Raw genomic sequence first — 57229 nt, forward strand, 5'->3', positions numbered from 1 at the left:
GTCCCGCCGGTGAGACCCGCCGGGCCGAGTTTTCCTTCCCTGGCCTGGGTGGTGCGGTCTCCGATCGCGGCCGAAAGCTCCCTTGTGGACAGTGAGCCCGCGTCGCGGACCACCGGCACGACGAGACCCCGGTCGGTCTGCGCGGCGAAACCGAGGTTGATGTCCCGAAGCTGGACGATCTCGTCGCCCTCGACGCGCGAGTTCAGTTCGGGGTACCTCCGCAGGCCCGCCACGGCGAACCGGGCGACGAGGCCCAATAGGCTCACCGGGCGATCCGGTGCCGAGGCGTTGAGCGACTTGCGCGCCGCGACGAGTCCGGTCGCGTCGACGTCGACCCAGACCGTCGCTTCGGGGATCTGACGGCGCGAGGTCGTCAGCTTGTCGGCGACCGCCTTGCGAACGCCGGTCAGCGGGATCCGCGTCTCGCCGTTCCGCTGCTCGGGGACGGTGAGCGCCGCCTCGACGTCGGCGCGCCGGATGATCCCGCCCGGACCGCTGCCGGTCAGCTTCGTCAGGTCGATCTTGTTGTCCGCGGCCATCTTGCGGACGAACGGGGAGATCACGCCCGGCGCTTTCGACGGCTTCTCGGGTGTGGTGACGACGGTGCGCGTCCGGCGGCGCCTCGTCGTGGTGGTCGTGCCGTAGCCGATGAGGACGTTGCCGCTGCCTTCGCTCGCGGTCGTCACGCCGGGTTCGGTGAAACCGGGGCCGATGGTGAGCAGCGGAGCGCCGACCGGAAGCGACTGGCCGGGTTCGCCGTGGAGGCGGGTGACGACGCCGGCGAACGGCACCGGCACCTCGACCGCGGCCTTCGCGGTCTCCACTTCGACGACGGGCTGGTCGACACCGACTGAGTCGCCCTCCGCGACCAGCCAGGTGACGATGGTGCCTTCGGTGAGCCCTTCGCCGAGGTCCGGGAGCAGGAAGTCAGGCACCGGCCACCACCGGTTCGTCGTTCCACTGCAGCCGGGCGACGGTGTCCAGGATCCGGTCGACGTCCGGAAGCTGATGGCGCTCCAATTTCGGTGGCGGGTAAGGGATGTCGAGGCCGGTGACTCGAAGGACCGGCGCGTGCAGCTGGTGGAAGCACTGCTCGGTGACCCGGGCGACCACCTCGGCGCCGTAGCCGCCGAACCTGGCGGCCTCGTGGACGACGACCGCACGTCCGGTGCGGCGCACCGAAGCGGTCACGGTCTCGTCGTCGAACGGGTTGAGCGACCGGAGATCGACGACCTCGACGTCCCAGCCTTCGGCGGTCGCGGCCTCCGCGGTCTCCAGCGCGGTGGCGACCATCGGGCCGTACGCGATCAGCGTGACGTCCTTGCCCTCGCGGCGGACGACCGCGCGGTCCATGGCCGCGCCGTCCCGGGTGAAGGACACGGGCTCCTTCGACCAGTAGCGGCATTTGGGTTCGAGGAAGATCACCGGATCCGGTGAGTCGATCGCGTCGCGCAGGAGGTCGTAGGCGTCCTGGGGAGTGCCGGGCGTGACGACGCGAAGGCCGGGCGTGTGGGTGTAGTAGGCCTCGCTCGAATCACAGTGGTGCTCGACGCCGCCGATCCCACCCGCGTAGGGAATGCGGATGACCATCGGCAGCGACAGTGCGCCGCGGGTGCGGTTACGCAGTTTCGCTACATGCGAGGTGATCTGCTCGAAGGCGGGATAGGCGAAGGCGTCGAACTGCATTTCGATCACCGGGCGGAACCCGCCCATCGCCATCCCGACCGCGAAACCGACGATGCCGGACTCGGCCAGCGGCGTGTCGAAACAGCGCTCCTCGCCGAAGTCGGCGGTGATGCCGTCGGTCACCCGGAACACGCCGCCGAGCGGGCCGACGTCTTCGCCGAAGATGAGTACGCGGTCGTCGTCCTTGACCGCGTCGCGCAGAGCGGCGTTGAGCGCCTGTGCCATCGAGATCTCGGTCATCAGGCCTCCAGTTCGGCAGCGACCAGCGCCCGCTGGGCGGCGAGTTGGCGGGTCGGGACGGCGTACACGTGCTCGAACAGCGACATCGGATCCGGCTCGACGTCGGCGTTGAGGGTGTCGCGCACCCCGGCGGCGAACTTTTCAGCCTCGGCCTGGAAGCGCTCGATATCGTTGGTGGACAACAGATTCTCGGTGGTCAGATACGTTTCGAGACGGCGCACCGGGTCGGCCGCGCGCCAGTTCTCGACCTCGGCCTGATCGCGGTAGCGGGTGGCGTCGTCGGCGTTGGTGTGCGCGTCGATCCGGTAGGTGTGCGCCTCGACCAGGACGGGTCCGAGGCCGGAGCGCGCGTGCGCGACGGCGTCGTCCAGCACTGAGAGGACCGCGACGGCGTCGTTGCCGTCGACCTGCTCGGAGCGGACGCCGTAGCCGACACCCTTGTACGCCAGCGCGGGGGCGGCGCTCTGCTTCTCGAACGGCACGGAGATCGCGAAGCCGTTGTTCTGCACGAAGAACACCACCGGCGCCTTGAACACGGCCGCGAAGTTGAGCGCCTCGTGGAAGTCGCCCTCGCTGGTGGCGCCGTCCCCGATGAGCGCGAACGCGACGCTGTCCTCGCCGCGGCGCCGCATCGCGTGGGCGAGCCCGGCCGCGTGGAGGGTCTGGGTGGCCAGCGGGGTGCACTGCGGAGCGACACGGGTCTTGGCGGGGTCGTAGCCGCAGTGCGCGTCGCCGCGAAGAAGCGTCAGGATCTCGCCCGGTTCAAGGCCGCGGGCGACGAGCGCGACGGAGTCGCGGTAGGTGGGAAAGAGCCAATCCGCGTCGGTGAGGGCCAGTGCGCTCGCGACCTGGCAGGCCTCCTGGCCGGCACTCGACGGGTAGACCGCGAGACGGCCCTGCTTGGTCAGCGCGGTCGCCTGGGCGTCGAACCGGCGGCCGAGCACCATCAGCCGGTAGGCCTCGACGAGCCGTTCGGACGGCGGGTCCGAATAGCCGCCGTGCTGGTCGACGCGTGTGCCGTCCTCGGCGAGGAACCGCACCGGGACTTCGGACGGCAGCAACGCGGCGGCAGGGGTCTCCCGCGACATGGCGCAGCACCACCTTTCACAGACATATGATGCTGAGATGGTGGATTCCGGAGTCCCAGTGTTCAAGAGGTACGCGGAATGAGCGACAAACTGTCCTCAGAATCGGTTCAGTCAGGCAAACCGTCCAGTAGTGGCGTGGCTCACGGCCGCGATCCGGGACGAACGGTCCTTGCCCTCGACGACATCGATCGCGCGATCCTCGCCGAACTGACCGCCGACGGCAGGCTCGCCGTCCGCGCGCTGGCGGAGCGCCTGCACATCTCGCGTACGAACGCTTACGCGAGATTGGACCGGCTGATGTCCGAAGGCGTCATCACCGGCTTCGGCGCCCGGATCGACCCGCGGCGGGCCGGACTCGGGACGAGCGCGTACATCCTGATCACCGTCGAGCAGACGTCATGGCGGACGATGTCGGCCGAGCTGCGGCAGATCCCGTTCGTCGAGCACGTTTCGCTCGTCGGCGGTGACTTCGACATCCTGCTGCTGGTACGGACACCGGACAACGCTTCGCTGCGGGACGTCGTCCTGGAACGGTTGCAGGCGCTGGACGGCGTGCGGTCGACGCGGACTTGGCTGATCTTCGAAGAACAGCCGGGCGTCGCCCCTCGTGAGTGGTGACCCACTCGGTATCGGCGTGGAGTACGTGAAGGCCCCCTTCCCTCGGCTCAGCCGAGGGAAGGAGATCGGAAGAGCGNGGAATTCCCAGGCGTGGCAATACGGGCAGCCGAGCACGCTCTTCCCCCCCTTCCCTCGGCTCAGCCGAGGGAAGGGGGCCTTCACGCGCGGCCGGGGCTGAGTCGTCCACGCAATCACGCGTGTCGTCCCTCTGAGCACGTGTGTCGTCCATCCAGTCACGCGAAACGCGCTGGCCGGTGCCGGTCCAGAGGGTGTTCTCGGACTGACCTTCGTCCGCACCTGCGCGGTGCGTGCACGCCCCGCCGTGTCACGGACCGTTTCCCGGCTCTCCGGCGCCTCGATGATCCTGGCGGGAGCTCTCCTGGTCGCCGAACGACTGGTGGCGTGAGCTGAATGGTCCAATCCACCGGACAGGTCGCTGAACAATTCGGCCGCACCGTTGGAAAATCTCATACCCTCCGAAGCAGGCCGAAGGGAGCTGACCTGATGAGGTGGACCTGGGTGCGGGCGGCGGTGGCCGTCGTGGCTGCCGCGACGAGTGTCGCGATCGTCCAAACGAGTCAACCGGACGCTGCTGAAGCCCAGGCGGCGGCCGGCCGCTCGGCGATCTACGGCGGGGGACCGTTCTATCAGGACGGACAGGGTGTCATGGACGTCCTGCGGTCGTCGGGTTTCACCACGGTCATCCTGTGGAGCGTCCACGTCCACGGCAACGGAGATCTGTACTACAACGACCATCTCGTGGTCAAAGACGGCCGGTACGTCGGCGACACCGCGTGGCCCGCGCGCCTGCGGACGCTGAAGCAGGCACCGACGTCGGTCGACCGCATCGAGGTCTCGGTCGGCGCTTGGGGTACGCCGGACTGGGAAGCCATCGACAACCTCATCGCGCGCGACGGCACCGGCAGCGGAACCGTGCTGTACCGCAACTTCCTGGCGCTTAAGAACGCCACCGGCGCGGACGCGATCAACAACGACGACGAAGCGCACTACGACGTCGACTCGACCGTCGCTTTCGCGCGGATGGCGAACGCCATGGGCTACCGCAACTTCACGCTGGCGCCGTACACCGCCGTCTCGTACTGGCAGGGCGTGAAGAACGGGCTCGGGAGTCTGGTCGACCGCGTGTACCTGCAGGCGTACGCGGGCGGCAGCGGAAACGATCCGGCGGCGTGGTCGCGGTCGCTCGGGATGCCGGTCGATCCGGGGCTGTGGAGCAAGAACGGCTCCGGCTGCACTTCGGGGGACTCGCCCGCGCAGGTGGAGAGCAAGATGCGATCGTGGAAGTCTTCCGCGGGGATCCCCGGTGGCTTCATGTGGCTGTACGACGACATCAAGAAATGTTCGGCGCAGGGTACGGCCGCCGACTACGCACGGGCGATCAACGCCGCCACCACCAGTTGACCTTCGCCGCGCGGTGACGCTGTAACGCTCTTCGCCTTCCCGCCGAATACAGACGGGTTCGATGGCGGAGGCGGAGGGAACATGGCGCGTGTCGTGCTTCTGCTGTCGGTCACCTGCGCAAGGCAGGTCACAGCCACGCCGACCACGAGCAGGGTGCCCGCCAAGACGGAGGCACAGGCGGCCTGCCGCAAGGACGAGGATCAGGGCTCCGAGCCGGGGACGAACATCAAGTGCCGGACCGGGCGGGGGATGACGCGACGGGACGTCGAGAAGCAGCGCGACGGGTGGCTTCGCCGGCATCCGGGTTGGTGCGCCTCGGGTGAGACCGAAGCCGTGGCGCCCTGTTGACCGAGACGCACCGCCGAACACCCCATTCGGGTGATAACGGTTCGGCATTCGATGTATCTGACCTGGTCCCCATTGACACCTTCCTACGATCGCGGCGACTGGGTGGAGGAATGCGGTGACGGTGGAGGGCTCGGGTCAGGACTACCTGACGCGGCAGATCGGGGCTCTGCTCGAAGCGATTCGCGAGGAGGGGCCGGTCGGTGAGGGCAGACGCAGTTTCCGCCTCGCGGGGCATCTCGCGGCGGAGGGCGGGTTCCACCTCGGTGACATCCTCGCCGCGACGGCCCAGCTGCTGGCGGTCCACGCGTGGAACAACGGGTATCTCGGCGCGGCGGAACTGCTGACGCGCCGCATGCGGGAGTTCGGCGCCGAGTCGGTGGAGCTGGTGCGCTACCTCGTGCGGCTGGAGACAGGCTGCGAGCAGGGCTGGCTCCCGCACGCGGATCGCGACGAACTGATCGCCTACGCCCGGCGCGTTCAGCGCGCGGACATCGAGGAGCGCGCGCTGTCCATCGAGGCCTTGTTGCCCGGGGTCACCGATCCCGAGCGTCCTGATCGGATGGCCAGTGAGTCGTGAGATAGTGCTCGGGGTTCGCGAGGATGCCGCGGATCACCGAGCCGGCGGCCCCGCGTACGGCGGCTCCCGTGCCGAGCGCCGAGCGGACGACACGCACCGGCGACCACGCCGTGCTGGGCACGCGGCGTTCCAGTTCGGCGAGGAGTGGCTCACGCAGCCACGGTTCCAGTCGCGCGTAGGTTCCGCCTAGTACCACCGCCGGAACGTCCATCAGATTGACCACAGTGGACAGTCCGACGCCGAGATGTCCGGCGGCGGTGGTCACGGCGGAAACCGCCGCGCCGTCGCCGGATTCCAGTGCGGAGACCAGAGCGTCCACCGTTTCCGCGCCCGCGAGCCGCAGGATCTCCTCCTGGCCCGCCATCCGTTCCAGGCAACCGTTCGCGCCGCAGGAACATGGTGGGCCGTCGGGCGCCACCGGCAGGTGGCCGATCTCGCCGCCCGCGCCGCGGACGCCTTCGAACAGGGCGCGGTCCAGCACGATGCCCGCGCCGATCCCGATCTCGCCGGACACGTGGACGAAATCCGGCAACGCCGAGCCGTGCCAGAGCTCGGCGAGTGCCGCGAAGTTCGCTTCGTTGGCGACGGTGAACGTCTCGCCGAGCCGGTCGGCGAGATCGACGTCGCGCCAGCCCAGGTTGGGCGCCAGCCGCACGAGCCCGGATTCGACCAGGCCCGGAACCGCGATACCGACGCCGCCGACGGGGACGCCCAGCGTGTCCGCCTGTTTCCGTGCTTTGTGCAGGAACGCCGAGACGCGCTGGAAGACTTGCGGGGTCCGGTTGTCCGCGTACCGGACCTCCTGCGCCCGGACGGTGCCGGTCAGATCGACGAGGCAGGACGCCAGGTAGTCGACGCCGATTTCGATGCCGAGCCCGTGCGGGCCGGTGGGGGAGAGCGACACGACGGTGCCGCGCCGCCCTGGGCCGACGCGCTGTTCCGGTTCGCCTTCGGCCACGAGATCCGCCGCGATCAGGCGGTCGACCACGGTCGACACGGTGGCCTTCGTGAGTCCGGTGGCAGCGGCGAGGCCTGCTCGCGAAGTGCCGGGTCCGTCCGCGATCGCGCCGAGGACGAGGGCGGCGTTGTGCTGTCGCACGGTGTGCTGTCCCGCCGGGCGCGTGCTGATCATCGCGCGATTCTATTCGTTCGATGCCTGAACGAAAGCCTTGACCCGCCGGAACCATGTCGATAAGTTCAGGCATCAAACTAATTGGGAGGCGAGATGGCTCAGGCACCGACGCGTGAGGACAAGTTCAGCTTCGGGCTGTGGACCGTGGGCTGGCAGGCGAACGACATGTTCGGCCCGGCGAGCCGTCCTCCGCTCGACCCGGTCGAAGCCGTGCACCGCCTCTCGGATCTCGGTGCCTGGGGGATCACCTTCCACGACGACGACCTCGTCCCGTTCGGCTCGGCCGACGCGGAACGCGCGCGGCACCTCAAGCGCTTCCAGGGCGCGCTCGCCGAGACCGGTCTCGTCGTCCCGATGGTCACCACGAACCTGTTCAGCCATCCCGTTTTCAAGGACGGCGGCCTGACCAGCAACGATCGCGATGTCCGCCGCTACGCGCTGCGCAAGGTACTCCGGAATCTCGACCTCGCCGCCGAACTCGGCGCGTCGACTTTCGTGCTCTGGGGCGGCAGGGAAGGCAGCGAGACCGACGCCGCGAAGGACGTCCGCGCCGCGATGGACCGTTACCGTGAGGGCATCGATTTCCTCGCCCAGTACGTCCTGGACCAGGGCTACGGCCTCCGGCTCGCGCTCGAGCCGAAGCCGAACGAACCACGCGGCGACATCCTGCTGCCGACCATCGGGCACGCGCTCGCGTTCATCTCCACGCTGGACAACCACGAGATCGTCGGCGTGAACCCCGAGGTCGGGCACGAGCAGATGGCCGGGCTCAACATCGTCCACGGCATTGGGCAGGCCCTGTGGCAGGGCAAGCTGTTCCACATCGACCTCAACGGCCAGCGCGGCCCGCGGTTCGACCAGGACCTCGTGTTCGGCCACGGCGACGTGCTGTCGTCGTTCTTCCTGGTCGACCTGCTGGAGCACGGCGGCTACGACGGGCCGCGCCACTTCGACTACAAGCCGCTGCGCACGGAGAACATGGACGGCGTGTGGGCAAGCGCCGAAGCCAACATGGCCAGCTATCTGCTGTTCGCCGAGCGTTCCCGCGCGTTCCGGGCAGATCCCGAGGTGCGGGCCGCGCTGGACGCCGCCCTGGTCCCCGAGCTGGCGACGCCGACCCTGAACGAAGGCGAGACGGCGGCGGATCTGCTGGCAGACCGGTCGGCGTTCGAGGACTTCGACCCGGGCAAGGCGGCGGAACGCGGTTACGGCTTCATCCGCCTGTCCCAGTTGGCCCTCGAACACCTCACCGGGGCCCGCTAGAACCGGTCGACGTCGAGGACGGCCTTGGCGAACGCCTCCGGCGCCTCCTGCGGCACGTTGTGGCCGATCCCGTTGAGGACGCGGTGCTCGTACTTGCCGGAGAACTTCGACCGGTACGCCTTGCCGTCGGTGTTCGGGCCGTCGAAGTCGGTGCCGATCGTGATGGTGGGCACCGAAACCGCCGGTCCCTGCGCGAGCTTCTGTTCGAGCGCGTCGAGTTTCGGGTCGCCCTCGGCGAGGCTCAGCCGCCACCGGTAGTTGTGGATCACGATCGCGACGTGGTCCGGGTTGTCGAAGCAGGCCGCGGAACGGTCATAGGTCGCGTCGTCGAAGGTCCACTTCGGCGACGCGATCTTCCAGATCAGCTTATTGAAGTCGTGGCGGTTCTTCGTGTAGCCGAGGATGCCGCGCTCGGTGGCGAAGTAGTACTGGTACCACCAGCCGAGCTCGGCCGCGGGGGAGAGCGGCTGCTTGTTCGTCTCCCGGTTGGTCACCAGGTAGCCGCTCACCGAGACGAGCGCTTTGCACCGTTCGGGCCACAGCGCGGCGATGATCACGGCAGTGCGGGCACCCCAGTCGAAGCCGCCGAAGACGGCCTTCTCGATCTTGAGCGCGTCCAGCAACGCGACGATGTCGGCGGCGATCGCGGACTGCTGGCCGTTGCGGAACGTGTCCTTCGACAGGAACCGGGTCGGTCCGTAGCCCCGCAGGAACGGCACGATCACCCGGTACCCGGCCGCGACCAGACGCGGGGTGACGTCGACGTAGCTGTGGATGTCGTAGGGCCAGCCGTGCAGGAGGACCACCACCGGACCGCCGGCGGGGCCGGCTTCGGCATAACCGATGCTCAGTTCCCCGGCGTCGATCTGCTTGATCGGACCGAGCGAGGTGTTCCCGCCGGTCGTGGCGGGCGCCGCCGCCGGTGCCGCCGCGAGTTGGGCCGAGCAGCCCACGACGGTGGCACCCGCTGTCGCGGCGACGACGGCCTGCGCGAACCTTCTCCTGCTGAGCATCCTGATTCCTCCCGCGAAACGCCTGGTACGGGACGAAATTAAGCGGACGGCTCCGGATGCGGCGACCGTCGGACGACGTCACCGGTGTAAGTCACGTACTAGGCGACTTCCGGTTCGACGGCCACGAAGGCCGCTTCCAGCCTGCGGATCCGGGCCCAGAACTCGACCTCTCTGCCTGACTCGAGAACGCCCAGGTAGCCGCCGGGGACGACGCGGCCCACGAACGGACCGGACGTCCACACCCGCCAGGCGCCCGTGGCGTCGTCGCCCGAGGCGGACGCGGGGTCGTCGGTGCCGCGGATCGCCGCGATCGGGCACGAGAGCTGGGTCCTGGCAGGCCCGCGGTAGGCGTTCAGCAGCTGGAGGTCGCCGAGTAGCAGGTCCAGGGCGTACTCCCAGCGTTCGGGTGAGTCGCGGTAACCCGCGACGGGAGTTAGCCCGGTGCGGCCGAACACCCGCCCCATCGCCGACGCGCCCGCCTTGGCGTTCTTGTCCGGTGAGCGTCGCTGCGGGGCGCACGCGTCCACGACGACCAGCGCACCGGGGGCGACGCCGAGCCGCTGAGCGGTTTCCAAGGCGACGAAGGCACCCATCCCGAATCCGATCGTCACGGAGCGGGAAAACCAGGGTTTCGGTGTCGCGGCGGCCAGGTGTGCGCCGAGTTCTTCGAGCGAGGACGCCGGTGATTCCGCGAGCCGTTCCCCGTGCCCGGGATATTCGACGGCTCGGATGTCCGCATCGACCGCGCCCGCGAGCGCGTCGAATGCCCGGCTGGTACCGCCGGCGGGCGGAAACAGCAGGTAGCCGGGTCCGCGACTGTCTGATGTGGACAGTGAAACGAGTGCGGACGTCATGATCCGAAAGATACGCGCGATTAACCCGAATGGGGTAACGGTTCGGATTCGACCAAGATCAATTCACCCTACTGAGGGAGGTTTCGGCGAAAAGCTGTCCGGCCGTGTCGTATCTGGCGCTCCCTGTTCGACGTCCTGATAAGAGCCGGAAGGAGAAAGCGATGAACACCACGACGCTGGCCTCGACCACGCGGCTGAACCCGGTGAGCCGCACCCTGCCGGTTCTGCTGGCGATGGAGGACGACGCGGAAGACGTCGGCCGCCTGTCCCCGGACGACCGCCTGACCTGCCACTTGCACGGCCGCTGGATCCACCAATGCGTGGCTTCGCCGCTGCACGTCAACCCGATCACCCGGCATCGCTGGTGCCGTTCGTGCGCGACCGCGTTAACGGTCTCCATCGACGAATTGTCCGGCGACGTCACCATGTTCTGTCCTCGGTGCGGCCACGGCGAAAGCGCCGCCTCCGCCCGGCTGATCGCCGCGTGCCGGGCCAGTCTGGTCGCCGCGCGCCGGGGCTCCGGCGCGCGGGCCGCCTAAGCGACCTTGTCGAGGACCCGCTCGATGATCAGGACGCGGTCCTGCGGGCGGAGATAGAGGTAGTGGCCGGCGTCCGGCAGGATTTCGACGTCGGCATGGGGGAGCAGGTTTTCCAGTCGTGCGGCGGCAGCGGCGGAATCGTGCACGACGCTGCGCCCGCCGAACAGGGCGAGCGTGGGTACTTCGATGGACCGCAAGGCCTGCTCGTCCGGGCAGACCTGGAACGGCACGCGGGCGCGATAACACCGGATCCCGGCGAGTACGAGCCGGGCGGCGGGCTGGTCGAGGACGTCCTCGCCGGCGGACCACGTCACGAAGCGGCGCCACAGCCGGTCGCTGTCGAGTACGGCGGCGGCCAAGCTGTACCGGAACACATTCCGGGCGAACGGCGCGGAGACGGTGGTCGCGTCGAGCAACGCGATGGACGCGAGCCTGCCGGGTGCGTGGATCGCCTGGTTCACCGCGTGCCAGCCGCCGGTCGAACCGCCGACGAGACGGACGTCGGTCAGTTCCAGGTTCTCGAAAACGTCGTCGAGAGCGTTCGCACGGTCGCGGATGTCTTTGAACGGCGCCTTTTGCACGCTGCGGCCCGCTTCGCCGAGAGTGTCGATCGCGTAGACGGGGTGCCGCTCGGCCAAGGCCGGGATCAGCGCCGCGAAACAGGCCGAGGTCGCCAGAAGTCCCGGTAGCAGGGCGATCGGACTGCCGCCGTCGCCGTAGCGGTAGACCCGCGTGGTGCCGTGGCGGGTCTCGACGTCGAAGACCGCACCCGGTTCCGGGCATTCGGCCATGGCACGGTCGTAGGCGGCGAAATAGCGTTTTTCGGCCGCCGGATTTCTGAAGCCTCCGATTTTGTCCATGAGCGGAACGCTAGGAAAAGCCGTCTTCCGGGGCTTGAACGAAAGTAAGATGACGGCATGGGCGGGTGGGGTCTCGTGGTGCCGCGGCGGGACATCGTCCGCGCGCCCGGCGAGCGGATTCTCCGGTGGCCGCACCCTGGCCTCGCCGCCCATGTGGCGAGCTACGTCGCGCACGATCTTCCCGACGCGGGCGCGAACTCCTGGCAGGTCACCCCGTTGTCCGTGCTCACCTGGGTGATCGACATCGACGCGCCTGCCAGGGGACCGGATGTTCCCGCGTCGCCGGTGCTGGGCCTGCGGGACCGGCCGTTGCGAGTCGACCAGGCCGGCGCTTCGCGCGGGATCATCGTCACCCTGACCCCGCTCGGTTCGTACGCGTTGTTCAGGATCCCGTTGCGGGAGCTGGCGAACTCGGTCGTCGCGGCGTCGGACCTGCTGCCGTCCGGATCGTTGACCGAACGGCTGGCCGAGGCGGCGGACTGGCCGGAGAGATTCCGGCTGCTGGACGAGTACCTCGCGGCGAGGCTCGCTCGCGGCCCCGAACTGGCCGCACCTGTCCGATACGCGTGGGACCGGTTTTGCGCGGGTCCGGTCCGCGTCGACGTCCTCGCGGCCGAGATCGGCTGGAGCAGGCAGCACCTCAACGTCCGGTTCCGCGAGCAGATCGGGCTGAATCCTCGCACGGTCGGACGGATCTCCCGGCTCAATCGCGTGCTGGCCCTGCTGGACCGGACGTCGTCGCTTTCCTGGGCGGAGGTCGCGCATTCGGGCGGCTACAGCGATCAGGCGCATCTCATCCGTGAGTTCCGGGCGTTGACCGGACACAGCCCGACCGAGGTCGAGAAACCGGCGGGGCTGTTCGTTCCACCCAGGTAAGGCCGTTCGTCTCTCGAAAGCGCACGCACGCGGATTCCCCTCCGTACAACGAGCGTTCACCCGATCGGCGGAGGTAGGTTGCGGGCATGACCCAGGTTTCGACGCCTGCCGAGGCTGCCACGAAGATCACCGGACGCGCCGTCGCCGGGCAGAGGAGCCTGTCGAGCGGGGTGACCGAAGTGGTACTCGACAGCGGCGACACGGTGGTCGTCAAACGGGGCCACGCCCGGAACGCGACACCGGCCGAGGCCGCGGGCCTGCGGTGGCTGGGGGAGCCCGGTGCGGTGCGGGTGCCCGAGGTTCGTGGCCACGACGGCGAATGGCTGGTCACGGAACTGGTCGGCGGCGGACGGCCGACGCATCACGCGGCGGAGCGGCTGGGGCGGGGGCTCGCGGAGTTGCACGCGGCCGGTGCGCCGGCGTTCGGCGCGGCGCCGCCGGACGGGCCCGCCGACGCGTGGATCGGCCTGGCCCCGATGGAGAACACGCCGGGCGAGGACTGGCCGACGTGGTACGCCGAGCACCGGGTCCTGCCCTACGTTCGTCGCGCGGTCGACGAGGGCATCCTGAACGGTGACGAAGCCGCTGCCATCGAGCAGGCTTGCGCGCGGCTCCCCGAGGTGTCCGAACCTCCGGCGCGCCTGCATGGTGACCTGTGGAACGGCAACGTGCTGTGGGGGGCCGTCGAGGCCTCGCTCATCGACCCGGCCGCCCACGGCGGCCATCGTGAAACCGATCTGGCGATGCTGCAGTTGTTCGGCTGCCCGCTGCTCGACCGGGTGCTCGCCGCCTACCAGGAGGTCGCCCCGCTCGCCGACGGCTGGGCCGACCGGATCGGCGCGCACCAGTTGTTCCCGCTACTGGTCCACACCGTCCTTTTCGGACGATCCTACGCCGGGCAGGCGGTCGCGGCGGCGAAGGCCGTCGGCCGGTGATTCAGCGCGCGAGGCGGTCGAGCCATTCGGCGAGCATCGCCTGCTCGGCGGAGGTCAGGACATTGCCGGGTTCCTTCTCCAGTGCGGCTTTGAGCGCGATGGCGCGGCTGGGGATGTCCGAAGCCTTGTCCGCGCTGTCGGTGGTGATCGCCGCGATCACGTGTTCGCGAGCGGCGGTGATCAGGTCCGGATCGCGTTGCTCCGGCGGGCTCGCGAGGAACGACAGGATCACCCCCATTCCGGTCGCGTGCACCAGCTGCGCGGCTTGCTCGACCGGGACGCGCAGCCTGCCCGCCTCGGCGATGCGTTCGATGATCCGGCGGAGTATCGCGTCGGCCTCCTTGCGTGCTTCGCGAACGCGGGGCTCGCCGTACATGAGCATGTAGAAGGCGGGCTGGTGCAGGCCGAACTCGACGTGCAGGTCCCAGCCTCGCCGGAGGTCGCGCACCGGGTCGCCGGTCTCTCCGAGAGCGTGCTTTCCCTCCAAGTAGCTCTTGAAGCCGTACGTGGCGACGGCATCGAGAAGACCGTCCTTGTCGCCGAAGGTCCGGTAGAGCGTCGGCGCCTGCACTCCGGCGGCGGCGCTGACCGCGCGCGTCGACAACGCCTCGCGTCCGCCCTCCTCCAAGAGTTCCGCCGCCGCGCGGATCAACCGGTCCTTCGTGGTCAACGTCATGTATCGACGATAACACCCACGCGGTAGCGATGGTTCGATATCGCTGATACCGTGATCTCGTTAGCAATGGAACCCCGATGGGAGCACTTGCATGGCACGCGTAGCGATCGTCACCGGCGGTTCGCGGGGCATTGGCAGGCAGTCGGCCGAGCGGCTGGCGTCCGACGGGTTCGCGGTCGTCGTCGTATACGGCGGCAACAAGGACGAGGCGCAGGCCGCGGTCGACGCGATCACCGACGGCGGAGGTCAGGCGATCGCGGCACAGGCCGACGTCGCCGACGAGCAGGCCGTCGCGGCCGTGTTCGACACCGCGGAGAAGACCTTCGGCGGAGTCGACGTCGTGGTCCACGCCGCCGGTGCCATGTACCTGGCGCCGGTGGCAGAACTGGACCTCGACCGGCTGGACCGATTGCACCGCACCAACATTCGCGGCACCTTCGTGGTCGACCAGCAGGCCGCCCGCCGAGTCCGCGACGGTGGCGCGATCATCAACTTCTCCACGTCGGTACTCGGCCTCGCGCTCCCGGGATACGCCGCCTATGCCGCCTCGAAGGGTGCGGTCGAGGCGATCACCCTGGTCCTCGCCCGCGAATTACGCGGCCGCGACATCACCGTGAACGCGGTCGCCCCCGGCCCGACCGCCACGGCGCTGTTCCTCGACGGCAAGGACGAGGCGACCATCGCGAGCATGGCGGCGCAGCCCCCGCTCGAACGCCTCGGCACCCCGTCCGACATCGCGGAGGTCGTCTCGTTCCTCGCCGGCCCGGCCCGCTGGGTCAACGGCCAGGTCCTTCGCGCCAACGGCGGAATCGTCTGAGCTTCCCGGTTCAGAGGTAAGCGTGGTGGCGCGTTGCGAAAGCCACTTTCGAGACGTCTGACGTCCCGGAAGTGGCTTTCGCGACACGAACACCGGGCCCGCCCTCGAAACACGAGCCCGCCCAGTCCTTTATGGACAGAAGATCAGACGACGGTGCCCTCGGAGTCGTCGTCGGAGTCGGTCTCCTCGATCTTCCACTTCAGCTGGAACTCGACCTCTTCCTCGCCGTCACCGCGCTCGTGCTCGATCGAGAACTGCGCGCGAGCGGGGACACGGAACCGTTCCCCGGCGATCTGGATGCGGAAAGAGGTCTCGGACTCGAGCGCGTCGGCGAGCCGGCGCAGTTTCGCGACGACGTCGGCGGTGGAGTAGACGCGTTCGACGTCTCGGGGAGCGGTTCCGGTCACGATTTCCTCCAGTGTCCGACACCCTGGCCGGGTGTCCGTGCCGTCATTCAATCGCGTGATCATCACGTCGTGGAGGCGGGGTCACAGTGACCGGGCGAGGCGGAAGCCGACGTCGTCGACGCGGAAGGCCGGGTGGCTGCGGCGCCGTACCGAAGCCCGGCAGCTCCAGTGCTCGTCGAACCAGCCGCCGCCCTTGAGGACCCGGTATTCGCCGTACACCTCGGCGTCGTACACGTCCCAGCACCATTCCCAGACGTTGCCGAGCATGTCGTGCAGGCCCCACGCGTTGGGCGCCTTGCCGCCGACTTCGTGCACGGTCTCCGCCGAGTTCTCGCGGTACCAGGCGATCTCGTCGAGCGGCCCGTAACGCGGGCCGGTCGTGCCTGCGCGGCAGGCGTGCTCCCATTCGGCTTCGGAGGGCAGCCGATAGCCGTTCGCGGTCCGGTCCCAGGCCAGGGAATCCAGCTGGTAGGCGGGAGTCAGGCCTTCGCGTTCGGACAGGGTGTTGCAGAAACCGAGGGCGTCCTGCCACGAGACGTCGACAAGGGGGAGCCGGCCGGGCTCGCGGGTGACCGGAACCGCGGCGAGTTGGAAGGACGCGACATCGACGGTCCAGTTCCGCTGTGTCCGGCGGTCCGACAGCGTCACCTCGCCCGCGGGCACAGTGATCATCTCCATGGTGCGGCCGATGGTACCCAGCCCCCGCGTTCATCGATGACGCACGCGGGCGGGCGGCACGACGAGCGGGAGCGCGAGGAGGGTGATCGCCGCGCTGATCCAGATGGCGTAGCGGTAGTCGCCGGTCGACTCCGTGACGAAACCGGCGAGCACCGGGCCAAGGAACGCGCCCGCGTTCAGCGCGACGGTCGCGAACGAGCCACTCAGCGTCGGAGCTCCCGGGGCCACGTGCATGACCCGGGCCACCAGTGCGGAACCGCAGCCGAACGACAGTCCACCTTGGACGGCCGTCACGACGAACAGGGCGATCGGCTGCGTCCCGACCATCGCCAGCAGGGCCCAGCCCGCCGGCAGGGCACACAACCCGAGCGCCAGGCCGCGCCGCAGTTCGCCGTCTCCCGTGCGGCCCGCCACTGTGACACCGAGGAACGCGCCGACGCCGAAAGCCGCCAGCAGCCCGGAAACCGTTCCGGCGGGGAGGTGGGCGACATCCGTCGCGATGACCGCGAGGAAGGCGAAGGTCGCGAAGGTGGCGCCGTTCACCAACGCGCCGAGGAGCATCGCCTGCCGCACGGGAGTTGCTTTCAGTTCACGGGCTTCGTGCCTGATCGAGACTTCGTGCAAATCCGCCGCACCGGCGGGTGCGGAACGGAACACCAGCACCAATGCGGGAAGGCACAACGCGGCGACGGCCCAGAACGCCGACCGCCAGCCCGCGAGGTCGCCCAGTACGGCGCCCGCCGGCACTCCGGCGACACACGACAGCGTGATACCCGCCAACAGGACCGCCGTCGCCCGCGCCTGCTTTCCCTGAGGTGCCAGGGCGACCGCCACGGGCATGGCCACGGCGAGGAATCCGGCGTTGACGATCGCCGCGACGATCCGGGTGCCGAACAGCAGCGGGAAACTCGTCGTCACGGCGCCGATGACGTGCACCACGACGAAGGCGGCCAGGAACCCGGCCAAGGCCCGGCGGCGAGGCCAGTGCGCGCTGAGCACGGCCATGGCGGGTGCGCCGACGATCATTCCGACGGCGTAGGCCGACGTCAGCGCGGCGGCCGCGCCCACCGGGACGGACAGTTCACCGGCGATCCCCGGCACGAGGCCGGAAGCCATGAATTCGGAGGTGCCTTGCGCGAAGACGGCAAGGCCGAGGACATAGACGAACAGGGGCAACGGACGACTCCCAAAGAAAAGTGAGCAGGAGGAAGCCGTGCGCGGGGCAGGAGGAAACCCGGCCGGACGCACGGAACAGCGCTCCGGTCACCGGGAAGCGAGAGGGCCGGCGCCTAACGGCCGGACACGACGACTCGCCGCCGGATGACCGGCGGCGGGGTTCTGTCCGACTCGGGGCTCGTCACGGGAACGCACACTACACACGCCCGCCGTCGCCCTTCAACCCGATTGTCCGTCACCTCGGAAAACGGTGTCCGTTCCGCGTACCGGAACGCTTTCGTTGCCCGCTGGAATGAACCCGAGTAATGCACTCTGGCCTGCGGTTTTCGTGATTGTTTCGGTACTGGGATTCGGTTAATCTCGACTTCATGATTCCCACTGTTGTCTGGGGTACAGGCAACATCGGCCGCGCCTCCATCCGGGCCGTCGACGCGCATCCGGCGCTGGAACTCACCGGTGTGCTCGTGCACGATCCCGCGAAGGTCGGCCGCGACGCGGCCGCGCTCGCGGGAATCGACGGCGAACTGGGTGTGGCGGCGACCGATGACGTCGAAGCGATTCTGGCGGCGGGTCCGCGAGCGGTGGTGTACGCGGCGTCCGGCGACATCCGGCCCGCCGACGCGCTGGCCGACATCGTTCGCGCGATCCGGGCCGGGGCGGTGGTGGTGACGCCCGCGCTCTACGCGTTGTACGACCAGCGCAACGCGCCCGAAGAACTGCGCGAGCCGGTGCTCGCGGCGATCGCGGAGGGCGGCGGGTCGCTGTTCGTCTCCGGAGTGGATCCGGGATGGGGCAACGACATCCTGCCGTTGCTGATCAGCGGGCTCGGCACCACCGTCGACGTGGTCCGCTGCCAGGAGATCTTCGACTACTCCACCTACGACCAGCCGGACTCCGTCCGCTACCTGGTCGGGATGGGGCAGCCGATGGACTACGAGCCGCCGATGCTCGCCCCGTCGGTGCCCACGATGGTGTGGGGCGGGCAGGTGCGGCTGATCGCCCGTGGTCTCGGGGTCGACCTGGACGAGATCCGGGAGACGCTCGACCGCCGTCCGCTGGAGAAGACCGTGACCACGCGGGCGATGGGCGAGTTCGAAGCCGGCACGCAGGGCGCGGTCCGCTTCGAAGTGCAGGGAATCGTGGACGGCGAGCCCCGGATCGTCATCGAGCACGTCACGCGGATCCACTCGTCGTGCGCGCCGGACTGGCCGATGCCGCCCAGCGGCGACGGGGCGCACAAGGTGATCATCGAGGGCCGTCCCCGGATCGAAGTCTCGGTCGAGGCCACCGACGAGGGCGAGAACCGGTCCGCCGGCGGTAACGCGACCGCGGTCGGCAGGCTGGTCGGCGCCATCGACTGGCTCGTGGACGCGAAACCGGGCCTCTACGACGCACTCGACGTCCCTCTGCGACCGGCGACCGGCAAGCTCGGAAGGAGCGCGCGATGAACATCGACATTCCCGAGGGCAAGGACCCGATCGGCTACGTGTGGGGCGAGATGGTGCCCGGGATCGGTGTCGCGGCGTCGCAACTCTCGCTCGCGGTGTACTCGCACACCACACTGGGGCTCCGCGAGTTCGAGGCGGCCCGGTTGCGGATCGCGCAGATCAACGGTTGCGTCTTCTGCCTGGACTGGCGGACCGAGCGTGACGGGGTGAAGGTCGAGGAGGAGTTCGCCGACGCGGTGACCGAGTGGCGGACCACCGACGCGTTCGACGAGCGGACCCGGCTGGCCGCCGAGTACGCCGAACGCTACGCGCTCGACCACCACGGCATCGACGACGAATTCTGGAAGCGGATGTCCGAGCATTACAGCCAGAAGGAAATCGTCGAGTTGAGCATGAGCATCGGTTCCTGGCTCGCCTTCGGACGGCTGAACCACGTTTTGGGGATCGACACCGTCTGCGTTCTGCCGAAGATATGACAGTGCTTGGTTAAAGAATAGGCCGGGGGTGCCGCCCCCGGCCTATTGTAGATCGTCGTCACAGATCGGTGGCGACGATCTTTTCGATGTTCCTTTCCGCCAGCGCGGTGATGGTGACGAACGGGTTCACCGAGGTGTTCCCCGGAATCAGCGCGCCGTCGATCACGTAAAGCCCCGGATATCCGTGGAGCCTGCCGTAATTGTCGGTCGCCTTGCCGAGTACCGCGCCGCCGAGCGGGTGGTACGTGAGGTGGTCGCCCCAGATCTTGTACGTGCCGAAGAGGTCGGTCCGGTAGATCGTGCCCTCTTTGGAATTGATCTTGTCGAAGATCGTCTTCGCCATCTCGATCGACGGCTGCTTCCACGCGGTCTGCCAGTCGAGGTCGACCCTGTTCGCGCTCGGGTTCCAGGAGAACGTCGCGCGGTGGGGGTTCTTGGTGATCGACAGGTAGAACGAAGCGTAGGTCTCGATGCCGGTCGGCAGGGGGGCGACCTCGGCGAACGCGCCACCCGCCGCCCAGTTGTCGATACCCGCGGTGGGGATGGACGACTGCAACGCCCCGGTGGCGTCCCACATGTGGTTGGCCCGTCCGCACATGACGTTCCCGTTGTCGCCCCAGCCTTTTCCGACCTCGTTGCTGAGGTTGGGCAGCGCACCGGTGGCCCTGAGCTTGACCAGCAGTTTGCTCGTGCCGACGCTGCCGGCGGCGAAGAACACCTTGTCCGCGGTGACGGACTTCGTCGCCGTCACGGTGCCGCCGGTGTCGAGCTGCTCCATCACCACGGTGTACCCGCCGCCGGACGCGGGCGTCACCGAGGTGACGCGGTGCAGCGCCGAGATCGTCACCCGCCCCGTCGCCTTGATCCGCGGGAGATAGGTCTGCTGCAACGACTTCTTTCCGGCGTTGTTGCCGTAGAGGATCTCTCCGGCCAGCGCCGACCTCGGAACCGTGCCCGCCTGTTCCTTCTTCATGTAGTCCCAGTCGTACACGTCAGGGACGAACAGGAACGGGAAACCGGACCGCTGCGCGTGTTTCCGGCCGACTCGCGCGTACTGGTAGCACTCGGCGGTCTCGAACCAGTTCGGGTCGATGGTGGCGACGCCGAGACCCGCGTTGGCGCGCGGGTAGTAGACGCCGTACATCTCGTCGGCGTTGACCGTGGGCAGGACGGCGCCGAAGTTCTCCCGTTTCGGCGTGACGGCCATGCCGCCGTTCACGAGCGAGCCGCCACCGACGCCGCGGCCCTGGTAAACGGTGATGCCGCTGAAGTCCTCGGCGTCGAGGATGCCGGTGTGACGCGGGACGTCCTTGTCCAGCGGGAAGCCGAGGAAGTTGCTCAACGGCTGCTTTGTCCTCGTCCTCAGCCAGAAGGAGCGGTAGTCGGGTTTGGTGGTGTTGGCGAAGATCTTGCCGTCCGTGCCCGGGGTGTCCCAGGCCATGCCGAGCTCGACGAGATGGACGTCGACGCCGGCCTCGGCGAGCCGGAGCGCGGCGACACAGCCGCCGTATCCGGAACCGATGACGAGTGCCGGGATTCGGGCGGCGTCGGCGATCGAACTTTTCGCGGAAGCGGTCCCGCCGAGGGCAGCCGCCCCCAAGATAGAACCAGTTCCAGCAATAAAGAGGCGGCGGGATAACTGTCCGGAAGCGCTTCTCCGCATGGTTTCGTCGCTCACGCGATCTTCCTCACCGTTGAGGGATTTAGAACAAGTTATACCTGCGGCTATGCCGGGTGGCAATAAAGATGGCCGATAGGCCACTATGTACTGCTGTGGAGTCCACTCGAGTTGATCGCTGGCTGTGGGCCGTCCGGCTGACCAAGACGCGCCCGGACGCCGCGGCTGCATGCCGTGGCGGCCATGTCCGCGTGAACGGCAAACCGGCCAAACCCGCGACCACGGTCGTGGCGGGTGACGAAGTGCGTGCGCGGGTGCACGACACGACGCGGATCCTGGAAGTGACGCGCGTGATCCAGAAACGGGTCGGTGCCGCCGACGCCGCCACCTGCTTCATCGACCGGACGCCGGCGCCGCCGCCCGAGGCTGCCATCCCGGTCGCGCGGCGAGAGCGGGGTGCGGGGCGTCCGACGAAGCGGGAGCGCCGCGTGCTCGACCGGTTCCGTTCGGGTGAGGGCTGACCCGCCTACCCGATGGCGCGATGCCGGGCCACGGAATAGCGCGCACGGCTTTGCTGCCGCGACCGAGCGCCAACGGGTCGGGTCAATGGGGACAGGTCGGTGACGGCAGGTGTGGTGGCCGCCACCGCCAGATCGGGTTGCTGTCGACCGCGATGCCCTTGCGCCACAAGGATGCGGGCATCGACCGGATCATGGTCGTCAAGGCCAAGCGGGCGGCGCGGGAGGTGGTGCGTCGCCCGTCTGTGGCCGCGCCTCGTGCGGTGGCCTGGGTCCGGGGGAGGCGTTCGGCGTCGTAACGGCGCAGCGCGGCCTCGATAGAGGGCTCGCCGGCGAGGGCGGCGGCGAGCACGACAGCGTCCTCAATGGATTGCCCGGCGCCTTGGCCGCGATCGGGGCTCATCGCGTGCGCGGCGTCGCCCAGCAGCGCCACCCGGCCGTGGATGTAGGTCGGCAACGGCTCCAGGTCGCGGATGTCGATGTGGATGACCGCCTCGACGGGGGTGGCCTCGACCAGTTGGGGGATCGGCTCGTGCCAGTCCTGGACCCTGCCGGCCACCTCGGTCCTTTCCTGGTCGTAGCGGATGCTCGGTTCCTCGGCGGTGGTCACGTAGGCCCAGTACGCACGGCCACGAGTGATCGGGTGGATAAGGAAGTAGCCGCCTGGGCCGAGCGTCATGCTGCCGGGCAGATCGGGAATCTCGGCGATGCCCAGCCACGCGGTGCGGCCCAGGAAGCGAGGCAGCGTGTCCGGCCACAGCTGCCGTCGCACGACGCTGTGGATACCGTCGGCGGCGATGAGCAGGTCAGCGCTCAGTTCGGTACCGCCGCCGCACTCGACTGTCACCCCGCCGCCGCCCTTGTCATCGCCCGCGCCCCTTCCTTGCCGCACCGCGGTGACCTCCGCGTCCGTGCGCACCCAACCGGTCGGGAGTGCCTCCAGCAGTACCCGGTGCAGGTCGGCACGATGGAAGGCGAGCAGTGCGGCCGGATCGCCGGGCCGGGCACGCTGCAAGTACCGTCCGCTGGGCAGCCGGAGGTTGCCGGTGGCGTGTGTGGGCACCCCGACGATCCGGGCCTGTGTCTCGACGCCGAGTTCGGCCAGCGCGCGCAGGGCGTTGGGAGATTGGGACATGCCCGCGCCGATCTCGCCCGGCTCGGATGTGCGTTCCAGCACGGTGGCCCGCCACCCGATCCGGTGCAGGGCCAGTGCGGCGGCCAGCCCGCCGATGCCGCCGCCTACCACGATCGCTTGTCCGGTCACGCTGTCTCCTCGTCATCAGGGGCGTCGGGAAGAAGAGGCGGCGCGTCCTCGAACACCTTGGCCATCCACTCGAAGGTGACATGCGCCTGGCGGATGCGCGCAGCCCGGTCGCCGCGCGAGCCGACCAGGTCCAGGCCCTCGCGGGTGATGTCGAGGAACGATGCGACACCGGCGATCTGCCTGCGGACCACGATCGACCACGCGTCGTCGGCCATCCGGTAGTAGACAGTCCGCTCGCCCGGCCGGGTCCGCCAGGAGAGGAATCCGATGCCGGACAGCAGTCGCAAGTTCGACGTCAGCGACGCGCGGCTCGCGCCGATGGCCTCGCTGATCTGCCCGGCGGACTGCTCCGGCGGATCGCACACCATCAACCAGCCCAGCACCCGTCCGGCGATCGGCGGCACACCGTCCCGGGCCAGGTACATGGCGACCCGCTCCACCCATTCCATCAACGCGTCCCGGTCGGCCACTCCGCTCAACCTCCTTGTTGTAGTCATTTCAGTATAAGCTAAAACAGCTACATCAAAGCGACCATGTCTGTGTGGCGTGCCGATGGTCGCCCTCATCGACAACGGCAAGGTGACGAACGAGGGAACCGAGGCGTTCCTTCGGTGCTATCCGATTGTTCACATACGTGGACATGATTCACATCCGTTGACGGACGCCAGGGACGTGAACTATAAAGACGGGGTCCGGGTGTACACGCCGCAACACCTTCCGTCAGTCCGTCACGGAGGTTTCGGGTGTCCCGAAAAAGTCCTCTTCGTCGTGCCGTCCTACCGGCGGTCGCCGCCGTGGTCGCCACCGCCGTACTCCTGCAGGTACCGCCCACAGCGGCGGACGCGGCACCGGGACCAGGCGCGCTGACCGGCCTCGACCTCGGCGCGGCCAATCGCCGCGCGCCGGTCGCCGGCCTCTACGACTGGTCCAAAGCCGGGTATCGCGGTGGTGCCGCGCTACCCGGCTCGGGCGAAGTGAATCCGAACGCCACCTGCCAGGTCACCGCGGCCGAGCTGGCGAGCCAGTACAACGTCAAGCCCGACGACGGCGCCGACGACACGAACGGTATCCAGGCGGCGATCGACGGGATCAAGAGCGCGTGCTCGCCGTCCGGGAGCTACACGAAGCTGAGCACGATCACCTTTCCGGCGGGCCGGTTCGACGTCACGCACGAGATCCACGTCGACGCCGACTACCTGATCCTGCGCGGCGCGGGCAAGGACGCCACGAAGTTCGTCTACAAACCCGACGCGAACACCCTCTACGACACCCTCACCCCGGACGGTTCCGACTGGGACGAGGACGGGATGACCTCCGGCGCGGGCAAGGGCGGCTGGTTGTGGCCGGGCCGCGGGCTGTTCCGCGTCCAGTCCAGGGGAGTGCACACGTCCTACGCGAGCGATTACGCCGCCGCGCCCGCGAATCGCAAGGACATCTTCGAAGGCACGATCAACGTCCACTGGAAGGCCGGGGTGAAGCTGCGGGGCAAGCCGGGCGACACCGCGTTCGCCGCGCGGACGGGGGACAAGGTCGCCCACCTGGCGAGCAGCGGCGCGCTGACCGCGCTCGCCGCCGGGAACCTGGTCAACATCAGGGCGGCCAACTCGCTGAAGTTCTACGAGCAGCAGCAGGCGACGCCGACCACGTTCCCGTTGCTGAACATGCACATGCGCCAGCAGATCTTCACGATCGCGGCGCTCGACACGTCCGCGCGCACGATCACCCTGGACAAACCGCTCGAGTACGACGTCCCGGTGAACTCCACCTCGGATGGTTCGGCCCCGATCGACGGCGCCACCTACGACTCGAAGGCGGCGCCGCTGGTCGACCCGGTGCTCGGTGTCGGATTCGAGAACCTCGGCTTCACCCAGGACATGCCGGGGCTGAACCCCGCGGAGGCGAACAACAACTACGGGAACATGGCGCCCGCCGCGGAGATGCACGGGATCGTCTTCAAATGGGCGGCGAACTCCTGGGTCCGCGGCGTCCGCGCGGAGATGACCGGATCGCATCCGATCGTCACCGAGGAGGCCAAGAACCTCCAGATCGTCGACAACGAACTCAACGGTTCGTGGAACAAGGGCAAGGGCGGCAACGGCTACTTCCGCGGCTCCCGCGTCTGGGATTCGCTCTACGCCGGCAACACTTCGACCCTGCTGCGGCATTTCACCTTCCAGTGGTCCGCCGCGGGCAACGTGGTGATCGGCAACTCGTTCGACTCCGACCTCAACCTGCACGGCGGCTGGGAACGCAACAACCTGTTCGAACTCAACACGGTCAAGGTCTCGTACGCGCACCGCTCCGGGAACTGCCGGGCCAACTGCGGCGAGGAGGGTGGCGGCGGTCCCGACGACTCGAACTGGTTCCCGATCTGGTGGGGCGCGGGCAAGAAGGCGGTCAAGTGGTCGGGCGCTTCCGGCTACCGCAACGTGTTCTTCAACAACGCCATGACCAAGCAGGTCGCGGACAACGGGCCGTATAACGACTTCTACGCCGACCGGCGCCGCGTCTACTCCTTCGGCTGGGACGGCACCGCGTACAAACACCTCGACATCGGCGGCACACCGATCGCCGACTGGGCGAAGAACGAGCAGCGGGACTACACCGGAGGGCACGGGGTCGACGCCACCAAGACCGACGCCGCTTCGTCGCTCTTCCTGAAGTCCGTCGACGGGACCCCGCCGTCCTCGCCGGCGAGCCAGAGCCCCACCACGACGACACCGACCACCACGACGCCCCAGACCCCGAGTGCGTGCCTGAACGCGACGTTCACCCGTAAGTCGGTGTGGGACAGCGGCTACGGTGCCGGCTTCACCGTCACCAACACCTGTTCGGCCGCCGTCGGTTCATGGGCGGTCGAGTTCGACCTGCCCGCCGGGACGATCATCACCGGATCGTGGAGTTCGGTGCTGACGAGGACCGGACAGCACTACCGGTTCGGGAACGCGACCCACAACGGGAGCGTCAAACCCGGCGGCACGGCGACGTTCGGTTTCAACGCCGCCGGTCAGGGACTCCCGGTCGCGTGCTCGATCGCCGGAACGAAATGCGGAGGCACGGAATGACGAGGAAACGACTGCACGCCGTGATCGCGGCCACGGCGTCGGTGGCGGGCTTGTTCGGCGCCGTCGTCACCGCCGAGGCCGCCGCGCCCAGCCTGACCGCGACCTTCGCCCAGAGCTCGTCGTGGGACAGCGGGTACGGCGGTAAGTACACGCTGACCAACGCGGGGGACGCGAACAGTGCACAGTGGACGATCGAGTTCGATCTCCCCGAGGGCACCTCGATCACGACGTCGTGGAGCTCGGTGCTCACCAGGACCGGCCAGCACTACAAGGTCACCAACGCCGGCTTCAACGGCACGATCAAACCCGGCGGCACCGCGTCGTTCGGCTTCAACACCTCGGGGCTCGGCCTGCCGACCGGCTGCACGATCAACGGCAGCCCGTGCGGGGGAGGGGTGCCGAGCACCACCACGACCCCGCCCACCATCACGACCACGAGCAAACCGCCGACGACGACCACCAGTGTTCCCGCGGGAGACGTGGTCGACGTGAGCACGGCGGCGGAGCTGCGGGCCGCGCTGGCCGCCGCGAGCCCCGGCCGGACCATCCGGCTGGCCGCCGGAACCTATCGTGGTTCCTTCGTGGCCACGAAACCCGGCACGGCGGGCGCGCCGATCACGGTGACGGGACCGTCGACGGCGGTCCTGATCAACGACGGCCCGTCCGGTGAGGCGCCTTCCTGCCCGGCGCCGACCGCGGGCTGGGACTCCGGGTACGGCTTCTGGCTCTACGGTGCGCCGTATTGGCACCTCAAGGGCTTCACCGTGCAGGAGTCGAAGAAGGGCGTCGTCGCGGACAACTCGCACCACACGGTGATCGAAGGAGTGCGGGTGCACCGGATCGACGAGGAGGCCGTGCACTTCCGCCGTTCCTCGGCGGACAGTGTCATCCGTGATTCGACGATCAGCCACACCGGTCTCGTGCAGGCGGGTTACGGCGAGGGCGTCTACCTGGGCTCGGCGAACTCGAACTGGGCGTGCCACGGGAACTCGGGCGGGGTCGACCGCAGCGACCGGATCCAGGTGCTCGACAACCACATCGGGCCGTACGTCGCCGCGGAGGCCATCGATGTCAAGGAGGGCACCGTGGACGGCGTCATCCGGGGCAACACCTTCGACGGTCAAGGGGTTTCCGGGCAGAATTCGGCCGATTCCTGGGTCGACGTCAAGGGATCCGGGTACGTGATCGAGGGCAACACCGGCACCTTCGCTTCGCCGGGGACGTTCGCGAACGGCTACGAGACGCACAATCCCGGGACCACCCCGTCGTTCCCGAACGGGTGCGGGAACGTGTGGCGGGACAACAAGTCCGATCTCGGCGGCGTCGGCCAGTACGCCATCAAGATCACGTCGACGTCGAAGTGCTCGGAACGGCCGAACGTCGTCTACGCGTCCAACACCGTGTCCAGGGCGGTGAACGGGCTGACCAACGTCCCCGTCACGCCTTGACGGACGCCGTTGACGGGAGCGGCGCCGCTCCCGTCAACGGCTGGTCAGTCCCGGACCGCGGTGATCGCGACGGTGGCGTAGCGCACGGTGAACCGTCCGCCCATCCCGTCGATCGCCGCGCCGACTTCAGCGAGGATCTCTTGTCGCACTGTGGATTCGACCCAGGTCAGCGAGCCGAACGTCGGGAGCTGGTCCAGCCATTCGTCGCGGGTGTAGACCCGGTCCCAGTCGTGGCGGCTTCGTTCCGGCTCGCCGAACCCGCCCGCTTCGCGCAGGCCGTCGGCGACCTTCACGATGAGTGGCCCGTACGGGTCAGAGGGTTGTTTCGGCACGCTGTCGAGATCGATCGGGGAATCCGGCACGAGCCGCCGGTAAGCGTCCGCCAGGGCGTTCGCGACCTTTTCCGGCGGTTCGGGTACGTGCCAGAACGCGGCCAAGAGCCCGCCGGGCCGTAGCACTTCGGCGGCCTTGGCGGCGCCCGCCACCGGGTCGACCCAGTGCCAGGCCTGCCCGGAGACGAGCAGATCGAACCGACGTCCGGCGGGGTCCCATTCCTCGAACTTCGCGACCTCGACGTCGACGCCGCTCCGGCGGGCGAACTCCGCCATCCGCGAGTCCGGCTCGACGCCAAGGACGTGACAACCCGCCGCCTGGAACTGGCGCGCTTCGATTCCGGTGCCTGCGCCCACATCGAGGACTTCGCGGCCGGGCGCGGCGGCGATGAGGTGGCCGACGAGTTCCGGGGGATAGGCGGGGCGGGTCCGGTCGTAGCGTTCGACGTCCACGCCGAAGGATTCCGCGGCCTGTCGATAGCGATGAGGCTCCTGCCGCGAAGGTAGAGTGGGCATGTGCCCACCTTAAGTGGGCACTTGCCCACTCGTCAACGCAAGGGAGCCGAATGCCGACAGGAGTAGCTTTGCGGGCTGTCCGCGCGCAGTTGTTCGATGCCGCCGAGCGGGTCCTGCTGCGGGACGGCCCGAGCGGGCTCACCAGCCGGGCGGTGACCACGGAGGCGGACTGTGCGAAAGGTGTGCTGCACCGGCATTTCGACGACTTCGACGGTTTCCTCGCCGAGTTCGTGCTGGACCGGATCGAGAAGCTCGACGAGAAGGGGCTGCGGGACGCCGTCGGCACCGGGACGGTCGTGGACAACCTCACCGCGGCACTCGCGGCGGTCTTCGAGTCGGTCGCGGTCGCGATCGTCCCGCTCGTGATCTTCCGCGACGAGCTTCGTGCCCGGCTACGTCGCGAATGGCCCGCCGGGGTTCCGGTGCTGACCCAGGCCGCTGTCATGATCGGCGGCTATCTCAAGGCGGAACGGGACCAGGGCCGGATCGCCGAAAACGCCGACGTCGAGACTTTGGCCGCCACGCTCATCGGCGCCGCGCATCTGCTGTACGCGGACCGCACCGCTCCCGCGCCGGAGACCGCGCAGGTGCGGAAGGTGGTGGAGACGGTGATCGGGACGTGAAATGGCGGCGAAGGCGTCCGAGGACGACGATGTCGCCGNCCACCGACGCGGCGGTGATCCTCGACGGGCACCACAAGATCGCCGCCTTTTCGGTGGGTCAGGACTGCGCGGCGGTGACGGTGTGCCGCAGCAGCAGCGACGTCGTGACCGGGCCGACGCCACCGGGGACCGGCGTGATCGACCCCGCGATCTCCTCGACCGCGGCTTGGTCGACGTCGCCGACGAGCCCGCCTTCGGGAGTCGGGTTCGTGCCGACGTCGATCACCACGGCACCGGGCTTGACGTGGTCCGCGCCGATGAAATGCGCGCGGCCGACGGCGACGACCAGGACGTCCGCAGTCTTGGTGACCGCCGCGAGGTCCTTGGTGCGGGAGTGGCAGATGGTCACCGTCGCGTGCTCGCCGAGCAGCAGCAGCGCGGCGGGCTTGCCGACGATGGTCGAGCGGCCCACGACGGCGACCTGGGCGCCGGACAGGGCGACCTGCTCGCGCTTCAGGATCTCCAGCACCGCGGCGGCGGTGGCGGGCGCGTAGGTCGGGAGGCCCGCGGTGAGACGGCCGAGGCTGACCGGGTTGGCGCCGTCGACGTCCTTGCGCGGATCGATGTGCGCGCCGACATCGTCGAGCGTCACCCCTTCGGGCAACGGGGTCTGGCAGATGATGCCGTGGACCGACGGGTCCGCGGAGAGCTTGTCGAGCTCGCGGGTGACGTCCTCGCCGGTCGGCTTCTCGAGTTGGACCACGCGGCAGTCGACGCCGACCTTCTTCGCGGCACGCTCGATCGAGCGCACGTACCAGGCGGTGGCGTCGTCGTCGGTCGGCACGAGCACGGCGAGCGTCGGGGCGGTGCCCGATTCGCGGAGCTTGGCGGCGGTCTCGGTGACCTCGGCGGTGATGGCGGCGGCGATCGCGCGCCCGTCGATCAGGGTCATCGGGCGAGCCTTTCGCGAACCTGGGTGATGAGGGCGTCGGCGCGCCCGGCGGCGGGGGTGTACTCGGCGAGGCGGGCCTCGGTCTCCTTGCGGAGCTGCTCGTCCGACATGGACGCGAGGTTGACCTCGACGTTGACCACGCCCGATTCGAGGGCGGACTTGGCGGACGAAGCCGCGACCGCGATGTCGGAGATGACGTTGGTGTTGGCGCCTTCGAGGATCGAGGCGGCGACGTCGATGACGTCGGCGGCGAGGGCGGCCGTGCGCAGCGGAACCTCGGCGGCGCCGACCAGCGCGGCCTGGATCGCGGCGGTGCGCGCCTGCTTCTCCTCGTCGGTGGCCTTGGGGAGCTTGTACGCGGCGACCACGGCGTCGAACGCGGCGGCATCTTCGGCGGCGAGGCCGAGCGCGCGCGTCCGGAGGTCCTCGGCCTTCGCGAGCGCCTCGGTCATGGTGGCCTCGTGCTCGGCGTACTTCGGCTTGCCGATGGTCAGGTTGCACACCATGGAGACCAGGGCGGCACCGACCGCGGCGTTCATCGCGGCACCCGCGCCACCACCGGGCGTCGAGGCCTTCGATGCCAGCTCGTCGAGCCACTGACCGACCGGTTGAGCCTCCACGCGATGTTCCCTTCCCGCTGGTTCTGCCGTCACGCCGAAGCCTACCCGGGGGTTCCCGGACAGCCCGAAGGCCACCTTCGCGACGATCGACATCGGCGAAGGTGGCCTCCGGCCAGCAGGGTCAGGACCGCTGGTACTCCTCCCAAGTGAGCTTCGGCGTGACGGCGGGGCCGTCGTCGGAACCGCGGCCGGCGAGGCCGTTGTAGCCGAGGTAGTAGTCACCGGCCTGGTGCTGCGCGCCCGACGACAGGTCCGGATCGGACAGTGCGATGGCGTGGATGTGGTAGGCGAAACCCTGGGCCGGGGTCCGGACCCAAGCCGCGAAGCCCACCTGACGCAGCTTCCGCGCGACGTCGGTCCGCGTGGTCGAGGACATGCCCTCGACGCCGATGTCGAGCGCGCCACCACCGTCGTGAGTCCCGGCCGAAGCGCCGACGCCGCCGGGGTTGTACGAGCCCTGCGTGATGGTGAGCTGCCTGCCGAGCAGACCCTCGGCCTTCACCAGCATCGCCTTGGTCCGCGTGTTCATCGTCTTGCCGTGGTAGGTCAGGCGGCTACCCGCCGAGACCACCGCGGTGACGGTGTACCGGCCCTCGCCCAGCTTCTCGAGCGACGTCTTGCCCGGCAGGCCGGAGGCGTCGATCCCGGTGTAGCCCAGCGACTTCTGGTAGCCGGAGTACGCGGTGATGGTCGACGTCCCGAAATGGCCGTCGACGTACTGCTGGGCGAGCAGTCCCTTGGCGGCGAGCGCCTGCTCCACCAGCAGCACGCTGTCCTTGGCCCCGGGGGTCAGCGCGCTGTCGGCCCGGCGCGGGTCGATCTGCGCGGCCTTGAGCACCGCTTCCATGCTGGCCGTGGGCAACGCGGTCACTTCGGCGCCGGCCGGTGCGGCGGCCACGCCGAGGGAGAGCGCGGTCGCTGTCGCGAGCACGGCTACCTTGGTCAACAATTCCTGCCTCCTGAGCGGATTCGGTTTGTCCGGACAGCATGGGCAGCGTGAATACAAGGGCCGTACAAACGAACGTTCTTCAGGTCTGGTCCGGGCCGGTGACGAACAAGGTCACCACCTCGGACAGAGTCCGGCAATGGGCGTCATCGGGGTGTTTGGCGGCTTCCCGCTCGAGTGGGCGCAGCCGGTCTCTCGTGCGGACCGATTTGACCGTTTCGGCGCTTTCGATCGCTTGGATGCCGACGGACAGCGCCTGGTCGCCGTCCCCGTCGAGAATATGCCCCGTGGCCAGCATGGCCAGGCACAGTGAACGGCTGCGCGCCATATCCGGACCGTATCCGCGAACGGCGTCGGTGAGTGCGGCGATGGCCAGTCCGACATGACGGCCACCCTTGCGCAAAGCCAGGTCGGTGTGCACCGAGCCCGCCATCGCGGAAACGTCGACCTCGGTGAAGAACCTGGCCCAGTCGGGTGGCTCGGCTTCGTCCTTTTCGGCGAATTCCTCACCTGCTTGATCCACCAGTCCGACGGCGAGGTTCGCGTCGCCTTTCTTGGCGTAGGCCCAGCCTTGGTTCGCGCTCAGGATGCTCGCGGCCAGCTTCGAACCGGCACGCTTCGCGGCGAGCCTGCCCAGCTCGAATCGGGCGAGGGCTTCGTCCGTGACGCCGTAATGCAGATCGATCCGGCCCCGCCGGTAATGGATGTTCGCGATCAACTCGGCGTTCTCGCCGTCGGTGGCGAGCTCCAGCGCGACATCGAGATGGTGCTGCGCGGCGCCGACGTGACCGCTGTCGAAACAGGTCCACCCGGCGAGGTTGTGCAGATCCGCGACCGCGGAGAAAAGCCTGGCCCGCAACGGTTCCGAGATCGACATCGCGAGCATCCGGTGGCCGCGATGGATCCGGACCACGACGGCGTCGCGGCACATCCCGCCCCCGAATTGGTAGTCGACGGCACGGAGCGCCTTCGTCTGCGTTTCCAGCGCCTCGACATCGCGGTTCCCCACCCGGTCCGGAGTGAGGTGGCGGCGAGCGGTGCCTTCAGGATCTGTCATGGTCATTCAGCCCCTGACGTAACCCCCAGCGCGAGTTTCGTGGTTTCAAAGCCTACCCGAACGTCGACGCGCACTCAGGTACGAAGACAGGTAGTTGTACGGGTGTCGTCCAGCCGGAACAAGCGCAACCTGATAGGACTTCCAGTGGATGCCGAAAGGTCGAGACCCATATGGTGCTACGTGTTTCACCGCCTTCGCGAGCCCGTCTCCGACTGGTCTCCTCGGAGGAGGCGCGTACGACACCCCGGGTGGGCGGCCGTCTGGATCGGTACGGCGAGATCGCCGACCGGCGGCTGGCCGCGATCCTCGCCGCCGAGGACGTGGCGGAGGAGTACGGGCTGAGCGCACACACGCGCACGACCTGTTACGCGCACCGCTGCTGGGTGCACCAGTGCATCTCCGATCCGTTGCACGTACTGGTCGTCACCGGGCACCGCTGGTGCAGGCGCTGCGACCGCACGGTCGACGTCGAGATCGACGAGACCTTTCCGGGATCGGTCGAACTCTATTGCGACGGCTGTGGTGTCCCGCCGGACACGGTCGCGAACCGCGAAGTGCTCTTCGCCTGCCGGAGCAGCCTGATGGCCATGCACGGAGGCGAAGCATCGACGCTCTATGTGGTGCCGGACAGCTGAATTCGGATTGGGCTGACCGAGCGAACGGGCCCCGGGCCTCGTTGACCGCCGGTCGCAGGCGTCCGTACGGTTCAGGGGTGGGCACTGCGGCCGCAGCAGGCCGGCCGGGCAGCATCCCCGCCGGGACCACGAGTTTCGTGGGTCGAAAGAAGGACATCGCCGAGGTCAAGAGACTGCTGTCCAAGGCGAGGCTGGTCACCTTGACCGGGGTCGGCGGGGTCGGCAAGACGAGGCTGGCCCTGCGTACCGCCGCCGAACTGCGCCGGGCCTTCCCCGACGGTGCCTGGCTCGTCGAACTCGCGGATCTGTCCGACCCGGACTTGATGGCTCACACGGTACTGGAGGCGCTGGGCGTCCGCGACGACACGGGCCGCGACCAGGCGGACGTGCTCGCGGATCACCTGAGGGAGCGCCGGATCCTGGTGATCCTGGACAACTGCGAACATCTGATCGAGGTCTGTGCGGCGTCGGCGGATCGGCTGCTGAGGGTGTCGCCGGGGCTCCGCTTCCTCGCCACCAGCAGGGAACGGCTCGGGATTCCGGGGGAGCACCTCTGGCAGGTCGCGCCGTTACCGCTGCCTGAGTCGCTGGTCCCGCTGCGCTCGGGGGCTTGGCGTGGCTATCCCGCGATGACGTTGTTCGCTGAACGGGCGGCCGCCGTCGAGCCGGCGTTCGTCGTCACCGACGAAAACCAGGCTTTGGTCGCGAACGTGTGCCGGATGCTCGCGGGGATACCGTTGGCGATCGAGCTGGCCGCGGTCCGGCTCCGGGCGCTGTCGCTCGAAGAGCTGGAGACCCGGCTGGCGGACAGTTTCCACTTACTCGCCAAGGGTGAACGCGGCGGACTGCCCAGGCACCAGACACTGCTGGCAGCGGTGGAATGGAGCCACGACCTGTGCGGAGCCGCCGAGCGTGTCCTCTGGGCGCGGGCGTCGGTCTTCGGAGGTGGGTTCAGCTTGCACGCGGCCGAATCCGTCTGCGCGGGGGACGGGCTGCCCGCTCGTTCGGTGCTCGGGCACCTGGCCGGGTTGGTGGACAAGTCGGTCCTGCTCTTCGAACGCGACGGTGACCGGACGAGATACCGGCTGCTGGAGCCGCTTCGCCAGTTCGGCAGGGCGAAGCTCCGCGATATGGGTGACGAGGACTCGATCCTGCGCCGTCATCGGGACTACTACCTCGCGCAGGCCGAGCAGAGCGAGCGGGAATGGTTCGGGCCGAATCAGGCGGAGATCTTCACGCGGACCAAACTGGAGCACGCGAACCTGCGCGCCGCGCTCGACTATTGTCTCGCCACGCCGTCCGAAGGCAGGACCGGGTTGAAGCTGGCGGGCACGTTGTGGTTCTACTGGGCGGGTTGCGGTGTGCTGGGGGAGGGGAGACACTGGCTCGACCACGCGCTCGAAGCCGTCCCAGACGGCGGCGAAGACCGCTTGAAAGCATTGTGGGTCAACGGATACGTCTCAACCCTGCAGGGTGACGTCTCGCATGCGGTGACCTTGTTGGGGGAGTGCCGCACGGAAGCGGGCAGGGTCGGGGACGAGGCGGCGCTCGCCTACGCGACCCACCGCCTGGGTTGCAACGCGCTGGTCGGCGACGACGTCGGCTACGCGAAGGACCTGTTCGAGGACGCCCGAATCCGCTATCGGCGGCTGGGCGAGATGAACGGCAACGTGATGCTGGCCGGAATCGAGATGGCGATCGCATCGATCTTCCTCGGCGAATTGGAGGAGGCCGCGGCGCTGTGCGAAGAGGCGCGCGCGATCGGGGCCGCGCATGGCGAGGAATGGGCCTACGCCTACGCGATCTACGTACTGGCGCTCGTGGCGCTGAACCGGGGCGAATTCGAGTTGGCGACCGGTTACGCGCGCAACTGCCTGAAGATCAAGCGCACCTTCAACGACCTGCTCGGCATGGTGCTGTCGATCGAGGTGCTCGCGTGGATCGAGTCGTCGCTGCGGCACTGGGTGCGCGCGGCGACCCTGCTCGGCTGCGCGGGGCGGATCTGGCAATCGGTCGGCTACCCGATGTTCGGCTCGAAGTACTTCGGCGCCCCGCACGGTGACTGTGAGGCGGCGACCCGTGAGGCGCTCGGTGACAGCCGGTACGCGGTCCTGTCTCGGTACGGGAGCGAGTTCACCCTGGAAGAGGCCGTCGCCTTCGCGCTCGACGAGGCCGAGGTGGCGGAGAGCGCTCCCGTCGCCGAGGTCGAGACGGTACTCACCGACCGAGAGCACGAGGTCGCGGTCTTGATCACCGACGGCCTGTCCAACCAGGAAATCGCCGATCGGCTGGTGATCTCCCGCCGCACCGCCGAGGGCCACGTCCAACGCATCCTGCGGAAACTGAGCTTCGATTCCCGTGCGCAGATCGCGGCCTGGGTGACCCAGACGGCGGTGCGAAGCGAGCGGAATGGCAGCGTCCGAGGGAGCCGTCCGGAGTAGTCGATGGTTTGGACCACCACTGTTACCAAAGCGTGATCTGGACATATCGCGCGGACCGCTACTTTGTTGTGGCGCGCAACGAATTGCTTCGCCCGTGGATTTCCAACGCCGGAGGTGTCACGACGTGAACCGGATCTTCGTGCAGCCCAAACGGCGGAAAGGGGTCCGGGGCGCGCTCGCCCTCGGCCTTTCCGCGCTCCTGATCTCTGCCGGGCTCGGCGGTGCCACCGCCGCGGCCGCCGACTACAGCCAGAACGCCGCGTCCTTGAACGCGACCCAGGCGCAGTTCTCCTTCACGCCGGCGACCCCCGCGCGCTACGTCGACATCCACTACACCGGCGTTCCGGGAGTGGGGCAGCAGAACGTCCGCATGACCGACAACGGGGGCACGTGGCGGCACACCGTCGGCTCGCTGTCGGCGGGCACGGTGCTCGACTACTGGTTCACCTACGAGAAGAACGGGCCGCAGTACGACACCCCGCACTTCACGTACACCCACGGCGGCAGCGGCACGACCGTCGCGTCACCGACGTTCGATCCGCCGGGCGGCAGTTACCCGAGCGCCCGCTCGGTGACCCTGTCGAGCGCGACCGCGGGCGCGACCATCCGGTACACAGTGGACGGTTCCGCGCCGACGGCTTCGTCCACTCTGTACACCGGGCCGATCACGGTCTCCGCGTCCTCGACGATCTCCGCGATCGCACTCAAGTCCGGTTCGGCGAATTCCCCGGTGACGTCGGCGAGCTACACGATCGGATCCACACAGGCGACCTGCCCGGCTCAGGCCGAAGTCCCGGACTTCGGCCCGAACGTGCGGATCTTCGACCCGGGGATGTCCGCGGCGTCGATCCAGTCCCGGCTCGACGCGGACTTCAACGCGCAGAAGGACACCCTGACCGCGCAGTTCACCGAGCGCCGGTACGCGCACCTGTTCAAGCCCGGCGTGTACAACGGCATCCACGACAACGTGGGCTACTACACCTCGGTCGCGGGCCTCGGGCAGAACCCGGGCGACGTCGTGATCAACGGCGACGTGACCGTCGACGCGTTCAACGAGTCGGACAAGGGTGTGGCGCTGCAGAACTTCTGGCGCTCGGCGGAGAACCTGGCCGTCGTCCCGAGCAGCGGATCGACCCGCTGGGCCGTCGCGCAGGCCGCGCCGTTCCGCCGGATGGACATCCGCGGCGGGCTGCAGCTGTACCCGGCCAGCTACGGGTTCGCCAGCGGTGGTTACACGGCCGACAGCAAGGTGTCCGGGCAGACCGCGTCGATCTCGCAGCAGCAGTGGTACACCCGGGACAGCAGCTACGGCAGCTGGGACGGCGGGGTCTGGAACATGGTCTTCTCCGGGACGAGCGGCGCTCCCGCGAACACTTTCCCCAATCCGCCGGAGACGACGCTCGGCACCACGCCGGTGTCCCGCGACGTCCCGTACCTGTACCTCGACGGCTCCGGCAAGTACCGCGTGTTCCTGCCTTCGCTGCGCACCAACGCTTCCGGGCCGAGCTGGGCCAACGGCGGCACCCAGGGCGGCTCGCTGCCGATGAGCCAGTTCTACGTGGTGAAGGCGGGGGACACGGCGGCGTCGATCAACAACGCGCTCTCTCAAGGCTGCAACCTGTTCTTCACTCCGGGGGTCTACCACCTGAACCAGACGCTCAACGTGACGAAGGCGAACACCGTCGTCCTCGGCATCGGTTACCCGACACTGGTGCCGGACAACGGTGTCGACGCCATGAAGGTCGCCGACGTGGACGGCGTCCGGATCAAGGGCCTCCTGTTCGACGCCGGGACGACCAACTCGCAGTCGCTGCTCACGGTCGGGCAGGCGGGCTCGACGGCGAACCACTCCGCGAACCCGACGACCTTGCAGGACGTGTTCTTCCGGATCGGCGGCCAGATCGCGGGGAAGGCGACGAACAGCCTGATCGTCAACAGCCGTGACACGATCATCGACCACATCTGGGCGTGGCGGGCCGACCACGGGAACGCCGGCACCTACGGCTGGACGATCAACACCGGTGACACCGGCGTGGTCGTCAACGGCGACAACGTGCTGGCCACCGGCCTGTTCGTCGAGCATTACCAGAAGTACCAGGTGATCTGGAACGGCCAGAACGGCAGGACGATCTTCTTCCAGAACGAGATCCCGTACGACGTCCCGGATCAGGCAGGCTGGAAGAGCCCCAACGGGCTCAACGGGTACGCCGCGTACAAGGTGGGGGACAATGTGACCTCCCACGAGGCGTGGGGACTGGGCAGCTACTGCTTCTTCAACGACAACCCTTCGGTGAACCTGTATCACGCGTTCGAGGTGCCGAACCGCTCCGGCGTCCGGTTCCACAACATGGTGACGGTTTCGTTGAACTACAAGGGGACCATCACGCACGTGATCAACGACGCCGGGGCGGTGACGCCACCGGACACGCGGCCGAGCAACCTGGTGAGCTACCCGTAAGGCCGGGCCGCGTCTCGCGAACTACATGAAGGACCCCTTCACGGCGCTAGGCGCAATGAAGGGGTCCTTCATGTAGTTGAGAAGGAGGCTTCCTCTGCCAGGGAGTGGACTCGTCAAAGAAGCCCTCGCGGCGTGATTCTGGACACCGGCAGGGCGGCCGTGTCCTGTGTGTCCACTGGGGACACTCTTCGGTCACTGAATGCCTGGTTTGTGCCGATATGTACAGTTCTGCAACGGGGTCGTGAGTTGGCAATGAGGAGTTAGAGCACTCTTTGCCACGTAGTTAAGTTGATCTTGGGTGAGGTTGATGGGTGGGGTCAAGGCTCCCTTCGCTGCGTCTGATGCGACGAAGGGAGCCTTCGGCCCTGGTCGTGGGTCGGGTNNTCTAACCCGAAACGCCACTCGCGACCCCCATCCGGTCATCAATCAGACGTTGAGTCAGCGAAAAGTGTCCTTGGCGGACGCTCAGGGGCGCGGTCGGCTCCTGTCGGCCAGGGCAACCGAGCGCGTGACCTGCGGCAACCCTCGCCGCTGCTCTTTGCCACTCGCGACCCCTGTCGCGAAGCCGTGCGAAGTACTCGAATCGGGCAGGCGGGTCTTGATTAATGTCCCTTGTGGACGGTCAAGGTCTATTCCCCCTAAAACGGTTTCTGTATAACGCTCTATACCGCGCGGCGGAAGACGTCCCTGATTGGGCTCAAATCCGTGATCAACAAGATGCCCAAGCCGCCGCCGAGCGGACTGATGTTCGGCACCGCGCTGGACAAGCCGCCCGCGGGGTGACTCAGCGACCCTCCCGGCTGCCTTCATAGGCCCGCTCGCGTAGCCCGGAGAGCCAGCCGGGCCGCAGCTCCCAGCCTGGCGGTGGGTTGAGCATCGGATCGAAGGCGGGACGAGGGGAGTCTTCGTCGACCTCGTGGAGGGTCAGTGTCGCGCAGGGCTTCCGATGGCCGTTCGCGCGGACGGTCTCGACGAGGTAGGTCACCGGCCCTTCGGCCACCAGCCGCCTCAATCCACCCAGCGACGCTTCGGCGTGCCGTGACGTCTCCGCGCGGGCCGACAACCAGACCAGTTCATCCTTTGTGCGATAGGGCAGCAACGAGCTGTAGCGACCGGTGGTCCAGGCGCGAGCCGGTCGCGGCAACACGCGGCCGGCGAGGCCGGTGCCCGAAGTCGTCAACGTGAGATCCCACGGGTGGCCCCCGACCGCCGGGATCCGCACCGCCAGGCCGAGCGCGTCAGGCACGCGCCCCGGGAGACCGGCTCCCTTGGACATCCGCACGGTGACGGCGACCGGCTCTTCCGGAAGTGTGAGGTCATCGCGCCTCAAAGCCTGAAGTTCTCCTTTGAGTAGTAGTCCGTTCGGGTGGAAGGCCCTCGCGCCGCGAAGCGCCGCCAGCGCGTGAAATCCGGCGTGGAAAAGCCTGCCGACCGGCCCTGCCTGCGGTGCGTTGTCCTCGGCCACGATTTCCACCCTCCTGGTGACGTGTGCGCTTCGCGGGGGCTACCCCGGGCGAGCCGGATTACACGGGAATTCCCACGGAATCGAAAACGCCGGTTTTCCGGTGTGAGCGGCTTCCGCACGGGTACTCGACGTGCTGTTCGCCCATCCTGTTCCACCTGGATCGGAGGAAATCCATGACTGCATCGCCGGCCACGGTTCGGCGGGCTCCGCGCCAGCTCATCGCCCTCGGCGTGGGCGCGGTCTTCCTGCTCGTCGGCATTCTCGGCTTCATCCCCGGCATCACGACGAACTACGAGCAGCTGAGCGGTGCCGGGCACCAGTCCGGCGCGTTGCTGCTGGGCGTGTTCCAGGTGTCGATCCTGCACAACATCGTCCACCTGGCGTTCGGCGTCGCGGGCATTCTGCTGGCCCGGACGGCGACCGGCGCGAAAGCGTTCCTCGTCGGCGGCGGGGTGATCTACCTCGTGCTCTGGCTGTACGGGCTGCTGATCGACCACGGGTCGGCGGCGAACTTCGTGCCGGTCAACACCGCCGACAACTGGCTGCACCTCGGGCTCGCCGTCGGGATGATCGCCCTCGGGCTCATTCCGCTCTCCGGTTCGAAGGCGCCGATCGCCGACTCGCGCTAGTCCGTTCCCCTGAATTCTCTGGAGGTTGTCAGTGTTCCGTCATACCAAATCGCTCCAATTCGAGGCCAAACCGGAAAAGCCGGACGCTTTGTACGCCCGTAAGCTGCAGGAGCTCATCGGCGGCGCCTACGGTGAAATGACCGTCACCATGCAGTACCTGTTCCAGGGCTGGAATTGCCGGATCGAGGGCAAGTACAAGGATTTGATCATGGACACGGCAACCGAGGAGATCGGTCACGTGGAAATGCTCGCGACGATGGTCGCCCGGCTCCTCGAAGGGGCGCCCGCCACCACGGTGGCCGAAGCCGCGAAGGATCCGGCCACCGCGGCGATCCTGGGCGGGATGGATCCCCAGCAGGCGATCATCTCCGGTGGCGGCGCCACGCCCAGCGACAGCCAGGGCTATCCCTGGAACGGCCGCTATGTCGTGGCGTCCGGCAATCTGCTGGCCGACTTCCGGGCGAACGTCGCGGCCGAGGCGCAGGGCCGCTTGCAGACGGCCCGGTTGTACAACATGACCGACGACCCCGGTGTGAAGGCGATGCTGCAGTTCAACCTCGCGCGGGACACGGTGCACCAGAAGCAGTGGCTCGCCGCGATCGAGGAACTCAGGGCCGACGGCCTGGAAGGCGACATCGCGCCGACGGCGTTGTTCGACGAGGAGAACCAGGAGCACAACGACACCGTTTGGCACCTGTCCGACGGTCCGGACGGTTCGAAGGGCGGCTGGAGCTTCGGTGAGGACGGGATCGAGTACCTGATGGAACCCGAGCCACTCGGCGGACCGGGCACCGCCCCGAAGCCCGATCCGGCGCTTTACGGCACCTACGCGCCGCTGCAGGACGCGGTCGGGACCGTCAAGGGCAAGGTCAAGGAGGCCAAGAAGAAGGCCACCAAGTCGAGCAAGAGCTAGGCATCGTGAAGGGCTCCTTCCCTCGGTCGAGGGAAGGAGCCCTTCACAGGTGTGTCAGTCGGTGGTCTTCGTTTCGGCTTCGGCGACCGCGGCTGCTTCGTCGTCGTCCATCGCCTTGGTGTCACGCGGCGGGAGGAAGGGTTCGTCGTCGGCGGGGGATCCGGAGGCGCGCTCCTTGCCACGCGCGAGTTCGGCGTCCAGTTCGGCGCCGAGGAGGACGGCGATATTCGAGATCCACAGCCAGATCAGGAACACGATGACACCGGCGAGCGAACCGTAGACCTTGTTGTACGACCCGAAATTGCCGACGTAGAAGGCGAATCCGGCGGTGGCCGCGGCCCAGAGCAGCACGGCCACGAGGCCGCCCGGTGTCAGCCAGCGGAATTTCGGCTGCCGCACGTTGGGGCTCACCCAGTAGAGCATCGCGAACGCCAGCCCCGCGAGCAGCGCGATCACCGGCCATTTCGCGATGTCCCAGATGAGGACGCCGGTCGAACCGAGGCCGATCAGGTCGCCGAGGTAGCGGGCGATCCCGCCGGTCGCCACCACTCCGGCGGCGCACAAGGCGAGCACGACCAGCACGGCGATGGTGAGTCCGACCCGCAACGGCACGGTCTTCCAGATCGGGCGGCCTTCGGGCATCGAATAGAGGACGTTGGACGCCCGCATGAACGCGCCGATGTAGCCGGACGCGGACCACAACGCGCCGGCGGTGCCGAGGATCGCCGCCGGTCCGGCAAGGCCGCCGGTCTTGGACAGCTCTTCGATCGCACCGATCAGGATGTCCCGGCCCTGACCGGGTGCTATCCGGCCGACGTTTTCGACCAGGGCCTGGGTGGCCGACGGACCGAGTAGACCGAGGATCGCGGTCAGCACGAGCAGACCGGGAAAGAGCGAGAGCACGCCGTAGTAGGTGAGCGCGGCGGCCCAGTCCAGCATGTTGTCGCGGTTGAACTGGACGAACGTCCGTTTGAGCACCGCCCACCATGATCGTCGGGACAACTCGGTGGGACCGTCCGGGTCTTTCGCTGTGGTAGCCAAGGGAACCTCCTGCTGGGGATTTCTTGGCTTACCCGGTGGTGCCGGGGCGAAACGGGTGGTCAGGCCCGGCGTGGCCGCGCTGGTGGTGGCGGGACCGTCTTCGCCAGCACGATGTCCGCCAGCCGGATCGTCGCGAGTCCGCGTTTGGTCTCCACGGTGCATTCCGTGTCGCCACGGGAACGGAGGTAGCCGAGCGCGTCGGTGAACCCGCCCTCGATCCGGTACCGGACGACGACCCTCGTGCCGGGCGGGACGTCCGGAAGGGTCACCGGTTCAGGTGGGCGGTGAGCTCGTCGTCGCTCGGCTCGACCAGGTGGGTGCCGTCCGGCCAGACGATGGTCGGGATGCGCCGCTCACCGTTCTGCAGCGCCCGCACGGTCTCCTCGGCGCCGGAATCCGCTTCGACGTCGATGTAGTCATACTCGATGCCCTTCGAGTCGAGGAGGGCACGGCTGCGTTTGACGTCGGGGCACCAGCCGGCGCCGTACACGGTGAGGTCGCTCATGGTCACAGCATGCCAGGTCGTGGTCCGGCGGCGCGTTCGGCGAGGGCCGCACGGTCGGCGAGCCCGGTCTTGGCGAGCAGGCTCGCGACGTGCTTCTCGACCGTCCGCGGCGAGATGTGCAGGCGGGCGCCGATGTCCTTGTTGCCCATCCGCTCGGCGAGCAGCATCAGGACCTCGTACTCTCGCACGGTGACGCCGGACGCTCGCAGGTCGCCGGGGACCCGGTCGACCCCGGAGCGGCGCTGCCGGACGGGTGCGCCGAGTTTGCGCAGGAGACTCCGGCAGGCGGCCGCGACCGCCGGGATGTCCCTGCGGTGGAAGAATTCTTCGGCCTCTTTGAGCCAGCCCGCCGGATCACCCCAGCCGTCGGCGGCGGCCGGTTCGGCGATGAGCCGGAGCCCGAGATGGCGGGCCAGGGGATAGGGCGCCGACGTCTCCAGCGCGGCGGCCACCGCCTGTCCTGCCGCCGCCGCGTCACCTCGCCTGCCGTGCTCGACCGCGTGCGCGAATTCGACGAACTGCCGGTTCCACCGCATCCCGCTCACGGCGGATCCGTTCTCCGGGCAGGGCGCGCCGCCGAGGGTGTCGACGAGCGTCCGGAGCCCGTGCTGGCCGGCGAGGTGGAACCGGCTCGGCCGCCGGTCCTCCAGCTCGATGACCTGGTCGAGTTCGCGGCGGACCCGATCGAAGTCTTCTTCGAGCAGTGAACAGAATACCCGCGCGAGCCCGATGCTGAGCACCATCTCCTGCGCGTTCTCACCGCCGCTCTCCCGGAAGTCGTCGAGCGCCTGCTCCATCGCGGGGCGGTCGGCCCGGTGCCCGGCGGACATCGCCCTCGTCATATGGGCGTACTGCAGCAACGCGGTCAGCCGGAGCCTGCCCAGCACGGCGAGGTTCTCCGCCAGCAGCGCGTGCGCGGTGCCGAATTCGCAGCGCAGGATCGCGTGCATGGTGCGCACGGAATCGACCGCGCAGTGCAGGGTGATCGACCCGGTGCGCTGGGCGTCCGCGCGGGCGAGCAGCAGGGTCTGCTCGTCGCCGTTCATCAGCACGCGATGCCCGCCCAGCCGGACCAGCGCCTGGGTGCGCAGGTGGTGGAGATGGTTGTCCTCGGCGGTCCGCCGTGCGAGCTGCATGTAGTGCTCGGATTCGGTGAGGTCCCGCGACAGCGCGAGCATGCCGAGCACCTGTAGCGCCTGGCAGACGACGAACGGCTGCTCGGTGGCCTCGGCCACCTTCCAGGCCTGACGGGCGAGCCGTTCCGCCGTGCCCGCCCGGCCGGGCACGTCCAGCCAGAGGTTCGCTTCGACGGCGTCGAGCGCGGCCTGCTGAGCAGGCGAGATCGCCGAACCGAGTGGAGCGCGGGCGCGTTCGATCTGGCCGAGGCATTCGTCGTGCCGTCCGGCGATGTAGGCGGCCCAGGCCAGCTGGGTATGCAGTTTCGCGGCCCGTTCCAGAGTGCCGATCTCGCCGAATCCGGCGGAAAGCTCGACGGCGCGGTCGAATTGACCGGTCTGCCCGAGCGCGTGCACCAGCGTCTCCAGTACCTCGGCCCGATCACCCGCGTCGGCCGCGGCGAGCAGGTCGACGGCCTTGGTGAGCATCGTGACCGCGGAGTCGGCGGCTCCCGCGTCGAGGGCACGGCGACCGGTTTCCGCGAACAGGCGGCCGGCCGCCTGTTCGTCCAGCGCGGTCAGCCGGAGCGACGCGACGAGCGCGCACAGGTCGCCCGGCAGCCCCGGGTACAGCTTTTCGACGGCGTCGGCGGTCTGACGCGCGAGCGCCGCCTTCCGTGCCGGTGACTGGCGTGCCAGTAACGCTTCCGCGGTCAGCGGATGACGGAAGGCGTACCAGCCGGGCGTCGTCTCGTCGGTGGTCACCAGGTTCGCCGAGACCGCGGCGCTCAGGTGGTTGTGCAGCGTGCGGTCGTTCGTGCCGGTGACCGTCTGGACCACCGTCAGCGGGAAGCGGCGGCCGATGATCGCCGCGACCGACAGCAGCTCGCCCGCCTGCTCGCCGAGTTGCTCCATCCGGACGCCGATGCTGGTGACCAGTGCTGCGGGAACGCGGGCTCGAAGCTCGCCGATGACGCGCCAGCCGTCGCGGCCCTCGACCAGCAGTCCGTCGTTCACCATGCCGTGGAGCAGTTCCTCGACGATGAACGGAAGGCCGGCACTGTTGCGCCACAACAGTTCCGCCGCGGCCGACGGAAGCCGTCCCGGCTCGGTCTCGAGGCAGGCGGCGGCGAGGGCGCGGGTGTCGGCGAGGCCGAGCCTGCCCAGTTCGACGAGGGCGCAGCTCATCCGCTGCGCGCCGGAGGTCGCCAGGCGCAGGGCGTCGGAGGGCTCGTTGCGGAGGGTGCCGACGAACAGGGCCTGCGCCGCAGGCAGGTTGTCGACGAGGTATTCGAGAATGAACAGCGTCTCGGCGTCGGCGTCCTGGAGATCGTCGAGGACCAGCAGCGCACCGCGATCGCGGCTCGTGACGGCCAGCAGCCGGAACACCGCTTCGGCGAGCACCAGCAGGGAACCCGATTCCCGCGGCCGGTCGCCCCGGCCCCAGTCGGGGACGAGCTGGGCGAGCACGGGGATGAACGGGTCGAGTTCGGCGGCCGTCGGCGGGCCGCCGCCACGGAAATGCGACCACAGCGCCTGGGCCAGCGGCCGGAACGGGACGAGCGGGCCGATCGAACTGGCCCGGCCTTGCAAGACCGGGATGTCGGCGGCGACCGCTCGTGAGGCGGCCTCGATGGCGAGCCGCGATTTGCCGATGCCGCCTTCGCCCACGAGGAAGATCGCGCCGCCGCGGCCGGCGATGGCGCGATCGAGAGCTCCGGAGAGCTCGGCCAGTTCGGCGTCACGGCCGATCACCCGCGACGAACGGATCCCCATCGCCGTGACTATAGCGAGCGGATTTCCCCGCCACGGCCAATAAACGATCACGAAGGCGGGCGGCGCGAACCCGCCTTCGTGAGCCTGTCTCAGATCCGATGGGCGGAGCTGAGGATGTAGCGCAAAAGTGACCGAACGCGTGAACCCGCCCGGCAGAAGGCCCCGCTATCGCGGTGGCAGGACGCCTTGATCGTGATCGTGAAGTTTCCGACCAGGCAGCGTCCTGCCGACGTCGATCGCGGTCGCGGGTTCACCGGCGGCTACTCAGATCCAGCCGCCGGTGAAGACGCTGACGACGGACGGAGAACCGGGGTCCGTGGACAGGGTGGCGAGCGGGTTGGCGCTCAGCCGCGGCTTGCCGCCCGCCAGCGCGTGGTTGCGCGAGCCGACCTCGAGGGCGCGCGGCAGGTTCACGGCGCCGAGGACGTCTTCGGTGGCGGGCAGATCTCTTTCGTACATGCGGGTTTCTCCTCATACTCGATTTACCGGCGGAACAACGGTGGCCGCGGGATGCGGCCGGTCGGGGCGGAGCAGGAGCGCGGAGGGGACCCGGTCACCGAATCCCAGCCGCAGCAGGCCGTAACCGATTCCCGCCAGACCGCTCAGCAGCCCTGGCGAGGGGACCGCGCCAGGTGTCCCGCAGCGGGCACCGCGCTGGTCGATGGCGGCGAGCAGATGACCGGTCCGGCGGCGGACCGCGGCGGCGGCGCCAGTGTGCCCGTTCTCCGCCAATACGCACAACACGTCCACCACTCCGGACTCGCCGTGGCAGAGGCTGAGATCCTTCAACGGCGCCCCATCGGCCAGCCGCTTGACCGTCCGGTCGAGATCCCTGGCGTGTCCGGGATCAGGCAGGTGAGCGGCAAGGCCGAGTGCGGCACCCGCGAGACCGGCGCACCATCCGCCGGTGCTTTCCGCCCGATCGTCCGCCCTTCCGGGTGGTTCTTCGCCGGAACGATCGTGCGCCCGCAGTACCCAGTCGACGCCGGCCGAACCTCGGGCGAACGACTTCTCTTGTGGACGTTCGCGGCCGAGCAGTTCTCCGGCGTACCGGTCCGCCCGTGCCAGTGCCGAGTCCAGTCCTGTTTGGACATACACCGACCGCATCGACGCGACACCGCCCGCCAGCCCCGTCGTGAACCCGGAGGGTGTTTCGGGGGTCGCGTCGGGCATCAGGTCGACGGCCTGCTCGATGAGATCGCCGGCGGGAAGACCGACCAGCGTGCTGAGCCGCGCGATCGTGTACGCGACGCCGCCGAGCCCGAGAAGGCCGCCGCAGCCGGCGGTGGCGGCCAGCTCGCGGTCCGCGCGGAGCGTGGCGAAAAGGCCGGGGAGCGGGCTGATCGCATACGCGGCCAGATCGCGGTATCGCGCGATCCCGGTCAGTTCGGCGAGCTGGGCGAGGAACAACGCGACACCGCAGTAACCCTCACCGAGCCCGGCGCCCATCGGCAGCACGGTCCAGTAGCGGTCGTCGACGAGTTCGATCCCGAGCCAGTTGGAGCGGTGTTCGTCGGAGAAGGCGTTGGCGACGATCTGGTCGGCGATACCGCACGCGGTGACCAGCAGTCGTTCCGCGTCGGGCGCCTGGTTCGGCGCCGCCGTTTCCGCGGTCTCGCCGACACCGTGATGACCCGCGGTCGCCGTGCTGATGGCGAGGGTGGCCGAGATCAGCCATTCCTGGTCGCGTTGGTCGAGGGGGTCCATGTCGGCGAGTTTCGCCAGAACGGTGTCCAGCGACGCCCGGTCGACCACCCCTTCGACGCTCTCGCCGCGTGAATCCAGTAATGACGTCGAGCCGGGGTTCGAGGTGAACATCGGCACGTCGCCCGCCCAGAGGTCGTCCCGCTCGTGTGGCACGAGGCGGAGCAGCTTCTTCTCGTCGGCGGAATCCTCTTCGAGCAGGTCGAACGCGTGGTCGCGGTCGGCGGCGTCGCGAAGCAGATCGGGATGGGTGGTCTCGTCCAGCAGCCGGAAGTAGAAGTTCGTCGGCCGGACGAGCACCCGGATGGGATCCTCGGCGCAGCGCCGGAGGTGCTCGGTGAGTTCGTCCCGCCCGGTGGAGATCGCGTCGTAGCCGAGGCGGAATCCGGCCAGCAGCGCGGCGCTGTGCTCGGCGGGCGTGATGTCGCGGCCGTCGAGCCGCGGCAGGTTGTTCCCGCCCGCGAGTTCGCCGGGCACCCGGACCAGCCGCATGCGGTCGGTGCCCGGATCGGCCCACTCGACGCGGTCGGTGGGAAGCTTGCCGCCGCGGCCGGCGAGACCGGAGATGTCGACGGCGCCGTGTTCGCCGGCGAAGAGCTGGGGGAGCAGCAGCGTGCGCTGGACCGATCGCGCCAGCATCGCCGCCGCGGGGTCGCCCGACGGCGGATCGGGGGGCGACGGCTGGAACAGCGTTTCGATGTCGATCAGCACCGGCTGGTCGCCGCAGGCGATGATGTTCTCGTAATGGACGTCGGTGGCGTCGAGCGCGTACAGGAGCGCCAGGAGGATGCCTTGCCGCCGGTAGAAGCGGTCGACGTCGCCGATATCGGCGCACGGCCGGTGCTCGACGAACCGGAGCCAGCCGTAGCCCGCACGCGGTAACGCGTCCGCGGTCCGCAGTTCGAGCCCGGGCAGTCGTTTGTTCAGCCGCGCGACGATGTCGGTGAACCGTTCGTGCAGGATCAGCGGCCGGGGTTTGTAGATCACCTTGGCGCCGCTGGAGAACCGGAGCAGTCTGACCGAACGCCCGCGTGCGTGCGAGTCACCGATCCCGCCCGCGACCTCGACGAGCGTGCCGAGTTCGCCGTCGACGACCGAACGGGGCAGCAAGGCGGCGTCGGCCGAGAACCTGGCCAGCGTTTCGGCGTGGGCCTCGGCGGCATGGAGGCACGCCTGGGCGACGAGCCGGGCCAGGACCGGGTACTCGCCGAACAACCGGACGAGCCCGGCCGGAGTGGCTTGCCTGCGCACGAAATCGGAGAAGCGCTCTTCGGGCGTCTCTCCCCGGAGTCTTCCGGCCGTGCGGTCGCGGTGGAGTTCGAGGACCAGTGTGCGGATCGCGAGTTTGAGCAGATGCTGGCCGAGTTGGGCCGCGAAACCCCGACGGAGGGCTTCGACATCGGCTCCGGGAAGGTCGTCCGGGATCGCGTCACGCGAAGCGGTGTGGACGAGCGACCTGAAGACCCCGGCGAATTCGACACGCCAGTCACCGGCTGGGGGACGCTCCGGCAGAAGCGCGGTGACCGCGTGTTCGGCGAAATCCGCCCATGCGGGCTTGTCCGCTGTCCGTTCGCGCGGGGTCTGGCCGTGCACCCACCACCTCGGCGGCAGGGACGTCGCCGATGGTGGGGGCGTCACGGCGGTCATGGTTTCAGTTCGGCGGGGCACGCACATGGGGGTGGCACCCCCACATTCAGCGCACGCACGAAGATGTCCGGAGAGTGACGGCCGGGCACCCTGGCGGCCCCCACCGGAATATGGGGTCCCGGCCCCCATGCGCGAGGACCGGTCCCGGCCGCACCATGGTCGGGTGGCGCGGTGGTCGCCAGGGGGGATCACCGCGGTGCCGGGCGCGGGCCGGTTACTGGGGGGTCCGGCCCGCGCCGCCTGTGGGCCGGGCAAAAGAAGAATCCGAGAATCGGCGGTCACCTTTTTCTGCGGTGGAAAACCGGAACCCGGTAAAGGGACACGGGTGTGTCCCTTTACCGGGTCGCAAACACGAGGGGCCGACCCGCGCCAACAGATTGGCCCCCGTCAATCCCTGTTGCTCAGAGCGTCAGACCAGCCATCCGAGCACGTGGGCCAGGTGCGCGAGCAGACCCGAGATCAGGTCGTGGCCGTGGTGCACGTGCTGGGTGAACATCTGCATTGAGGGGCTCCTTGTTTCGGATTTCGTGTTCGGTTGTGCTCTCGCGAGGAGCGACCGAAGATTTTCACCACGTTGGCGCTCTGTCAAAAAACGATTTCCCGGGCCATCGGCGAGTCGTGAATCTTCCTACGATAAACACGTAAGTCTTTCGTGTTTTGCGCCAGGGGTGGGCTTCACGGGCGTTGACACTGTGTGTAGTGAGCCCTAGGCGTGTCGATGTGGAAGCTGGGCCTCCGCTACGGCAAGTGGGCGGGCACGCGACACGAACCGGTGATCCACATGCCACGAATGGTGAGTCGGCGAGAATCACTGATACGGGTGACGAGCGAGTGGGTAAGGGATCGCTTCCGGTCGGACAAGGGGAGACGTGTCCGGTGCCGCCGGGTGGTCGTCACCGGGACGGTGAACTGACCGGCGCTGCGGGTTCGCGCCCCCCCGAGAGGACGGCGACCCGGACACTCCTGTCGGGCACATCGAGAACGTCACCCACCGGTCGCACCTCATCGCCTCGATGTTCGGCGGAGTGCATAATGTGCAGAACATCGTACCGCTGCACAGGCTGGCCAACACGCCTGTCATGCAATGGGACATTGAAGAGCCGATCGCTCGAGCTGTGCGCCAGGGCGAAAGAGTCTATTATCGGGTCAGCGCCTACTACAACAGTCCGGGAGACGCGTTGCCGGCCAGGCTGTATATCAAGGCATGGGGTATGAAAGGCAACTTCCGGTGTCTCGCATTAGTGGAGAATGTCCCCAACCCGCCGCGGGCAGTGTGCCAGTAAAATAGTCGCTCTGCGAACAGTTCGCTGAGAGAGTCATGTCGGGACCAGGTCGCTGGCCCGGCATGATACTGTCTGACCTGGCGTCGGATACTGTGAAGGAGCTCGCGTTGACTATCGCCGACTATCGCCTTGAAGTGGATAGTATTGCCGCCGCGCTTGATTGGAGCGGCTCCGTGGCTCCCGAAGTGGACTGGGATGTCGTCGAGCGTCGCCTGAAAACGCCCCTCCCGGCTGATTACAAAGAATTCATGACCAGATTCCCGTCGGGAATGTTTCGTCACGTGGTCAGGCTCATCAATCCAATACAGGGCAACGGCTACCTTGAGGCTTTTCAGGGTGATTTCGATCAGGCTCTGGCCAATGTGAAGACAGCCAGGGAATACGAATATGATACTTATCCGCCATTTCCCGAACCTGGCGGAGTTGTGCCGTTCGCCACCGACGACACAGGTGGCGCATTCTTCTGGCTTCTCTGGACGCCCGACCCTGACAAATGGCACGTGGTTTACCTTAGTCGGCATAGCCCGGACGCGTGGACGCGAACGAAGCGGACGATGACGGCAGTGATGCTCGAACTTGCGAAGAATCAAGGTAAGCGAAACATCCTTGGCTGGGACATGTCCCGGTATGAGCAATCATTCAACCCGTTGACCTTATAGGCTTCGGGTTTTCTAGACACTTTGCGGCCACTCAATCCGGCCAGACCTGGGAGAACGATGGCGCGCGCCGAAGCCTCCTCGCTCGTCGGCGAGATCGCCGCCCTATTGGGCTGGCAGTGGCAGTTCACTCCCGAGAGATCTTGGGCACTCGTCGAGCAGGATCTGGGCACNGGACAATCACCTCACGGACTCGTACGTGCGTACTCTCTACGGACCCCTGACCGCGGGACTCGGCCTGGGATGACAGGCGCCCGAGTGGGTCTTCACACGCCGTCCACCAGGCGGCGGCAGGGGGTCGGCGGGCTCCGACACGCTGGTCGGTGAACGCGCCACGGCGGAGTACGTCGCCGAGAAGCTCACCGACGCGGGCTACGAGATCACCTACGTCGAGTCCGGTGGCAAGGACCGCCACAACGTGATCGTCCGGCTGCCGGGCGCCGACCCGTCGCGCGGCGCGCTGCACCTGTTGTGGCAGCAGCATTTTCTGGCCGATCTCGCGCACCCGCTGGACCACGCGCTGGAAACCCGCCCTGCACGCCTTCGACGGCCGCCTGGCCGCCGGACGCGAGTAGTTTCCTTCAACCCGAGTTACACCGTTCGTTCGACAGACCCTTCGCTCATGCCGATGTACGGACTTTGCCGGGGGGCGTCTGTGTGCTTTCTGTCGGTAGTGCGGTGGAATGGCGTCGTGGCTGAACTTCCGATCCGCGATCGTGCCGGCAACGCCTTGGTCGACTTTCGTTTTGTCGCGGAAGAGGAGATGGGGCGTCTGGTCAAACACGTGGCTGTGCCCGCGTCGTTGGTCGTCGCCATCCACGCGGAAGCAGTCCTGATGATGTTCGATAGCTGGCGGAGGCAGTGGGAGCTTCCGGGAGGGATGCGGGAGACGGGTGAGAGCCCGCGCGAGGCCGCGGTGCGGGAGCTGGGTGAGGAGACCGGCATCCACGGCGTGGACCTGTCGTTCGCCGCCGTGGCCGAGTTCGATCTCACGAAGCCGGAGCGTCGGGAACTCCTAGCCGTATATCGGGTTCAGCTCCAGGTCGTGCCTCGGCTGACCGTCAACGGTGAAGCGCTGGACTTTCGTTGGTGGCCGCCATCGGAACCGGTGAGCGAGGATATGAGCCCGCTGGACGCGGAGATCGCCAGGCGCGTGGTCCGATCATCTGCCAGCTGACTGGCCGGTCGTGCTGTCATGCCGCGGGTCGCGCGCCAATGAGCGCGGCTGATCGGGGGACGGCACGGATGGCGCGCTCATCCTGGCCTTGTGCCTGAGGTACTTCCACCCAGCATGGGAGGTCATGGAGCCCTCAGACCTGGACGACACGGTGTTGCGACTGGCGGCTGCGGCGTACCTCGGACGCTACTCAGGCGCCGCGCGGACTCACTCGGAGTCGTTGAACGGAGCACAACTGCTCCAAGCAACCAGCGGATTCTCGATAACCACAGGTCAGAGCCCTGTTCGAAGCTGACTGGCCACAGTGACGAAGCACCGTCCACCTGGTAGTTCGCCGAGTTAGGGCGGCGTTCATCGAAGTGCCTGCGGGCCACCACACTGTGGGGCCGTCGCCGGCATCGACTTCGTGCGTCAGGCGGGCGCGGTGAACGTTTCGGCGGACAAGGCGTTCACGATCCGCAAGATCAGCGACTCGAGCAGGTTCGCGGCGATCTTGGCAAGAAGAGTTGCGAGGAAGTCGGCCATGCTGGTTGTCCGTTCAGGCGAGCGTCCAGTGGGCAACGCCAACGGTGGCTCACGCGGGTGTGCTCCGAGGAGGACTCTGGATGATGGCCTGGTGAACTGCGGAAGAATTCCGTGCCCGGCCGAGGATTTCCACCGCGGTCGCCACGGCGGCCGCGGCGAGGGCGATGCCCCACTGGTGCGCTAGCAGCGGGCGGCAACCGAAGAACCGGCTCAGACCGAGCGTCTGCACGATGCCGGCCAACACGGCCAGCGAGCCGCCTGCGGCCGCGACGACCAATGGTGTCCGGCCTCGGACGGCGATGGTCTGTCCGAGTTGCGCGCCGACCAGTGCCACCAGCCCGGTCGTGCTGGCTTGTGCCGGGGTGCTGACGGGCCGGGCGAGCAGCCAGCCGGCGAACGCGGCCGCCGAAGTGGTGGCGGCCCGTCTGGCGATGTCGCGGTTGAGAGTCGCCCCCAGCGAGGTTTCGGGGCCCTCAGCAAGGAGCGCTTCGGGCGTCACTTGTGGTGGTGGGCGCACCGCGACCGCCATGGCTGGCAGGACGTCGGTGAGCAGGTTGATCAGCAGGAGTTGCCGCGCGTTCAGCGCGTCCCGCGCGCTGAGCAGCCCGGCCGACAGGGTGAACGCGGTCTCGCCGAGGTTGCCGCCGAGCAGGATGGACAGTGCGTCGCGCACCGAGGCCCACATCGCCCGGCCCTCGACGATCGCGCCGGTGATGGTCTCGATCCGGTCGTCCGTCACGACGAGATCGGCCGCCTGGCGCGCGGCCGGGGTCGCCGCGGAGCCGAGCGCGATGCCGACATGGGCCAGGCGGATGGCAGGCACGTCGTTGGCGCCGTCTCCGGTCATCGCGACGACCCGGCCGACACGACGGAGGTTGCGCACGATCCGGGCCTTCTGTGCGGGACTGACCCGCGCGAAGACCGTGGTCCCCGGTAGGCGCTCGGCGAGTTCGTCGTCGTCGAGGGCGTCCAGTTCGGCGCCGGACATCGGTGCCCCGCTCAGCACGCCGAGTTCGGCCGCGATGGCCTCCGCCGTGCTCGGATGATCACCGGTGATCATGACGATGCCCACTCCGGCACGTCGCAGGGTGCTCACGGCGTCCGCCGCGGTGGGCCGGACCGGGTCCGCGAAGGCGAGCAGGCCACAGAAGTCGAGCCCGTCGATGTGGGAATCGTCGAGCTTCGCCAAACCGGAAGCGACGCGTTCCGCGACCGCGAGCACTCGGTAACCCTTGCGCGCCAACCGGTCGAGCGCCGCGTTCACCTCCAGCCGCGAACCGGGGTCGAACACGGCAGGCCCACCGGGCCGCCGCCACCGGTGACATCGGGCGAGTACGACTTCCGGTGCGCCTTTGACGCTCACCACCATGCGGTGCGGAGCCCGGACCAGCACGGCGTGATAACCGCGGGAGGGTTCGAAGCGCAGTTCGTCGACCCACTCCAGGCCATCCGGTACGACTCCGAGGGTGGCGGCGCCATCCAGCACGGCCCGATCGGTCGGATGGGGTAACGGATGGTCGCGTTCGTGCCATGGGCTCGCGCGGACCGCGACGGCGAGCGTCTCGCGAAGTGGCGACGTGAGATCCGAGAGCGTCCGCTCGTCATGACCGTCGGACACCAGCCGAAGGGCGATCCGTCCCTCGGTGAGGGTCCCGGTCTTGTCGAAGCAAAGCACGTCGAGCCGGCCGAGAGCCTCGATCGTCGACGGGTTGCGGGCCAGTACCCCGCGACGGGCCAGGCGCCGGGCGGACGCGAGCTCGGCCATGGTCGCCACGAACGGGAGTCCTTCGGGCACGGCGGCGACCGCGAGCCCGACGGCACGGCCCAGCGCCTGGTTGATCGCGCGCCCGCGGAGGAGATCGGAGACCATCAGTACCGCGCTGGCACCGAGGGTCACCGGCAGCGTGATCCTGGTCAACGCACGAAGCCTCGCCGCGACTCCCGTCTCCCCGGCCGACTCACCGATGGCCCGGGTGGTCCGTCCGATCTCGGTACGCCCGCCGGTGGCGACGACCACCCCCAACGCCCGTCCGGCCGCGACGACCGTGTTCTGGTACAGCATCGAAGCCCGGTCGGCGATCGCCGGCGCCGCTGTCGCGTGGACTGTCTTGCGCACCAGCTGGGATTCACCGGTGAGTCTGGACTCGTCCACCTCGAGCCCGGTGGCCTCCAGCACCCGGCAGTCGGCGGGCACGGCGTCGCCGGCGTGCAGCTCGACCACGTCGCCGGGCACCAGGTCCTCGACGCGCTCGACCCGCCCGGTCCCAGCGCGCCGAACCCGTACCCGCAAGGCGTTGGTATCCACCAAACGGCCCAACTCCCGGGCGGCACCGAGCCGCTGCGCACCACCGATCAGCGCGTTCAGGCCGAGCACCCCGGCGATCATCACCGCGTCCATGAGGGAACCAAGACTCGCGGACACGCCGGCACCGGCCGCGAGCGCCGGCGTGAGCGGATTCGCCAGCTCCTCCACCGATGCCCGCGCCAGCCCGACCTCCGCCTGCCGGTTCTCGGTGTGCTGGGCATGGTGCCGACGGTCGTGTTCGGCCTCGTCCAGACCGTCCCGTGTACTCGCCAGGCGCGCCAGGACCGAGCGACGCGACATCGCGTGCCACGGGGTGCGGTCCGTCGGCGTCGGGGTGGGAAGGCGGCCTGGTGTCGTCCCTGCCCACGTCCCCACGCCGAGCGCGAACATCGCGGCGAGCTGAACGGGAAAGACAGCACGAATCGGCGCCGACCGATCAGGTCCGAGTGCGCCGAGCAGTGCGCCCACGCAAGAACCTGCGATGGTCATCGCGGCGCATTGCCGGCTGACGCGGCGAGCGACCCGCACCGACTCGAGCACCACGCCTGCCCGCGCGAGGTCGGGACATACCACGTGCGCGCCCCAGGGCAACGTATCCGCGTCGTCGTCGAGCACACCGATCCCGACGTCGGCACAGGCCAGCCCGTCGCGACGGCGAGTGGACACCACGGCGACGACATGACCATCGGCTTGCAGATTTCGCACTGTGTCGGGCAAACGCTCGCCGGCCGGCCGGACTCGCTCCACCCGCAACTGCGCCGCCAGCCTGTGACCGGCCCCGGCGAGCACAGGCGTCCCGGCGTGGCGGGCCGACTCGACGACGGCCTCGGCGAACGGGGCGGTTTCCGCGACGACATGGACCACGCCCACAGGCGCGCCGTTACGCAGTACAGCGATCGCGTCATGCGTGGCCCGTCGCGAATAGGCGGACAGAGCCGTCCTCCACTGGTTGACGGGCACCACAGCCCAGTCACCGCGCTCGCGCCGGTCCCGCGGCCGCCAAGGATCGATCAAATCGTGCGCCCGCCGCACGATCTCGGCCGGATCGGCCGCCTCGTCGATGAGGACGACGTGATCGTCCACCACTTGCCGGCCGGACACGAGTATCGCGGCATCGAGCACCACCATGTCCACGCGATCCAGCCGCCGCAAGGCATCCGGCTCGAACACCTGGGTGCCTGCCTTCGACAGATCGACGTCGAGCCGGGCGGCGAACGCGTCGCGGCCCAGTCTCGCGGCACGCGGCGTACCGGCGAAGAGCATCGCCAACGCACGCCGGGAATTCCGGGTGACCGCCAGCACCGATCCATAGCCTGCCAACGCGAGCACACTCGCGGGGTTCGCGACTCGCTCGATCGGCCCAGGCGGCAACGGCCGGGCACGAGGCGGGCACTCCACCGGCTCGGCGCGATGTGCGGAGAGCCGATCCGCTGTCGTGCGTTCCCATCGCTGCCAGGCTTGCCGTCTGGCGTTCACCTCCCGGTTCAGGCAGAGCCGGTAGCCGAGGTCGGCCAGCAACCCGATGGGCCGCTGCGCCAACGCCTGGCCCACCGCACCCCCGATCGCCAGCACCGCATCGGTGACCGGGCGGCCGAGCCCGGCCTCCGCCGCCGCACGCATCCGCGGCGAAGAGTCCACAAGGGACATCAGCGCGGACGCGACCGGCGAAACCGCGCGTACCGGCAGTACCTTGCCGACGACGGTGTAACCGAGGCCGACCAGTTGGGTCGTGATCGCGGCCAGCTCGCGCAGGCGCGGAGCGGCGTTCGCCGGGTGCACGGCACTGGCCGCGGCCTGCTCGCACCGGTCCAGCTCCCACGCACGTTCCACCTCGGCCACCACGCGGGCGAGCTCGGTGCCCGACACGACTTCGGAATCATGACTGACCACGACCCGGCCCAGGACCGCGTTGAGTTCCGCGCCCCGGACACCGTCCACTGTGGATAAAGTACGCAGCAGGTCCGTGACGGCTTCCTCCGCGCCTGGCCGATGCACACCACGTACCTCGATATGCGTGCGACCATGCGGCCGGTCGCCCGAGGTCCACATCCGGCGACCGGTGGCCGGCCCGGCGACTTCGCGAAGTATCACCACGGCCGGCCGAGCCGCTTTCGCGACCAGGGCGAGTGGTCTCGGCAAGCGCATTCGCCGGGGCCGGTTACCGCTTCGCCCCTCGCTCGGACGGCCGAGCCGCCCTGCCGCTCGCGGGTTTCTCGTCACGGTTCGGAGGCTTCTCGCCGCCGCCGGCAACCGCGGTACCGATGGCGACGGCAGCCGCCACCGGCCATTCGATCAACTCCGCCGCGGCCATCAGAGCGAGGCCCCCGTAGTACACCGTCTGCTTGGGAGACGGCAGGTACGACCCCACGACCCGCAACGCACTGCCGATTTCCTGCCGGTTTGGGATATGCGCCCGCGGCATGTGCAACTCCGGCGCACGGAACTGAGCAGTGACGAACGGCAGGTTGACAGTCGCGGTGCGCGCGCCCTGCTTCGTCGCTGTGCCGTTGTCTGCCATCGAACCTCCCTGATCAAACTCATGATCGTCTCCATTCTACGAAAATGTGAACATCAAGAGAAGGGAAGCTGAACAATGAACGACCCGGCGCCCGATCGCCATCGGCGAGTATGCGTCAAATCCTTAGCGCGAATCCCTGATCTCCGCCAGGTTCACGATTCCATTCTCGACGGCCTGGTGGTCTGGACAAACCGACTTCCTTGGCGCCGCGGATCCGAGTCGTGTTTTCCCTCCGGGGAAAAGGTGTGGTGAGGACTTCCGCCGCCGCCAATCCTGTTGCCAGCGCGCCATGGCGGCGCGGCCGGTAGCAGTCGATCGAGGAGAACCGCAATGAGAAACAGAATTCGGATGATGGTCCTCGCGGGCGCG

General features: G+C 68.4%; 52 protein-coding genes and 1 pseudogene (2 of these 53 cut by a window edge). 25 read left to right on the forward strand and 28 right to left on the reverse strand.

The window, feature by feature from the left end; translation table 11 throughout:
* The 3 genes in view from LCL61_RS23595 to pdhA are tightly spaced (each overlapping or abutting the next) and all read right to left on the reverse strand, a layout consistent with a single transcriptional unit that may run on beyond the window.
* A protein-coding gene (locus tag LCL61_RS23595) for a dihydrolipoamide acetyltransferase family protein (protein ID WP_340681718.1) crosses the window boundary here: on the reverse strand, window positions 1-935 show its 5' portion. It extends 259 nt beyond the left edge of the window; 935 of the gene's 1194 nt are visible here — the first part of the coding sequence; the start codon lies at window positions 933-935; its stop codon lies off the left edge, out of view.
* Window positions 928-1926 (reverse strand): alpha-ketoacid dehydrogenase subunit beta, encoded by a 999-nt coding sequence (locus LCL61_RS23600; protein ID WP_340681719.1) that lies wholly within the window; start codon window positions 1924-1926, stop codon window positions 928-930. The genes LCL61_RS23595 and LCL61_RS23600 overlap by 8 nt, the downstream gene beginning before the upstream one ends.
* Window positions 1926-3014, reverse strand: a complete 1089-nt coding sequence (gene pdhA / locus LCL61_RS23605) for a pyruvate dehydrogenase (acetyl-transferring) E1 component subunit alpha (RefSeq protein WP_340681720.1) — start codon at window positions 3012-3014, stop codon at window positions 1926-1928. Before pdhA ends, LCL61_RS23600 begins: the two co-directional genes overlap by 1 nt.
* A gap of 135 nt (window positions 3015-3149) precedes the next feature.
* Between pdhA and LCL61_RS23610 the strand changes: the two genes are divergently transcribed.
* The 4 genes from LCL61_RS23610 (at window position 3150) to LCL61_RS23625 (ending at window position 5979) form a co-directional block, all read left to right on the forward strand.
* Window positions 3150-3632, forward strand: a complete 483-nt coding sequence (locus LCL61_RS23610) for an Lrp/AsnC family transcriptional regulator (RefSeq protein ID WP_091596826.1) — start codon at window positions 3150-3152, stop codon at window positions 3630-3632.
* A 504-nt stretch (window positions 3633-4136) separates the two neighbouring features.
* Window positions 4137-5054: a lysyl endopeptidase gene (locus LCL61_RS23615; protein ID WP_340681721.1), complete on the forward strand. Its 918-nt coding sequence runs from the start codon at window positions 4137-4139 to the stop codon at window positions 5052-5054.
* 81 nt (window positions 5055-5135) lie between these two features.
* Entirely contained in the window at window positions 5136-5402 is a 267-nt protein-coding gene (locus LCL61_RS23620) for a hypothetical protein (protein ID WP_340681722.1), read from the forward strand.
* Between the two features lie 115 nt (window positions 5403-5517).
* Entirely contained in the window at window positions 5518-5979 is a 462-nt protein-coding gene (locus tag LCL61_RS23625; RefSeq protein WP_340681723.1) for a hypothetical protein, read from the forward strand.
* On the opposite strand, the gene LCL61_RS23630 is transcribed toward LCL61_RS23625, so the two are convergent.
* Window positions 5936-7111 (reverse strand): ROK family transcriptional regulator, encoded by a 1176-nt coding sequence (locus LCL61_RS23630; RefSeq protein ID WP_340681724.1) that lies wholly within the window; start codon window positions 7109-7111, stop codon window positions 5936-5938. The genes LCL61_RS23625 and LCL61_RS23630 overlap by 44 nt on opposite strands.
* Before the next feature lie 93 nt (window positions 7112-7204).
* Here LCL61_RS23630 and xylA point away from each other — a divergent pair, with 93 nt between their 5' ends.
* Window positions 7205-8374: a xylose isomerase gene (gene xylA / locus LCL61_RS23635; RefSeq protein WP_340681725.1), complete on the forward strand. Its 1170-nt coding sequence runs from the start codon at window positions 7205-7207 to the stop codon at window positions 8372-8374.
* Here the strand turns inward: xylA and LCL61_RS23640 are convergent.
* Window positions 8371-9387, reverse strand: a complete 1017-nt coding sequence (locus LCL61_RS23640) for an alpha/beta hydrolase (protein WP_340681726.1) — start codon at window positions 9385-9387, stop codon at window positions 8371-8373. The two genes, xylA and LCL61_RS23640, sit on opposite strands and share 4 nt — an antisense overlap.
* Window positions 9388-9485: 98 nt before the next feature.
* On the reverse strand, window positions 9486-10241 hold the full coding sequence (locus tag LCL61_RS23645; protein WP_340681727.1) for a thioesterase II family protein: 756 nt from the start codon (window positions 10239-10241) through the stop codon (window positions 9486-9488).
* Between the two features lie 161 nt (window positions 10242-10402).
* Between LCL61_RS23645 and LCL61_RS23650 the strand changes: the two genes are divergently transcribed.
* Window positions 10403-10780, forward strand: coding sequence for a hypothetical protein (locus LCL61_RS23650; protein WP_340681728.1), 378 nt, complete (start codon window positions 10403-10405; stop codon window positions 10778-10780).
* On the opposite strand, the gene LCL61_RS23655 is transcribed toward LCL61_RS23650, so the two are convergent.
* On the reverse strand, window positions 10777-11640 hold the full coding sequence (locus tag LCL61_RS23655; protein ID WP_340681729.1) for an alpha/beta hydrolase: 864 nt from the start codon (window positions 11638-11640) through the stop codon (window positions 10777-10779). The genes LCL61_RS23650 and LCL61_RS23655 overlap by 4 nt on opposite strands.
* 57 nt (window positions 11641-11697) lie before the next feature.
* On the opposite strand from LCL61_RS23655, the gene LCL61_RS23660 reads away from it, so the two are divergent.
* Window positions 11698-12516 carry a helix-turn-helix domain-containing protein gene (locus LCL61_RS23660; protein WP_340681730.1) on the forward strand — a complete coding sequence of 273 codons (819 nt, stop codon included), beginning with the start codon at window positions 11698-11700 and terminating at the stop codon, window positions 12514-12516.
* Window positions 12517-12602: 86 nt separating this feature from the next.
* Window positions 12603-13451, forward strand: a complete 849-nt coding sequence (locus LCL61_RS23665) for a fructosamine kinase family protein (RefSeq protein WP_340681731.1) — start codon at window positions 12603-12605, stop codon at window positions 13449-13451.
* A 1-nt stretch (window position 13452) separates the two neighbouring features.
* Here the strand turns inward: LCL61_RS23665 and LCL61_RS23670 are convergent, their stop codons facing one another.
* Window positions 13453-14127 carry a TetR/AcrR family transcriptional regulator gene (locus LCL61_RS23670; RefSeq protein ID WP_340681732.1) on the reverse strand — a complete coding sequence of 225 codons (675 nt, stop codon included), beginning with the start codon at window positions 14125-14127 and terminating at the stop codon, window positions 13453-13455.
* A gap of 91 nt (window positions 14128-14218) precedes the next feature.
* Between LCL61_RS23670 and LCL61_RS23675 the strand changes: the two genes are divergently transcribed.
* On the forward strand, window positions 14219-14944 hold the full coding sequence (locus LCL61_RS23675; protein ID WP_340681733.1) for an SDR family oxidoreductase: 726 nt from the start codon (window positions 14219-14221) through the stop codon (window positions 14942-14944).
* 143 nt (window positions 14945-15087) lie between these two features.
* Here LCL61_RS23675 and LCL61_RS23680 read toward each other — a convergent pair whose 3' ends face one another.
* From LCL61_RS23680 to LCL61_RS23690, 3 genes are all read right to left on the reverse strand, one after another.
* On the reverse strand, window positions 15088-15351 hold the full coding sequence (locus LCL61_RS23680; RefSeq protein ID WP_125677397.1) for an amphi-Trp domain-containing protein: 264 nt from the start codon (window positions 15349-15351) through the stop codon (window positions 15088-15090).
* Window positions 15352-15432: 81 nt separating this feature from the next.
* Window positions 15433-16029 carry a formylglycine-generating enzyme family protein gene (locus LCL61_RS23685; RefSeq protein ID WP_340681734.1) on the reverse strand — a complete coding sequence of 199 codons (597 nt, stop codon included), beginning with the start codon at window positions 16027-16029 and terminating at the stop codon, window positions 15433-15435.
* Between the two features lie 30 nt (window positions 16030-16059).
* Window positions 16060-17205 (reverse strand): Cmx/CmrA family chloramphenicol efflux MFS transporter, encoded by a 1146-nt coding sequence (locus LCL61_RS23690; protein WP_340681735.1) that lies wholly within the window; start codon window positions 17203-17205, stop codon window positions 16060-16062.
* A gap of 368 nt (window positions 17206-17573) precedes the next feature.
* Here LCL61_RS23690 and LCL61_RS23695 point away from each other — a divergent pair, with 368 nt between their 5' ends.
* Both LCL61_RS23695 and LCL61_RS23700 read left to right on the forward strand, forming a co-directional pair.
* The gene (locus tag LCL61_RS23695) at window positions 17574-18653 is read left to right on the forward strand and encodes a dihydrodipicolinate reductase (protein ID WP_340681736.1); all 1080 of its coding nucleotides are present in this window, start codon (window positions 17574-17576) and stop codon (window positions 18651-18653) included.
* Window positions 18650-19129: a carboxymuconolactone decarboxylase family protein gene (locus tag LCL61_RS23700; RefSeq protein WP_340681737.1), complete on the forward strand. Its 480-nt coding sequence runs from the start codon at window positions 18650-18652 to the stop codon at window positions 19127-19129. The genes LCL61_RS23695 and LCL61_RS23700 overlap by 4 nt, the downstream gene beginning before the upstream one ends.
* Window positions 19130-19187: 58 nt before the next feature.
* On the opposite strand, the gene LCL61_RS23705 is transcribed toward LCL61_RS23700, so the two are convergent.
* A complete protein-coding gene (locus LCL61_RS23705; protein WP_340681738.1) occupies window positions 19188-20729 on the reverse strand; it encodes a GMC oxidoreductase in 1542 nt (513 codons plus the stop codon).
* Between the two features lie 173 nt (window positions 20730-20902).
* On the opposite strand from LCL61_RS23705, the gene LCL61_RS23710 reads away from it, so the two are divergent.
* Complete coding sequence (locus tag LCL61_RS23710; protein WP_340681739.1) at window positions 20903-21268, forward strand: RNA-binding S4 domain-containing protein; 366 nt, start codon at window positions 20903-20905, stop codon at window positions 21266-21268.
* 82 nt (window positions 21269-21350) lie between these two features.
* Here LCL61_RS23710 and LCL61_RS23715 read toward each other — a convergent pair whose 3' ends face one another.
* On the reverse strand, window positions 21351-22529 hold the full coding sequence (locus LCL61_RS23715) for an FAD-dependent monooxygenase (RefSeq protein WP_340681740.1): 1179 nt from the start codon (window positions 22527-22529) through the stop codon (window positions 21351-21353).
* Window positions 22526-22999, reverse strand: a complete 474-nt coding sequence (locus LCL61_RS23720) for a transcriptional regulator (protein ID WP_340681741.1) — start codon at window positions 22997-22999, stop codon at window positions 22526-22528. The genes LCL61_RS23715 and LCL61_RS23720 overlap by 4 nt, the downstream gene beginning before the upstream one ends.
* A 273-nt stretch (window positions 23000-23272) precedes the next feature.
* Between LCL61_RS23720 and LCL61_RS23725 the strand changes: the two genes are divergently transcribed.
* The gene (locus tag LCL61_RS23725; protein WP_340681742.1) at window positions 23273-25594 is read left to right on the forward strand and encodes a cellulose binding domain-containing protein; all 2322 of its coding nucleotides are present in this window, start codon (window positions 23273-23275) and stop codon (window positions 25592-25594) included.
* Window positions 25591-27042 carry a cellulose binding domain-containing protein gene (locus LCL61_RS23730; protein ID WP_340681743.1) on the forward strand — a complete coding sequence of 484 codons (1452 nt, stop codon included), beginning with the start codon at window positions 25591-25593 and terminating at the stop codon, window positions 27040-27042. The genes LCL61_RS23725 and LCL61_RS23730 overlap by 4 nt, the downstream gene beginning before the upstream one ends.
* A gap of 44 nt (window positions 27043-27086) precedes the next feature.
* On the opposite strand, the gene LCL61_RS23735 is transcribed toward LCL61_RS23730, so the two are convergent.
* The gene (locus LCL61_RS23735) at window positions 27087-27827 is read right to left on the reverse strand and encodes a class I SAM-dependent methyltransferase (RefSeq protein ID WP_340688660.1); all 741 of its coding nucleotides are present in this window, start codon (window positions 27825-27827) and stop codon (window positions 27087-27089) included.
* 113 nt (window positions 27828-27940) lie between these two features.
* On the opposite strand from LCL61_RS23735, the gene LCL61_RS23740 reads away from it, so the two are divergent.
* A complete protein-coding gene (locus LCL61_RS23740; protein WP_340681744.1) occupies window positions 27941-28513 on the forward strand; it encodes a TetR/AcrR family transcriptional regulator in 573 nt (190 codons plus the stop codon).
* Between the two features lie 97 nt (window positions 28514-28610).
* On the opposite strand, the gene LCL61_RS23745 is transcribed toward LCL61_RS23740, so the two are convergent.
* The 4 genes from LCL61_RS23745 to LCL61_RS23760 form a co-directional block, all read right to left on the reverse strand.
* The gene (locus tag LCL61_RS23745; RefSeq protein ID WP_340681745.1) at window positions 28611-29444 is read right to left on the reverse strand and encodes a bifunctional 5,10-methylenetetrahydrofolate dehydrogenase/5,10-methenyltetrahydrofolate cyclohydrolase; all 834 of its coding nucleotides are present in this window, start codon (window positions 29442-29444) and stop codon (window positions 28611-28613) included.
* The gene (locus tag LCL61_RS23750) at window positions 29441-30064 is read right to left on the reverse strand and encodes a cyclodeaminase/cyclohydrolase family protein (protein WP_340681746.1); all 624 of its coding nucleotides are present in this window, start codon (window positions 30062-30064) and stop codon (window positions 29441-29443) included. Before LCL61_RS23750 ends, LCL61_RS23745 begins: the two co-directional genes overlap by 4 nt.
* Window positions 30065-30185: 121 nt before the next feature.
* Entirely contained in the window at window positions 30186-31013 is an 828-nt protein-coding gene (locus tag LCL61_RS23755; protein ID WP_340681747.1) for a peptidoglycan-binding protein, read from the reverse strand.
* 79 nt (window positions 31014-31092) lie between these two features.
* Window positions 31093-32067: a hypothetical protein gene (locus LCL61_RS23760; RefSeq protein WP_340681748.1), complete on the reverse strand. Its 975-nt coding sequence runs from the start codon at window positions 32065-32067 to the stop codon at window positions 31093-31095.
* 248 nt (window positions 32068-32315) lie between these two features.
* Between LCL61_RS23760 and LCL61_RS23765 the strand changes: the two genes are divergently transcribed.
* The 3 genes from LCL61_RS23765 (at window position 32316) to LCL61_RS23775 (ending at window position 37601) form a co-directional block, all read left to right on the forward strand.
* On the forward strand, window positions 32316-32702 hold the full coding sequence (locus LCL61_RS23765; protein WP_340681749.1) for a hypothetical protein: 387 nt from the start codon (window positions 32316-32318) through the stop codon (window positions 32700-32702).
* A 77-nt stretch (window positions 32703-32779) separates the two neighbouring features.
* Window positions 32780-35143, forward strand: coding sequence for an ATP-binding protein (locus LCL61_RS23770; RefSeq protein WP_340681750.1), 2364 nt, complete (start codon window positions 32780-32782; stop codon window positions 35141-35143).
* A gap of 124 nt (window positions 35144-35267) precedes the next feature.
* The gene (locus LCL61_RS23775) at window positions 35268-37601 is read left to right on the forward strand and encodes a chitobiase/beta-hexosaminidase C-terminal domain-containing protein (protein WP_340681751.1); all 2334 of its coding nucleotides are present in this window, start codon (window positions 35268-35270) and stop codon (window positions 37599-37601) included.
* Between the two features lie 784 nt (window positions 37602-38385).
* Here the strand turns inward: LCL61_RS23775 and LCL61_RS23780 are convergent.
* A complete protein-coding gene (locus tag LCL61_RS23780) occupies window positions 38386-39066 on the reverse strand; it encodes a hypothetical protein (protein ID WP_340681752.1) in 681 nt (226 codons plus the stop codon).
* Between the two features lie 173 nt (window positions 39067-39239).
* Here LCL61_RS23780 and LCL61_RS23785 point away from each other — a divergent pair, with 173 nt between their 5' ends.
* Together LCL61_RS23785 and LCL61_RS23790 are read left to right on the forward strand one after the other, a co-directional pair.
* Window positions 39240-39695 carry a DUF4383 domain-containing protein gene (locus LCL61_RS23785; RefSeq protein WP_340681753.1) on the forward strand — a complete coding sequence of 152 codons (456 nt, stop codon included), beginning with the start codon at window positions 39240-39242 and terminating at the stop codon, window positions 39693-39695.
* 31 nt (window positions 39696-39726) lie between these two features.
* Entirely contained in the window at window positions 39727-40608 is an 882-nt protein-coding gene (locus tag LCL61_RS23790) for a manganese catalase family protein (RefSeq protein WP_340681754.1), read from the forward strand.
* Window positions 40609-40662: 54 nt separating this feature from the next.
* Here the strand turns inward: LCL61_RS23790 and LCL61_RS23795 are convergent, their stop codons facing one another.
* The 6 genes from LCL61_RS23795 to LCL61_RS23820 form a co-directional block, all read right to left on the reverse strand.
* Window positions 40663-41649 carry a YihY/virulence factor BrkB family protein gene (locus tag LCL61_RS23795; RefSeq protein ID WP_340681755.1) on the reverse strand — a complete coding sequence of 329 codons (987 nt, stop codon included), beginning with the start codon at window positions 41647-41649 and terminating at the stop codon, window positions 40663-40665.
* Window positions 41650-41708: 59 nt separating this feature from the next.
* Complete coding sequence (locus tag LCL61_RS23800) at window positions 41709-41918, reverse strand: ferrous iron transport protein A (protein ID WP_340681756.1); 210 nt, start codon at window positions 41916-41918, stop codon at window positions 41709-41711.
* On the reverse strand, window positions 41915-42154 hold the full coding sequence (locus LCL61_RS23805) for a glutaredoxin family protein (RefSeq protein WP_125677434.1): 240 nt from the start codon (window positions 42152-42154) through the stop codon (window positions 41915-41917). The genes LCL61_RS23800 and LCL61_RS23805 overlap by 4 nt, the downstream gene beginning before the upstream one ends.
* Window positions 42155-42156: 2 nt before the next feature.
* Window positions 42157-45045 carry a helix-turn-helix transcriptional regulator gene (locus LCL61_RS23810; protein WP_340681757.1) on the reverse strand — a complete coding sequence of 963 codons (2889 nt, stop codon included), beginning with the start codon at window positions 45043-45045 and terminating at the stop codon, window positions 42157-42159.
* A gap of 264 nt (window positions 45046-45309) precedes the next feature.
* On the reverse strand, window positions 45310-45504 hold the full coding sequence (locus LCL61_RS23815; RefSeq protein ID WP_034318598.1) for a hypothetical protein: 195 nt from the start codon (window positions 45502-45504) through the stop codon (window positions 45310-45312).
* A 12-nt stretch (window positions 45505-45516) separates the two neighbouring features.
* A complete protein-coding gene (locus tag LCL61_RS23820) occupies window positions 45517-48396 on the reverse strand; it encodes a type 2 lanthipeptide synthetase LanM family protein (RefSeq protein WP_340681758.1) in 2880 nt (959 codons plus the stop codon).
* A 1013-nt stretch (window positions 48397-49409) separates the two neighbouring features.
* Here LCL61_RS23820 and LCL61_RS42640 point away from each other — a divergent pair.
* From LCL61_RS42640 to LCL61_RS23830, 4 genes and pseudogenes are all read left to right on the forward strand, one after another.
* On the forward strand, window positions 49410-49679 hold the full coding sequence (locus LCL61_RS42640; RefSeq protein WP_425341930.1) for a hypothetical protein: 270 nt from the start codon (window positions 49410-49412) through the stop codon (window positions 49677-49679).
* Window positions 49680-49786: 107 nt separating this feature from the next.
* Window positions 49787-50338, forward strand: coding sequence for an SMI1/KNR4 family protein (locus tag LCL61_RS23825; protein WP_340681759.1), 552 nt, complete (start codon window positions 49787-49789; stop codon window positions 50336-50338).
* 307 nt (window positions 50339-50645) lie between these two features.
* Window positions 50646-50798: pseudogene (locus LCL61_RS42645) on the forward strand (M20/M25/M40 family metallo-hydrolase); the annotation flags it as partial.
* Window positions 50799-51173: 375 nt separating this feature from the next.
* The gene (locus LCL61_RS23830) at window positions 51174-51512 is read left to right on the forward strand and encodes an NUDIX hydrolase (RefSeq protein ID WP_340688661.1); all 339 of its coding nucleotides are present in this window, start codon (window positions 51174-51176) and stop codon (window positions 51510-51512) included.
* A gap of 574 nt (window positions 51513-52086) precedes the next feature.
* Here the strand turns inward: LCL61_RS23830 and LCL61_RS23835 are convergent.
* Both LCL61_RS23835 and LCL61_RS23840 read right to left on the reverse strand, forming a co-directional pair.
* Entirely contained in the window at window positions 52087-56487 is a 4401-nt protein-coding gene (locus LCL61_RS23835) for a cation-translocating P-type ATPase (protein ID WP_340681760.1), read from the reverse strand.
* A gap of 13 nt (window positions 56488-56500) precedes the next feature.
* Window positions 56501-56860 carry a hypothetical protein gene (locus LCL61_RS23840; protein WP_340681761.1) on the reverse strand — a complete coding sequence of 120 codons (360 nt, stop codon included), beginning with the start codon at window positions 56858-56860 and terminating at the stop codon, window positions 56501-56503.
* Window positions 56861-57190: 330 nt separating this feature from the next.
* Between LCL61_RS23840 and LCL61_RS23845 the strand changes: the two genes are divergently transcribed.
* On the forward strand, window positions 57191-57229 hold the beginning of the coding sequence (locus LCL61_RS23845; RefSeq protein WP_340681762.1) for a hypothetical protein. Its footprint extends 459 nt past the window's final position; only the first 39 of its 498 coding nucleotides appear in the window; its start codon is at window positions 57191-57193; its stop codon lies beyond the right edge, outside the window.

The sequence above is a fragment of the Amycolatopsis coloradensis genome (assembly GCF_037997115.1).
GTDB lineage: Bacteria > Actinomycetota > Actinomycetes > Mycobacteriales > Pseudonocardiaceae > Amycolatopsis > Amycolatopsis coloradensis_A.

Excerpts from the sequence above, each read along its gene's own strand:
- LCL61_RS23695 (WP_340681736.1), top strand. The coding sequence starts at position 17,574 with ATGATTCCCACTGTTGTCTGGGGTACAGGCAACATCGGCCGCGCCTCC.
- LCL61_RS23620 (WP_340681722.1), top strand. The coding sequence starts at position 5,136 with ATGGCGCGTGTCGTGCTTCTGCTGTCGGTCACCTGCGCAAGGCAGGTC.
- LCL61_RS23805 (WP_125677434.1), bottom strand. The coding sequence starts at position 42,154 with ATGAGCGACCTCACCGTGTACGGCGCCGGCTGGTGCCCCGACGTCAAA.
- LCL61_RS23665 (WP_340681731.1), top strand. The coding sequence starts at position 12,603 with ATGACCCAGGTTTCGACGCCTGCCGAGGCTGCCACGAAGATCACCGGA.
- LCL61_RS23810 (WP_340681757.1), bottom strand. The coding sequence starts at position 45,045 with ATGGGGATCCGTTCGTCGCGGGTGATCGGCCGTGACGCCGAACTGGCC.
- LCL61_RS23660 (WP_340681730.1), top strand. The coding sequence starts at position 11,698 with ATGGGCGGGTGGGGTCTCGTGGTGCCGCGGCGGGACATCGTCCGCGCG.
- LCL61_RS23815 (WP_034318598.1), bottom strand. The coding sequence starts at position 45,504 with ATGTACGAAAGAGATCTGCCCGCCACCGAAGACGTCCTCGGCGCCGTG.
- LCL61_RS23645 (WP_340681727.1), bottom strand. The coding sequence starts at position 10,241 with ATGACGTCCGCACTCGTTTCACTGTCCACATCAGACAGTCGCGGACCC.
- LCL61_RS42640 (WP_425341930.1), top strand. The coding sequence starts at position 49,410 with ATGTTCGGCGGAGTGCATAATGTGCAGAACATCGTACCGCTGCACAGG.
- LCL61_RS23700 (WP_340681737.1), top strand. The coding sequence starts at position 18,650 with ATGAACATCGACATTCCCGAGGGCAAGGACCCGATCGGCTACGTGTGG.
- LCL61_RS23745 (WP_340681745.1), bottom strand. The coding sequence starts at position 29,444 with ATGACCCTGATCGACGGGCGCGCGATCGCCGCCGCCATCACCGCCGAG.
- LCL61_RS23760 (WP_340681748.1), bottom strand. The coding sequence starts at position 32,067 with ATGACAGATCCTGAAGGCACCGCTCGCCGCCACCTCACTCCGGACCGG.
- LCL61_RS23650 (WP_340681728.1), top strand. The coding sequence starts at position 10,403 with ATGAACACCACGACGCTGGCCTCGACCACGCGGCTGAACCCGGTGAGC.
- LCL61_RS23670 (WP_340681732.1), bottom strand. The coding sequence starts at position 14,127 with ATGACGTTGACCACGAAGGACCGGTTGATCCGCGCGGCGGCGGAACTC.
- LCL61_RS23600 (WP_340681719.1), bottom strand. The coding sequence starts at position 1,926 with ATGACCGAGATCTCGATGGCACAGGCGCTCAACGCCGCTCTGCGCGAC.
- LCL61_RS23730 (WP_340681743.1), top strand. The coding sequence starts at position 25,591 with ATGACGAGGAAACGACTGCACGCCGTGATCGCGGCCACGGCGTCGGTG.
- LCL61_RS23655 (WP_340681729.1), bottom strand. The coding sequence starts at position 11,640 with ATGGACAAAATCGGAGGCTTCAGAAATCCGGCGGCCGAAAAACGCTAT.
- LCL61_RS23830 (WP_340688661.1), top strand. The coding sequence starts at position 51,174 with ATGTTCGATAGCTGGCGGAGGCAGTGGGAGCTTCCGGGAGGGATGCGG.
- LCL61_RS23835 (WP_340681760.1), bottom strand. The coding sequence starts at position 56,487 with ATGCGCTTGCCGAGACCACTCGCCCTGGTCGCGAAAGCGGCTCGGCCG.
- LCL61_RS23740 (WP_340681744.1), top strand. The coding sequence starts at position 27,941 with ATGCCGACAGGAGTAGCTTTGCGGGCTGTCCGCGCGCAGTTGTTCGAT.
- LCL61_RS23675 (WP_340681733.1), top strand. The coding sequence starts at position 14,219 with ATGGCACGCGTAGCGATCGTCACCGGCGGTTCGCGGGGCATTGGCAGG.
- LCL61_RS23785 (WP_340681753.1), top strand. The coding sequence starts at position 39,240 with ATGACTGCATCGCCGGCCACGGTTCGGCGGGCTCCGCGCCAGCTCATC.
- LCL61_RS23640 (WP_340681726.1), bottom strand. The coding sequence starts at position 9,387 with ATGCTCAGCAGGAGAAGGTTCGCGCAGGCCGTCGTCGCCGCGACAGCG.
- LCL61_RS23840 (WP_340681761.1), bottom strand. The coding sequence starts at position 56,860 with ATGGCAGACAACGGCACAGCGACGAAGCAGGGCGCGCGCACCGCGACT.
- xylA (WP_340681725.1), top strand. The coding sequence starts at position 7,205 with ATGGCTCAGGCACCGACGCGTGAGGACAAGTTCAGCTTCGGGCTGTGG.
- LCL61_RS23685 (WP_340681734.1), bottom strand. The coding sequence starts at position 16,029 with ATGGAGATGATCACTGTGCCCGCGGGCGAGGTGACGCTGTCGGACCGC.
- LCL61_RS23615 (WP_340681721.1), top strand. The coding sequence starts at position 4,137 with ATGAGGTGGACCTGGGTGCGGGCGGCGGTGGCCGTCGTGGCTGCCGCG.
- pdhA (WP_340681720.1), bottom strand. The coding sequence starts at position 3,014 with ATGTCGCGGGAGACCCCTGCCGCCGCGTTGCTGCCGTCCGAAGTCCCG.
- LCL61_RS23630 (WP_340681724.1), bottom strand. The coding sequence starts at position 7,111 with ATGATCAGCACGCGCCCGGCGGGACAGCACACCGTGCGACAGCACAAC.
- LCL61_RS23820 (WP_340681758.1), bottom strand. The coding sequence starts at position 48,396 with ATGACCGCCGTGACGCCCCCACCATCGGCGACGTCCCTGCCGCCGAGG.